This window comes from Bradyrhizobium sp. HKCCYLRH1030, from assembly GCF_051168395.1.
In the GTDB taxonomy this organism is placed as follows: domain Bacteria; phylum Pseudomonadota; class Alphaproteobacteria; order Rhizobiales; family Xanthobacteraceae; genus Bradyrhizobium.
The window spans coordinates 346030-403320 of sequence record NZ_JBNPUY010000001.1 but is presented as its reverse complement, the minus strand read 5'-3'; the positions used below and the strand labels follow the sequence as shown (position 1 = coordinate 403320).

The 57291-nt window shown below is 65.7% G+C and carries 51 protein-coding genes, 1 tRNA gene and 1 pseudogene (2 of these 53 cut by a window edge); 27 read left to right on the top strand and 26 right to left on the bottom strand.

The window, feature by feature from the left end; all coding sequences use genetic code 11:
- The 4 genes from ACQR1E_RS01730 to ACQR1E_RS01715 form a co-directional block, all read left to right on the top strand.
- Positions 1–406: the end of a CmpA/NrtA family ABC transporter substrate-binding protein gene (locus tag ACQR1E_RS01730; protein WP_316192566.1), read on the top strand. 749 nt of this gene lie to the left of the window's left edge; only the last 406 of its 1155 coding nucleotides appear in the window; the start codon falls outside the window, past its left edge; its stop codon occupies positions 404–406.
- Positions 407–752: 346 nt separating this feature from the next.
- Positions 753–2534 carry a NirA family protein gene (locus tag ACQR1E_RS01725; RefSeq protein ID WP_316170517.1) on the top strand — a complete coding sequence of 594 codons (1782 nt, stop codon included), beginning with the start codon at positions 753–755 and terminating at the stop codon, positions 2532–2534.
- 8 nt (positions 2535–2542) lie between these two features.
- Positions 2543–4144, top strand: coding sequence for a sulfite reductase subunit alpha (locus tag ACQR1E_RS01720; RefSeq protein ID WP_316167947.1), 1602 nt, complete (start codon positions 2543–2545; stop codon positions 4142–4144).
- Between the two features lie 159 nt (positions 4145–4303).
- Positions 4304–4453 (top strand): hypothetical protein, encoded by a 150-nt coding sequence (locus ACQR1E_RS01715; protein ID WP_315711980.1) that lies wholly within the window; start codon positions 4304–4306, stop codon positions 4451–4453.
- Between the two features lie 6 nt (positions 4454–4459).
- Here the strand turns inward: ACQR1E_RS01715 and ACQR1E_RS01710 are convergent, their stop codons facing one another.
- From ACQR1E_RS01710 to pxpB, 3 genes are read right to left on the bottom strand one after another with little or no spacing between them, the layout of a single operon-like run.
- Positions 4460–5227, bottom strand: coding sequence for a LamB/YcsF family protein (locus ACQR1E_RS01710; RefSeq protein WP_315711978.1), 768 nt, complete (start codon positions 5225–5227; stop codon positions 4460–4462).
- A 50-nt stretch (positions 5228–5277) separates the two neighbouring features.
- Positions 5278–6312, bottom strand: coding sequence for a biotin-dependent carboxyltransferase family protein (locus ACQR1E_RS01705; protein WP_315751582.1), 1035 nt, complete (start codon positions 6310–6312; stop codon positions 5278–5280).
- Positions 6309–7040, bottom strand: coding sequence for a 5-oxoprolinase subunit PxpB (gene pxpB, locus ACQR1E_RS01700; RefSeq protein WP_315751581.1), 732 nt, complete (start codon positions 7038–7040; stop codon positions 6309–6311). The genes ACQR1E_RS01705 and pxpB overlap by 4 nt, the downstream gene beginning before the upstream one ends.
- A gap of 247 nt (positions 7041–7287) precedes the next feature.
- On the opposite strand from pxpB, the gene ACQR1E_RS01695 reads away from it, so the two are divergent.
- Positions 7288–7986, top strand: a complete 699-nt coding sequence (locus tag ACQR1E_RS01695; RefSeq protein ID WP_257164758.1) for a ribonuclease activity regulator RraA — start codon at positions 7288–7290, stop codon at positions 7984–7986.
- A 48-nt stretch (positions 7987–8034) separates the two neighbouring features.
- Positions 8035–8442, top strand: coding sequence for a (R)-mandelonitrile lyase (locus ACQR1E_RS01690; protein ID WP_008965351.1), 408 nt, complete (start codon positions 8035–8037; stop codon positions 8440–8442).
- 77 nt (positions 8443–8519) lie between these two features.
- Here the strand turns inward: ACQR1E_RS01690 and ACQR1E_RS01685 are convergent, their stop codons facing one another.
- Together ACQR1E_RS01685 and ACQR1E_RS01680 are read right to left on the bottom strand one after the other, a co-directional pair.
- Positions 8520–9392: a DUF2147 domain-containing protein gene (locus tag ACQR1E_RS01685; RefSeq protein WP_315751580.1), complete on the bottom strand. Its 873-nt coding sequence runs from the start codon at positions 9390–9392 to the stop codon at positions 8520–8522.
- A gap of 91 nt (positions 9393–9483) precedes the next feature.
- The gene (locus tag ACQR1E_RS01680; RefSeq protein WP_315711971.1) at positions 9484–9960 is read right to left on the bottom strand and encodes an Lrp/AsnC family transcriptional regulator; all 477 of its coding nucleotides are present in this window, start codon (positions 9958–9960) and stop codon (positions 9484–9486) included.
- Between the two features lie 145 nt (positions 9961–10105).
- On the opposite strand from ACQR1E_RS01680, the gene ACQR1E_RS01675 reads away from it, so the two are divergent.
- Complete coding sequence (locus ACQR1E_RS01675) at positions 10106–11125, top strand: 1-aminocyclopropane-1-carboxylate deaminase (protein ID WP_315711969.1); 1020 nt, start codon at positions 10106–10108, stop codon at positions 11123–11125.
- A gap of 170 nt (positions 11126–11295) precedes the next feature.
- On the opposite strand, the gene ACQR1E_RS01670 is transcribed toward ACQR1E_RS01675, so the two are convergent.
- Entirely contained in the window at positions 11296–12087 is a 792-nt protein-coding gene (locus tag ACQR1E_RS01670) for a transporter substrate-binding domain-containing protein (protein WP_315751579.1), read from the bottom strand.
- Between the two features lie 84 nt (positions 12088–12171).
- Between ACQR1E_RS01670 and ACQR1E_RS01665 the strand changes: the two genes are divergently transcribed.
- Entirely contained in the window at positions 12172–12687 is a 516-nt protein-coding gene (locus ACQR1E_RS01665) for a DUF1993 domain-containing protein (RefSeq protein ID WP_315751578.1), read from the top strand.
- 124 nt (positions 12688–12811) lie between these two features.
- On the opposite strand, the gene ACQR1E_RS01660 is transcribed toward ACQR1E_RS01665, so the two are convergent.
- The 6 genes from ACQR1E_RS01660 to ACQR1E_RS01635 form a co-directional block, all read right to left on the bottom strand.
- The gene (locus ACQR1E_RS01660) at positions 12812–13198 is read right to left on the bottom strand and encodes a hypothetical protein (protein WP_315711965.1); all 387 of its coding nucleotides are present in this window, start codon (positions 13196–13198) and stop codon (positions 12812–12814) included.
- A gap of 193 nt (positions 13199–13391) precedes the next feature.
- Entirely contained in the window at positions 13392–14390 is a 999-nt protein-coding gene (locus ACQR1E_RS01655) for a hydroxyacid dehydrogenase (RefSeq protein WP_434896582.1), read from the bottom strand.
- A 28-nt stretch (positions 14391–14418) separates the two neighbouring features.
- Complete coding sequence (locus ACQR1E_RS01650; RefSeq protein ID WP_315711961.1) at positions 14419–15519, bottom strand: ABC transporter ATP-binding protein; 1101 nt, start codon at positions 15517–15519, stop codon at positions 14419–14421.
- A 19-nt stretch (positions 15520–15538) separates the two neighbouring features.
- Complete coding sequence (locus ACQR1E_RS01645; protein ID WP_315711960.1) at positions 15539–16450, bottom strand: carbohydrate ABC transporter permease; 912 nt, start codon at positions 16448–16450, stop codon at positions 15539–15541.
- The gene (locus tag ACQR1E_RS01640; RefSeq protein ID WP_315751576.1) at positions 16450–17385 is read right to left on the bottom strand and encodes a carbohydrate ABC transporter permease; all 936 of its coding nucleotides are present in this window, start codon (positions 17383–17385) and stop codon (positions 16450–16452) included. The genes ACQR1E_RS01645 and ACQR1E_RS01640 overlap by 1 nt, the downstream gene beginning before the upstream one ends.
- Positions 17386–17509: 124 nt before the next feature.
- The gene (locus ACQR1E_RS01635) at positions 17510–18850 is read right to left on the bottom strand and encodes an ABC transporter substrate-binding protein (protein ID WP_315711956.1); all 1341 of its coding nucleotides are present in this window, start codon (positions 18848–18850) and stop codon (positions 17510–17512) included.
- 469 nt (positions 18851–19319) lie between these two features.
- On the opposite strand from ACQR1E_RS01635, the gene ACQR1E_RS01630 reads away from it, so the two are divergent.
- Together ACQR1E_RS01630 and ACQR1E_RS01625 are read left to right on the top strand one after the other, a co-directional pair.
- A complete protein-coding gene (locus tag ACQR1E_RS01630; protein ID WP_434896770.1) occupies positions 19320–19964 on the top strand; it encodes a Spy/CpxP family protein refolding chaperone in 645 nt (214 codons plus the stop codon).
- 396 nt (positions 19965–20360) lie between these two features.
- A complete protein-coding gene (locus tag ACQR1E_RS01625; protein WP_434896581.1) occupies positions 20361–21635 on the top strand; it encodes a hypothetical protein in 1275 nt (424 codons plus the stop codon).
- A gap of 134 nt (positions 21636–21769) precedes the next feature.
- On the opposite strand, the gene ACQR1E_RS01620 is transcribed toward ACQR1E_RS01625, so the two are convergent.
- A tRNA-Ser gene (locus tag ACQR1E_RS01620) sits at positions 21770–21859 on the bottom strand.
- Positions 21860–22198: 339 nt separating this feature from the next.
- Between ACQR1E_RS01620 and ACQR1E_RS01615 the strand changes: the two genes are divergently transcribed.
- The gene (locus ACQR1E_RS01615; RefSeq protein WP_316167964.1) at positions 22199–22453 is read left to right on the top strand and encodes a hypothetical protein; all 255 of its coding nucleotides are present in this window, start codon (positions 22199–22201) and stop codon (positions 22451–22453) included.
- Between the two features lie 332 nt (positions 22454–22785).
- A complete protein-coding gene (locus tag ACQR1E_RS01610) occupies positions 22786–23703 on the top strand; it encodes a septal ring lytic transglycosylase RlpA family protein (RefSeq protein WP_316172046.1) in 918 nt (305 codons plus the stop codon).
- 87 nt (positions 23704–23790) lie between these two features.
- On the opposite strand, the gene ACQR1E_RS01605 is transcribed toward ACQR1E_RS01610, so the two are convergent.
- The gene (locus ACQR1E_RS01605; protein ID WP_434896580.1) at positions 23791–28425 is read right to left on the bottom strand and encodes a beta strand repeat-containing protein; all 4635 of its coding nucleotides are present in this window, start codon (positions 28423–28425) and stop codon (positions 23791–23793) included.
- Positions 28426–28826: 401 nt separating this feature from the next.
- Here ACQR1E_RS01605 and ACQR1E_RS01600 point away from each other — a divergent pair, with 401 nt between their 5' ends.
- The 4 genes from ACQR1E_RS01600 to ACQR1E_RS01585 all read left to right on the top strand — a co-directional run bounded on the left by ACQR1E_RS01600 (position 28827) and on the right by ACQR1E_RS01585 (position 31109).
- Entirely contained in the window at positions 28827–29369 is a 543-nt protein-coding gene (locus ACQR1E_RS01600) for a phage tail protein (RefSeq protein WP_434896579.1), read from the top strand.
- A gap of 82 nt (positions 29370–29451) precedes the next feature.
- Entirely contained in the window at positions 29452–29979 is a 528-nt protein-coding gene (locus ACQR1E_RS01595) for a phage tail protein (protein ID WP_316167969.1), read from the top strand.
- A gap of 49 nt (positions 29980–30028) precedes the next feature.
- Positions 30029–30577 (top strand): phage tail protein, encoded by a 549-nt coding sequence (locus ACQR1E_RS01590; RefSeq protein WP_434896578.1) that lies wholly within the window; start codon positions 30029–30031, stop codon positions 30575–30577.
- Between the two features lie 55 nt (positions 30578–30632).
- Entirely contained in the window at positions 30633–31109 is a 477-nt protein-coding gene (locus ACQR1E_RS01585; RefSeq protein WP_434896577.1) for a GNAT family N-acetyltransferase, read from the top strand.
- On the opposite strand, the gene ACQR1E_RS01580 is transcribed toward ACQR1E_RS01585, so the two are convergent.
- Positions 31106–32059, bottom strand: a complete 954-nt coding sequence (locus ACQR1E_RS01580) for an alpha/beta fold hydrolase (RefSeq protein WP_434896576.1) — start codon at positions 32057–32059, stop codon at positions 31106–31108. The two genes, ACQR1E_RS01585 and ACQR1E_RS01580, sit on opposite strands and share 4 nt — an antisense overlap.
- Positions 32060–32238: 179 nt before the next feature.
- Here ACQR1E_RS01580 and ACQR1E_RS01575 point away from each other — a divergent pair, with 179 nt between their 5' ends.
- The 9 genes and pseudogenes from ACQR1E_RS01575 (at position 32239) to ACQR1E_RS01535 (ending at position 41472) form a co-directional block, all read left to right on the top strand.
- Positions 32239–33498 (top strand): D-alanyl-D-alanine carboxypeptidase family protein, encoded by a 1260-nt coding sequence (locus tag ACQR1E_RS01575; protein ID WP_316187116.1) that lies wholly within the window; start codon positions 32239–32241, stop codon positions 33496–33498.
- Between the two features lie 4 nt (positions 33499–33502).
- Positions 33503–34183: a dTMP kinase gene (gene tmk, locus ACQR1E_RS01570; RefSeq protein WP_315827617.1), complete on the top strand. Its 681-nt coding sequence runs from the start codon at positions 33503–33505 to the stop codon at positions 34181–34183.
- Positions 34180–35220: a DNA polymerase III subunit delta' gene (locus ACQR1E_RS01565; RefSeq protein WP_434896575.1), complete on the top strand. Its 1041-nt coding sequence runs from the start codon at positions 34180–34182 to the stop codon at positions 35218–35220. The genes tmk and ACQR1E_RS01565 overlap by 4 nt, the downstream gene beginning before the upstream one ends.
- Positions 35221–35290: 70 nt before the next feature.
- The gene (metG, locus tag ACQR1E_RS01560) at positions 35291–37366 is read left to right on the top strand and encodes a methionine--tRNA ligase (protein WP_316187118.1); all 2076 of its coding nucleotides are present in this window, start codon (positions 35291–35293) and stop codon (positions 37364–37366) included.
- Positions 37366–38157 carry a TatD family hydrolase gene (locus ACQR1E_RS01555; RefSeq protein WP_315827614.1) on the top strand — a complete coding sequence of 264 codons (792 nt, stop codon included), beginning with the start codon at positions 37366–37368 and terminating at the stop codon, positions 38155–38157. The genes metG and ACQR1E_RS01555 overlap by 1 nt, the downstream gene beginning before the upstream one ends.
- The gene (locus ACQR1E_RS01550) at positions 38154–38951 is read left to right on the top strand and encodes an MBL fold metallo-hydrolase (protein WP_315827613.1); all 798 of its coding nucleotides are present in this window, start codon (positions 38154–38156) and stop codon (positions 38949–38951) included. The genes ACQR1E_RS01555 and ACQR1E_RS01550 overlap by 4 nt, the downstream gene beginning before the upstream one ends.
- 180 nt (positions 38952–39131) lie before the next feature.
- Entirely contained in the window at positions 39132–39761 is a 630-nt protein-coding gene (locus ACQR1E_RS01545) for an antibiotic biosynthesis monooxygenase family protein (RefSeq protein WP_315827612.1), read from the top strand.
- Between the two features lie 39 nt (positions 39762–39800).
- On the top strand, positions 39801–40208 hold the full coding sequence (locus ACQR1E_RS01540; protein WP_315827611.1) for an NUDIX hydrolase: 408 nt from the start codon (positions 39801–39803) through the stop codon (positions 40206–40208).
- 110 nt (positions 40209–40318) lie between these two features.
- Positions 40319–41472 (top strand): annotated as a pseudogene (locus tag ACQR1E_RS01535) (IS481 family transposase).
- A 58-nt stretch (positions 41473–41530) separates the two neighbouring features.
- Here ACQR1E_RS01535 and ACQR1E_RS01530 read toward each other — a convergent pair.
- From ACQR1E_RS01530 to ACQR1E_RS01520, 3 genes are all read right to left on the bottom strand, one after another.
- Positions 41531–43174: an acyl-CoA synthetase gene (locus ACQR1E_RS01530; protein ID WP_434896574.1), complete on the bottom strand. Its 1644-nt coding sequence runs from the start codon at positions 43172–43174 to the stop codon at positions 41531–41533.
- A 28-nt stretch (positions 43175–43202) separates the two neighbouring features.
- Positions 43203–45089 (bottom strand): TRAP transporter large permease, encoded by a 1887-nt coding sequence (locus tag ACQR1E_RS01525; protein ID WP_316172036.1) that lies wholly within the window; start codon positions 45087–45089, stop codon positions 43203–43205.
- Between the two features lie 88 nt (positions 45090–45177).
- Positions 45178–46206: a TRAP transporter substrate-binding protein gene (locus ACQR1E_RS01520; RefSeq protein ID WP_315711928.1), complete on the bottom strand. Its 1029-nt coding sequence runs from the start codon at positions 46204–46206 to the stop codon at positions 45178–45180.
- A gap of 569 nt (positions 46207–46775) precedes the next feature.
- On the opposite strand from ACQR1E_RS01520, the gene ACQR1E_RS01515 reads away from it, so the two are divergent.
- Entirely contained in the window at positions 46776–47510 is a 735-nt protein-coding gene (locus ACQR1E_RS01515; RefSeq protein WP_434896573.1) for a hypothetical protein, read from the top strand.
- 60 nt (positions 47511–47570) lie between these two features.
- On the opposite strand, the gene ACQR1E_RS01510 is transcribed toward ACQR1E_RS01515, so the two are convergent.
- The 6 genes from ACQR1E_RS01510 to ACQR1E_RS01485 form a co-directional block, all read right to left on the bottom strand.
- Positions 47571–49040: an ATP-binding cassette domain-containing protein gene (locus ACQR1E_RS01510; RefSeq protein ID WP_434896572.1), complete on the bottom strand. Its 1470-nt coding sequence runs from the start codon at positions 49038–49040 to the stop codon at positions 47571–47573.
- Between the two features lie 8 nt (positions 49041–49048).
- Positions 49049–49978, bottom strand: a complete 930-nt coding sequence (locus tag ACQR1E_RS01505) for a branched-chain amino acid ABC transporter permease (RefSeq protein WP_315751553.1) — start codon at positions 49976–49978, stop codon at positions 49049–49051.
- A 2-nt stretch (positions 49979–49980) separates the two neighbouring features.
- Positions 49981–50856 (bottom strand): branched-chain amino acid ABC transporter permease, encoded by an 876-nt coding sequence (locus ACQR1E_RS01500; RefSeq protein ID WP_315751552.1) that lies wholly within the window; start codon positions 50854–50856, stop codon positions 49981–49983.
- Positions 50857–50931: 75 nt separating this feature from the next.
- A complete protein-coding gene (locus ACQR1E_RS01495; protein ID WP_315711922.1) occupies positions 50932–52164 on the bottom strand; it encodes an ABC transporter substrate-binding protein in 1233 nt (410 codons plus the stop codon).
- Positions 52165–52474: 310 nt separating this feature from the next.
- The gene (locus ACQR1E_RS01490) at positions 52475–53200 is read right to left on the bottom strand and encodes a site-2 protease family protein (RefSeq protein WP_434896571.1); all 726 of its coding nucleotides are present in this window, start codon (positions 53198–53200) and stop codon (positions 52475–52477) included.
- Positions 53197–54051: a DUF2167 domain-containing protein gene (locus ACQR1E_RS01485; protein WP_434896570.1), complete on the bottom strand. Its 855-nt coding sequence runs from the start codon at positions 54049–54051 to the stop codon at positions 53197–53199. Before ACQR1E_RS01485 ends, ACQR1E_RS01490 begins: the two co-directional genes overlap by 4 nt.
- Positions 54052–54373: 322 nt before the next feature.
- Here ACQR1E_RS01485 and ACQR1E_RS01480 point away from each other — a divergent pair, with 322 nt between their 5' ends.
- Positions 54374–55195 carry a hypothetical protein gene (locus tag ACQR1E_RS01480; RefSeq protein WP_315711919.1) on the top strand — a complete coding sequence of 274 codons (822 nt, stop codon included), beginning with the start codon at positions 54374–54376 and terminating at the stop codon, positions 55193–55195.
- 80 nt (positions 55196–55275) lie between these two features.
- Here ACQR1E_RS01480 and ACQR1E_RS01475 read toward each other — a convergent pair whose 3' ends face one another.
- Positions 55276–56217, bottom strand: a complete 942-nt coding sequence (locus tag ACQR1E_RS01475) for a hypothetical protein (RefSeq protein ID WP_434896569.1) — start codon at positions 56215–56217, stop codon at positions 55276–55278.
- 242 nt (positions 56218–56459) lie between these two features.
- Positions 56460–57291: the 3' portion of a GH1 family beta-glucosidase gene (locus tag ACQR1E_RS01470; protein ID WP_315711917.1), read on the bottom strand. It continues 629 nt past the right edge of the window; only the last 832 of its 1461 coding nucleotides appear in the window; its start codon lies beyond the right edge, outside the window; it ends in the stop codon at positions 56460–56462.

Below are 57291 nucleotides of genomic sequence, written 5' to 3'. Positions count from 1 at the left end.
GAACCACGCAGAAGCCGCGCGTATCCTAGCCCAGCCGGAGCGGATCGGCGTCGATGCGGAGGTGCTCCAGCGCACGCTGGACGGCCGCCTCAAAATCTCGCCGGACGGCACCTTCCGCGAAAGCTCGCGCTATCTGCTGGTGGGCCGGGAAGAGGCGGGACGGCCCGAGAAGATCCAGGCGGCCTGGCTCTATGCCCAGATGGTGCGGTGGGGCCAGACTCCCCTCAGCACTGAAGCCCTGGGCACCGCCATGGGCGTGTTCCGGCCGGACATCTACGACGCGGCGATGGGCACGGCCGCGGTCGGCACGGATGGCGCCATCGGCGCCTTCGCCGGTCCGCCTTTCGCGGCGGACGACGTGATCGGCCATCTCAAGGCCTTCAAGATCGGCCGCTGGACGGCCTGAGGTCTTCCACTCAGCACCCAATTTGGGCAACTCGCTCCGCCGATCAAATTTTGGGCGAAGTGCCCGCATTTGAGGGCTTGAGCCTGCCAGTGCGGGTTCGCCGATTTGAGCAGCCCTCTGAATTCTCTTACATTTCCTGCTTGTCCCGGCTGGCACGCAATTTGAATATTGCAGTGCGGTCAGCCGCCACAGATGCCGCTGACTGCAGTCCATTACCGGATTTCCGCAGCAACGAAGCTGGTCGGATCGCTCATTTGAACCGCCCCCCATCGGCCGTTCGACGACGCGATCCTCGTCCCATCCGCAAACGCCATTCGTCCTGGCCGCTGGAGCTTCGTCCGCCATCATGAAAATCGAACCCTTGTCAGTCGACTTCAACGACGAGCAGAAGCGCTACCTTGAGGGGTTGGCCGCCGGCCTCAAGGTCACGCTGGCCGGCCGCGGGCAGGCTGCTGCCGCGACGACGATTGCCGAGCCGACCGGGCCCGACGCCATTCACATCAAGGCGCAGGACAAGGTCATCGCATCCGGGCGCAAGCTCGCCGACCAGGAGAAGGTCAAGCGCGAGCTGCACCCGTTCGATGCCTATGAGCGGCTGAAGGAGCAGGCCCGCAGCAATGCTGCGCCGTCCGCGGCGGACAATTTCCGCTGGCGCTATTACGGCCTGTTTCATGTCGCGCCGGCGCAGGACTCCTACATGTGCCGCCTGCGCATTCCCAACGGCGTAATGAAGCATTGGCAGCTCGCGGGGCTTGCCGACCTCGCCGACCGGCTCTGCGGTCCCTATAGCCACGTCACGACGCGCGCCAATCTGCAGCTACGCGAGATCCCGCCCAAGCATGCCGTGATGCTGCTGGAAGGTCTGTCGGATCTCGGCCTGACGGCGCGCGGCTCCGGCGCCGACAACATCCGCAACGTGACGGGAACGCCGACCGCCGGCATCGATCCGCAGGAGCTGCTGGACACGCGTCCTTTCGCGCGCGAATGGCACTTCCACATCCTCAACGACCGCTCGCTCTACGGCCTGCCGCGCAAGTTCAATGTCGCCTTCGACGGCGCCGGTCGGATCGCGGCGTTGGAGGACACCAACGACATCGCGTTCTCGGCGGTCGAGGTGAAGGACGGATTCGGCGTTGCGCCGGGCGTGTGGTTCAAGCTCGGCCTCGGCGGCATCACCGGACACAAGGATTTCGCCAAGCCGACAGGAATCATCGTCGAGCCGGAGCGGGCGACCGAGGTGGCCGACGCCATCGTGCGGCTGTTCATCGAGACCGGCGACCGCACCAATCGCCTCAAGGCGCGGCTCAAATACGTGCTCGACAGCATGGGCCACGACAAGTTCATGGAAGCCGTTGAAACAAGGCTCGGCCGCAAGCTGGCGCGCGTCCCCGACGAGGCGCTCGAGCCGCGGCCCGACTCCGACCGCATGGCCCATGTCGGCGTGCACCAGCAGAAGCAGCAAGGGTTGAACTGGATCGGCGTCGTGCTGCCGCTGGGCAAGCTGACCACGGATCAGATGCGCGCGCTCGCCAAGATCGCTGCGGATCTCGGCGACGGCGAGATCCGGCTCACGGTGTGGCAGAACCTGCTGTTATCGGGCGTCCGCGACGACAAGGTCGCGCTGGCCTGCGCCGCGGTCGAGCAGATCGGACTTTCGGTCAAGGCCTCGCACATCCGCGCCGGACTGATCGCCTGCACCGGCAACGCCGGCTGCAAGTTCGCAGCATCCAACACCAAGAAACATGCGGCCGAGATCGGCGACTGGTGCGAGACGAGGGTGGATGTCGACACGCCTCTCAACATCCATCTGACCGGCTGTCATCACTCCTGCGCCCAGCACTACATCAGCGACATCGGCATGATCGGCGCGAAGGTGCCGGTCGGCGATGGCGACGACACCGTCGAGGGCTATCATTTGTTCGCCGGCGGCGGCTTCGGCCCGCAGGCCGATATCGGCCGCGAGGTCTATCGCGATCTCAAGGCCGAGGATGCGCCCCGCACCGTCGAGAAGCTGCTCAAGGCCTATCTCGCGCACCGCACCTCACCCGACGAGACCTTCCTGTCGTTCGCACGTCGTCACGACGGCGAAACGCTGCGCAATCTCGCCGAAGCCCAGATTTCGTCGTAGGTCTCAGCATGAACCAGATCACGCCCATGTCCAAGATCGAGATCATTCCTCCGACGGCGCCATTTTCCGAGGCGCAGCGCTCGTGGCTCAACGGCTTCCTGGCCGGAGCGCTCGGTCTCGACGGCGCGACGGCATTGTCGCCGGCGCAGAACGGCGCCGTGCTCGCGCCCGCGGGCGACGGTGATGACGGCGAGGCGCCATGGCACGATCAGACCATGCCGATCGGCGAGCGCATGAAGCTCGCCGAGGGCCGTCCGCTGCGCCGGCGCATGATGGCGGCCATGGCACAGCAGGACTGCGGCCAATGCGGCTACAATTGCAGCGACTATTCGGATGCGATTGCCGATCGCAGCGAGGCGCGGCTCAACCTGTGCGTCCCCGGCGGCAAGGAAACCGCGCGGATGCTCAAGGCGCTCTACGAGGAGATCGACAAGGCTCCGGCCGCGGCCAAGCCCGCTGCGGCTGCGCCGGCCACCGTCTCCGTCGTCGTCAGCGAGCCCGGTCGCTCGCGCGACAATCCGGTCGAGGCGACGTTCCTGTCGCGGCGTCTGCTCAACAAGCCGGGCTCGGAGAAGGAGACCTGGCACATCGAGTTCGATCTCGGAGAGAGCGGGCTCGACTACGTCGTCGGCGATTCCTTCGGCATCTTCGCCAAGAATGATCTCGGCCTGGTCGATCAGATCATCGCGCTGCTCGGCGCCTCGCACATGACCGAGGTGAACGGCAAGCCGCTGCGGCAGTGCCTGCTCGAGGACGTCTCGCTGGCGCCGGCGCCGGATTCGCTGTTCGAGCTGATCTCCTTCATCACCGGCGGCGCGACCCGCGAGAAGGCGCGGCAGCTGGCGCAGGGCGAGGATCCCGATGGCGACGCGGCGACGCTCGATGTGATGGCGGTGCTGCAGAAGTTCTCCGGCGTCCGGCCGCATCCCGAGGCCTTCGTCGAGGCGCTGGAGCCGCTGCAGCCGCGGCTCTACTCGATCTCGTCGTCGCACAATGCCACGCCCGGCAAGCTGTCGCTGACGGTCGACTGCGTCCGCTACGTCGTTGGCAAGCGCAAGCGGCTGGGACTTGCCTCGACCTTCCTGGCCGAGCGGATCAATCCCGGCGACAAGCTGCGCGTCTATGTGCAGAAGGCGCATGGCTTCGCGTTGCCGGCCGATCCGAAGACGCCGATCATCATGGTCGGCCCCGGCACCGGCGTTGCGCCGTTCCGCGCCTTCCTGCACGACCGCAGGGCGACCGGAGCGCCGGGCAAAAACTGGCTGTTCTTCGGCCATCAGCGCAGCGACTGCGACTTCTTCTACGCCGACGAGCTCAACGCCATGAAGACCGCCGGCCTCTTGACGCGGCTGTCGCTGGCGTGGTCGCGCGACGGCGACAAGAAATTCTACGTCCAGGACCGCATGCGCGAGGTCGGCCGCGAGGTGTGGACCTGGCTCGCCGACGGCGCCCATCTCTACATCTGCGGCGACGCCAAGCGCATGGCCAAGGACGTCGAGCGCGCCCTGGTCGACATCGTCGCCCAGTTCGGCGCGCGTTCGACGGACGAGGCGGTGAGTTTCGTCGCGGACCTCAAGAAGAAGGGCCGGTTCCAGCTCGACGTCTACTGAGCTGGAACCCGGCGGAGAATATTCTCGGTCGCAACATCGGCCGAGAATTTTTTGGTTCCAAGCGGACCCGAAACAGGGGGCTTGTCGTTATTTCGCCGGTTGCCTTGCACCCGGCCGCGGGAACGCTTTTCTCATGGCCGGAACTTCAGGAGACCGGCCATGCGCACGATATCCACGCCCCTGCGACAGATGCCCCAGGCCCGCGCCATTCGCGAACGCGGCGCAACCGTCGCGCTGGTTGCCTTCTACAGCGCGATGGCGCTGATTGCCGCGATCACCCTGGGCACGTCTTTCACGCATCCATTCTGATTCTCATCACCTCTTGAACGGCGCGACCGTGATGGCGGCCGCGTCGAGCGCCTTGCGGACCTCCCGCGCAATCTCGACCGCGCCGGCGGTGTCGCCATGGATGCAGACGGTGTCGGTCCGCATCTTCATCACCTTGCCAGTCACCGAAATCACCGCGCCGTCCTGAACCATGCGCACCACACGATCGGCGATGACCTTGGGATCGTGCAGCACGGCGCCGGGCTTGCTGCGCGACACCAGGAGTCCATCGTCGCCATAGGCGCGATCGGCAAACACCTCGTGAGCCATCCTCAGATTGGCCTTCTCGCCAGCGGTCACCAGCTTGGAGTTGGCGAGCACGACGAAGATCAGGCTCGGATCGACGGCCTTGATCGCCTTGGCGATGGCGTTCGCCGTCATGTCGTCCTCGCAGGCGACATTGGACAGCGCGCCGTGTGCCTTCACATGCGTAACCTTGTGACCGGCCGCGGTGGCGATCGCCTGCAGGGCGCCGATCTGATAGGCAACGAGGTTCTCGATCTCCGATGATTTCAGCCCCGGCATCGGACGCCGACCGAAACCATGCAGATCGCGATAGCCGGGATGCGCGCCGACGCTGACGCCTTTGGCCTTCGCCATCTCGACCGTTCGCCGCATGATGTCAGCGTCACCGGCATGAAAGCCGCAGGCGACGTTGACCGATGTCGCCAGCTCGATCATGGCGGCGTCATTGCCCATTTCCCACGGGCCAAAACTCTCTCCGAGGTCGCAGTTCAGATCGACGGTGCTGGTCATGTCAGGGTCCGCTCGTTGATGGGTCCGAAGCAACGTGAGATGTGATCAAACTAATCGGGAGTGACTCCGGGCCAGGTGGTGGCGTCGGTTGCGCTGACGGCATGACCGGCCACATTGGCCGTGAACAGCGCATCGACGTTGAAGTCGCTGCTCGCAAGCTCGGTGACGCGGCCGGGCAAGCTGCGCAGCAGGTCCTTGTAACGACGCAGTTCGGCCTGCGCCTCGGCCATGCTCACGGCCTTGAAGCGGAATGGCGTGCCGGCCGGCGTCTGCGCCAGGCGGCCGAAATCGGCCGTGATGACGGTCGCGATCTTCGGATAGCCGCCGCTGGTGCCGCGGTCCGACATCAGCACGATCGGCGAACCGTTGCCGGGCACCTGGATGCTGCCGTCCACGGTGCCGTCCGAGACGATGTTGTGACCGTGCAGGTGGCGCATCTGCGGCCCCTCGAGGCGATAGCCCATGCGGTCGCTGGTCGCCGAGACCATCCAGTCGCTGCCGAGGAATAGCGCTTTCATCTCGTCGCTGAACTCGTCGTCCTGCGGTCCCATGACGACACGAATCGCGCCGCCGGCTTTCGGCAGATCGATCCGCAGTTCCGGCGCATCGCCGGCGGGCGCGACTTCGAACACGTCGCCGGCCTGAAGCGGGCGGGGGTAGGGGCTGCCGAGCCCGGCGCGCGCATTCACCGAGAGACTGTTGAACATCGGTTCGCCGGCGATGCCACCGGCGATGGCGAGATAGGTGAACGAGCCGCCGCGCGCAAAGCCGAGCGTGAGCTGCTCCCCGTCGTTCAGCGTCACCGACGTGTTGATCTCGACCTGCCGCTTGGCGACATCCGCCAGCCGTTGCGCGCCGGCGAGCGCCACGCGCACCGCGCCGCCCTTCGCCGCGAACGTCGCGCCGAACGGGCCGATCTCGATCGCAGCCGCCATCAGCGCATTGCCGACGAGGCTGTTGGCTGCCGCCAGCGCCAGCTTGTCCATCGCGCCGGACGGCGTCAGCCCGTAGCGCTGCGCGCCGAAACGCCCGCCATCCTGGACCGAGCTTGCCGGGCCGATCTGTGAGACGACCAGCGTGCTCATGCGGCGATCCGCTCGGCGATGAGCACGCCGCCCTCGGCGGCGCGCTCCTGCTCCGCGAAGGTCTTGACGTCAACGGCATAGAAGCTGACCTCGTCGCCGGGCTCGAGCAGAAAGGTCGGCTCGCGATGCAGTTGAAATGTCCGCATCGCGGTGCGGCCAAGCAGGTGCCAGCCGCACGGCCCGGCAAGGCATTGGATGCCGGTCTGGATGCCGCCGATGGCGATGATGCCGGCCGGTGTCCAGAGCCGCGGATTCTGGCGGCGCGACATCTGCAGCGTGGGATCGAGACCGGACAAATAGGACCAGCCCGGCGTGAAGCCGATCATTGCGACGCGATAAGTGCTGGCGATATGGCGTGCGACGACTTCGTCCGGCGTGAGGCTCAACGCCTTGGCGACATCCTCGAGGTCGATGCCATTCTCTCCGCCATAGCAGACGGGAACCCGCCAGCGCCTGACCTCACTTTCCGGCGCGAGCGACCCGGCCGACAGCGCCAGCAGCTTTGCTCCAAGGGTGTCGTGGTCGATCACACCTGCATCATAGTGCACCAGCAGCGAGCGATAGGTCGGCACCGTCTCCGTGATGCCCTCGATCCCGGCCGCTGCCACCGCATGGTCGAGCGCCAGGACGCGGCGGTTGGCGGTCTCGTCGATCGTCCGGCTGAACTCGACGGTGACGGCGCTGTCGCCGCTGGGCAGCAGGCGAGGAGGTGGAAAAGGGTCGGCCATGAGTCCGAAGTGATCCGCGTTGGTGTTCCTCATCTAGCTGTTTTCAGGCGCCAGTGGAATTGGGTCCAAGGCAAAAAGTCTCGAAAATTCAATAAATTAATCGGATGTCTTGCGATAAGGAGGCCTTATCGGGTGCACGCAAGCCCCGCATGCGCCGGACGCACCGCGCACGCCCTTGACGCCGCCTTCGTCGCTCGCAAGATGCGCCTACTTTTTCTGCCAGCCCGTTTGGAGCACCAGTCTCAAGATGTCCCTCACTCCCGAAGCCATCGCCACCCTGTCTCAAGTCACCACCGCGACCATCACGACGGTCCTGCTGAAGAAGGGGTTGCGCAATGTCTGGCTGCGCGGCGCCAAGCCGCTGCGCCCGGGACAGAAGCGGCTGGTCGGTCCCGCTTTCACGCTGCGCTTCGTGCCGGCGCGCGAGGATCTGGCGACCCCGGAATCCTGGTCGTCGCCGATCTCGACCCGCACCGCGATCGAGGCCATGCCCGAAGGCTGCATCGCCGTGGTCGATGCGATGGGCGTCAAGGACGCCGGCATCTTCGGCGACATTCTGTGCGCCCGCATGGTCAAGCGCGGCGTCACCGCGCTGATCACCGACGGTGTCGTGCGCGACCTCGAAGGCGTGCTCGGCACCGGCCTTCCCGTATGGTGTGATGGCTACGCCGCGCCGCCGTCGGTCGCAGGGCTCACCTTCGTCGGCTGGGGCGAGGCGATCGGCTGCGGCGGTGTTGCCGTGTTTCCGAACGACGTCATCGTCGCCGACCAGGATGGCGCCGTGCTGATCCCGCAGGCGATGCTCGATCACGTGCTCGCGGAAGGTCCCGAGCAGGAGCGCATGGAAGCCTGGATCGTCGATGAGGTGAACAAGGGCGCGGTGCTGCCGGGTCTCTATCCGATGAACGCCGAGACCAAGGCGCGCTACGCCGCGTCGAAGAAGTAGTTCACGGCGCCGATTGATCAACGACACAGCTTCAGGAAAGGCAGAACAATGGTCGATGTTTATCTCGCGGGCTCGCGTCCCACGCGCCGCGCAGCTGCGGAAAGCTTTACGGGCACGGTCTGGCAGGACCCGATCATCACGCCGCAGGCTCCAGCCCGCGTCGCCTCGGCGCGCGTCGCGTTCGAGCCGGGCGCGCGCACGGCCTGGCATACTCATCCGCTCGGACAGACGCTCTATGTCATCCAGGGCGTCGGCCGGGTGCAGGCCAAGGGCGGGCCGGTGCGCGAAATCAAGGCCGGCGACGTCGTCTGGATCCCGCCGGGCGAGAAGCATTGGCATGGCGCCGCGCCGACCACCGGCATGGTCCACGTCGCCATGCATGAATCGCTCAATGGCGAGCACGTGACCTGGATGGAGCACGTCACCGACGAGGAATACGCCACCCCGGTCGGCTGATACATCACTGAGAACGGTGCGAGCGCGCGGTCGCAGGGCCGCGCGCTTTGCGTTTGGAGGCGCGTCGCGCGCCGGGCTCAGTTCACCCGCGTCCAGGTCTGGCCGCCGCAGAACATGCCGCCGAAGGCGCAGCCCTGCACGCGCAGACTGTCCGACCCCTTCAGCGCGATCGTCGAATCGTAGGTGCTGCCGCTGTTCGGATCGAAGATGCGGCCGGTCCACTTCTTCTCCTGGGCCTTGTCGCTCGGCCGCATGTTGATCAGGATCTGCTCGCCGTTCTGCTTGGTCTTCGCATCCACGGCGTAGCCGCAGAGATTGGTGCCGCAGGGCTCGATGCGAATCTGGCCCTCCTTCTCCTCGGTCAACCAGATGCCGACCGGCGAGCTGGGATCGCGACCGGCGGTCTGCGCCGCGGCGGGCGGCGCAGCTGCCGTGGTCACGGCAGGCGTCTGGGCTGGCCGCGGTGGCGGCGGCGCGGCGGCGGGAGCCGGCGCGGCAGCAGGAGCCGCAGCGGCCGTTGCAGCGGCTGGCGGCGCAACCGGTGCCGTGGCGTTGGCGGCTGGGGCCACCGGAGGTGGCGGCAGCGGCGCCGGTGGCGCGGCCGCCTGGACGGGAGGAGGCGCCGCCGGCGGGCTCGCTGGTGCGGCTGCCGTCGGAGCGGGCGCCGCAGGGACGGGAGCAGGGGGCGCGGTCGTAGCCGGAGCCTGCGCGGGCGGGGCCGGCGTGACCGCCGCCTCGGTGGGCGCCGGAGGCGGCTTGGTCGCATTGTCCTGGTCGCGCTTGGTGCGCTTGGTCTTCTTCTGCTCGGTATTGTCGTAGACGCCGGGGATCTGCACGGTGCCGCGGTCGGGATCGATGCGGATCGTCTTGCCGCCATACTCGATGACGTATTGCGCCTCGGCGGCACTGCTGGCCAGAACCAAAGCCGCGACGGCCAACAGCCTCTTCATCCGTGTCTCCGCGATGTCGGTTGCTGATGTGAGCGAGCTCACGCGCTGGTAAGTCGCCGATGCGGCGCCACCGGTTCAATGCCCGGCCTGCTCAGAAATCGAGCGGCGCATTGTCGACCACCTCCTTCATCACGAAAAACGTGCGCGTCTGCCGCACGCCCGGCAGCGAGATCAGCTGGTCGCCATGCATCCGGTTGAAGTCGTGCATGTCGCGAACGCGGATCTTCAGGAAGAAGTCGAAATCGCCGGCGACGAGATGGCAATCGAGCACGAATTTCAGTTTGCGGATCGCCGCCTCGAAGGTGCGAAAGCTCTCCGGCGTCGAGCGATCGAGCACGACGCCGACCAGCACCAGCGCGCTGCGCTCGACCTTCTCCGGCGCGATCTGGGCGCGCACGCCCTTGATGTAGCCCTCCTCGAACAGGCGCTGGGTGCGGCGATGGCAGGTGGCCGGACTGACATGAACGGTGGCGGCAAGCTCGGCATTGCTCATCCGGCCGTCCTTCTGCAGCAGTTGCAGGATGCGCCGATCGACCCGGTCGAGATCAGCGGTGGAAGATTCTCTCATTTTTTCCGTCATGTGCGGACATATCTCTTGCCGGTATCAATTCTTGCGGACGTGAGCACAAAAACGCAGGCCAATAAAGAGAGCACCTTTCTCCGCCTTTTTCGTATGTTTCGGCCGGCCCTTTCATCCACCCACGGAGAGACCCGTGCTTCGGCTCGACAAGTTCAAGAAGTATCCGCTCACCTTCGGTGCCACCCCGATCGAGCATCTGCCGCGGCTGACCGCGGCGCTCGGCGGCAAGGTGCAGATCTATGCCAAGCGCGACGACTGCAATTCCGGTCTCGCGATGGGCGGCAACAAGCTGCGCAAGCTCGAATACATCGTGCCCGATGCGATCGAATCGAATGCCGACACCCTGGTCTCGATCGGCGGCGTGCAGTCGAACCATACCCGCATGGTGGCGGCGACCGCGGCCAAGATCGGCATGAAGTGCGTCGTCGTGCAGGAGAGCTGGGTGCCGCACGAGGACGCCGTCTATGACCGGGTCGGCAACATCCTGATGACGCGCCTGATGGGCGCCGACAGCCGCATCGTCGAGGACGGTTTCGACATCGGCATCCGCAAGAGCTGGGAAGATGCGATCCAGTCGGTCAAGGATGCCGGCGGCAAGCCCTACGGCATTCCGGCCGGCGCCTCCGTGCACAAGTTCGGCGGTCTCGGCTATGTCGGCTTCGCCGAGGAGGTGAGGGCGCAGGAAGCCGAGATGGGCATCAAGTTCGACTACATCATCGTCTGCGTCGTCACCGGCTCGACCCAGGCCGGCATGATCGTCGGCTTCGCTGCCGACGGCCGCGCCGACCGCGTCATCGGCATTGACGCCTCCGGCACGCCGCAGCAGACCCGCAGCCAGGTGCGGCAGATCGTCGACAACACCGCTGAGCTCGTCGAGCTCGGCCGCAAGGTCCGCGACGACGAGATCGTGATCCTCAACGACTACGCCTATCCGGCCTATGGCGTGCCGAGCGCCGAGACCAACGAGGCCATTCGCCTGGCCGCCCGCACCGAGGCGATGATCACCGACCCGGTCTATGAGGGCAAGTCGATGCAGGGCATGATCGACCTCGTCAAGAAGGGCTACTTCCCGGAAGGGTCGAAGGTGCTCTATGCGCATCTCGGCGGCGCCCCGGCGATCAACGGCTACAGCTACACGTATCGCAACGGCTGAGGGCGGTTTCACCATCCCCCGCAGCGTCGCGGTGAGGCGAGCTCCAACACCACACTCCGCTGTCGTCCCGGCCTCCGAGCCGGGACCTCATTCATGCAGCTTGATTTGTCTGACTTTGGTAGGAAAGACGGCAGACAGTCAGCACCTGCCGTCTGCGCGGCACGCCGGCCTCAATCGAACCAATTCTTGTAGATCGCCTGGTAGCTGCCGTTCTCCGTCGAGATGTGCAGCCATTGGTCCACGAACGCCTTCAGCGCCACGTCGCGCTGCAGCCAGTAGGCTTTCTCGGAGAAATCGAACGGCTTCTCCGGGTGCACGGCGCAGAGCACGCCGGGATGCAGCTTCTGCTGATAGCGCGTCTCGGAGGCGTCGGTCATCATCAGGTCGGCGTCGCCCTTGGCGATCTCGTCGAAGATGGTGACGTTGTCGGGGTGGACGCGGATGTCGGCTGACTTGATGTTGGCGCGGGCGAAGCGCTCGTTGGTGCCGCCCGGATTGACCACGACCCGGGTGCCGGGCTTGTCGATGTCGGACAGCGTCTGGTACTTCGAGGTGTCGGTGCAGCGCGCGATCGGGGTCTTGCCCTCGCGCATGATCGGCGTCGAGAACAAGCCCTTCTTCTGGCGGTCGAGCGTGATCGATACGCCGCCCATCGCGACATCGAACTTGTCGGCCTCGAAATCCTTCATGAGCTGCGGCCAGCTCGTCGGCACGAACTCGACCTTGACGCCGAGCGCCTTGCCGAGCGACTCGGCCATGTCGACGTCGAAGCCGGAGAATTTTCCGGTCGCCTTGTCAAGATAGGTGAAGGGCTTGTAGTCGCCGGTCATTCCGACCCGTAAGCTGCCGCGCTGCACGATCTCGTCGAGGCGCGAGGGCTGGTCGGCGAGTGCGGCAGTGGCGAGACCGCAGGCCAGCACGGCTGCGGTCACGGCGGCGACGGTCCGGTTGAAAAATCCCATATTGAATCACCTCGCATGATGTGGCCGCGCTATTCATAGCGGAGGTCGCCACGCGCGACGAGGGGCAAGCAGGAAGGTTGGTTGATGAGCATTTCCTTGGTGCAGGCGTCGGTCGAGGTGTTCGTGCCTTATCTTCACAACCTCTCGGGGGTGCTCGACAAGGCCGCTGCCTTTGCCGAGGCGCGCCGCATCGATCCCGCCGACCTGCTGCAGGCCCGGCTCGCGCCCGACATGTACAACCTGATCCGGCAGGTCTGCGAAGCCAACCGCCACGCCACCATTGCTTGCGCGCTGCTCGCCGGCCGCGCGCAGCCGACCGTTGCCGACAGCGACACGGATATGGCCGGGTTGAAGGCGCGGATTGCAACCGCGATCGACGATGTGCGCAGCGTGCCACCTGCGGCGATCGAGGAGGGCGCGAAGCGGGAGGTCAGCTTCACCTTCCGCAACGGTGCGACGCGCAGCTTCGACGATGGTCGCTCATTGCTGCTCACGTTCAGCCTGCCGCAGTTCTTCTTTCACGTCACCACGGCCTACGACATCCTGCGTCACGCCGGCGTGCCGCTGGCGAAGCCGGACTATCTGGGCGCGCGGAGGTAGGCCCTTCCGGAGCGGGACGGCAGGCGGCCTCAAGGTCCACAAAATACGAATGGCCAGGATGGAACCCGGCCATGGGATTTGGAGACATCGCAACGAAGACGGAGTGGTCCGGGCGGCCGGAGCGCTACCTCTCGCTGGGCGCAACCGGGCCCTTGCCGGTCATCTCGTTCTTCAGCGCCTCGAAGCGCTCGATCGCCTCTCGCGCGCGGGTGTCGACCGTCTTGACGGCAGCTTCGGCGGTCATCGGTCCGCTGCTCACGGCGATCGAGGTCGGCCCGACGGTCTCGTCGACATAGTAGCCGTCCTCGCCCCGCCGTGCCGTCCAGCGGAAGCGGATCGCGGAAATCGGCCCAGGTCCGAGCTTGGTGTAGCCGTCGGCCTGATCGAGAGAGACGACAGTCGCGGCAGCCTTCTTCGACGACGGCGCCGCCTTGTCTGCCGACCTCGTCGCTTCAGGCTGATCGAGAATGCTCGCTATCGTTGCGAGCGCGTGCTCGGTCGCAACACTCATGGCCGCCTCTGTTCCTACCGGCGCGCGTAAAATCCGGCGCCGATAGTCACAGTTGTAGCTGGATTTGGCCAAGTTGCAAGAATGCGTTGAAAGTTGGGCGCCAAAGCGGTGGAGAAAGGTCCTGACATCCGCGTGATGAGGGCGGGTCCTGCCTCGTCGCCGACGGGACAGGACCATTGCACCGGCCGGACGACTACAAGACGTCCTGATTGATCACGTTCTGCCGAATCGGATCGCCATCGAGCACGCTGAGAATGTTGCGCGCCGTCTGCTCGCTCATGCGGTCGACCGCCTCTCGCGTCACGCCAGCGACGTGCGGAGCCATGATCACGTTGGGCAGCGCATGCAGCGCGTGGCCGACCGGCGGCGGCTCCTGCTCGAACACGTCGAGGCCAGCGCCGGCGAGCCGGCCCGAGGACAGCGCGTCGTAGAGCGCCGCCTCGTCGATCAGGCCGCCGCGCGCGGTGTTGATCAGATACGCCGTCGGCTTCATCAGCTTGAGACGCCCGGCGTTGAACAGGCCGATGGTCTCCGGGGTCTTCGGGCAGTGGATGCTGACGAAGTCGGCGCGCGGGAGCGCAGTGTCGAGATCGGCAACGGGCTCGCAGCCCGCGGCGGTGATGTCGGCTGCGGGCTTGTAGGGATCGTAGACCAGGACCTGCATCTCCATCGCGAGGCAGCGCTTGGCGGTGCGGGTGCCGATGCGGCCGAAGCCGATGATCAGCACGGTCTTGCCGTAGAGATCGAACGGCAGCACGCCGAGGCGCGCGCCCCAGGTGCCGTCCTTGACCATCGCATGCATCTCGTTGGCGCGCTTGGCCAGCGTCAGCATCATGAACAGCGCCTGCTCGGCAACCGAGGGCGAGTTCGCCGTGCCCGCGACCATCAGCGGCACCTTGTGCCTGGAGAGCGCGGGCACATCGACCGCGTCGAAGCCGACGCCGATTCGGGTGACGACTTTCATGTCGCCGGCCGCGATCAGCTCCGGCTCTCCGAAGCGCGTGGCGCCGAGCGCGACGCCGTGCACCGGCGCGTGGGACTTCAGCAGGTCGGAAAAATCCACCGCCGAGATCATGTTGGGGAACTCGATCATCTCGACATCATCGCGCGCCGCCAGCAGCGCGCGGCCCTTGGCCGAGAAGGATTCCGTGACGAGGATCTTGTTCTTGTTGGTTGCCGTCCTGGTGGTCATGTCCTGCCCTTGAAGCTTCTTATGCTCGTCAGATGACGAGGCCTGAAGCCTCATTTAGCAGGTGCATGTTGTTGAGGTCCATTGCCATGCGCAGAGGGCTGCCATCCCGCGCGCCGGCATTGGGGTTGACCCGCCCGCAGACCGGCGTCTCGTTGAGGGTGAAGTAGACAAGCGTCTCCATGCCCATCGGCTCGGTGACGTCGAGCAGCGCCTCGAACGGCTCAATCCCAGGCTCCGCATGCGGCTTGGTCTCGGCGATGTGCTCCGGCCGGATGCCGAGCAGCAGCGGCTCGTTCCGTGACACGGATTGATAGCGCGCGGCGCGCGCCGGCGGCAGCGGAAAGGCGATCCGGTCGGTGAGGCGGATGTGGAGCCGGCCATTGGCCTCCTCGAGCCGGCACGGCACGAAGTTCATTGCGGGCGAGCCGATGAAGCCGGCGACGAAGCGTGTCGCCGGATTGTGGTACAGCTCGTTCGGCGTGCCGATCTGCTCGATGCGGCCCTTGTTCATGACCACGACACGATCGGCCAGGGTCATCGCCTCGACCTGGTCGTGCGTGACGTAGACCGTCGTGGTGCGGACCTTCTGGTGCACCTTCTTGATCTCGATGCGCATCTGCACGCGCAGCTTGGCGTCGAGGTTGGACAGCGGCTCGTCGAACAGGAACACCTTGGGATTGCGCACGATCGCACGGCCCATCGCGACGCGCTGGCGCTGGCCGCCGGAGAGCTGCTTGGGCTTGCGGTCGACGAGGTCGGCGATGTCCAGCATGCGCGCGGCCTCCGCCACGCGGCTCTTGATCTCGGCCTTCGGGTAGTGCTTCAGCCGCAGCCCGAACGACATGTTCTCGGCCACCGTCATGTGCGGGTAGAGGGCGTAGTTCTGGAACACCATGGCGATGTCGCGATCCTTCGGCGGCACGTCGTTGACGACATCGCCGCCGATCGTGATGTCGCCGTCGGAGATGTCCTCGAGCCCTGCGATCATCCGCAATGTCGTCGACTTGCCGCAGCCGGACGGGCCGACCAGCACGACGAACTCGTGGTCGGCGATATCGAGATCGATGCCCCTGACCGCCTCGACGTCGTCGTAACGCTTCACGACCTTGCGCAAGCTCACTTCAGCCATCTGTGATCAACCCCCGTCATCAGCCTTTGGTCGCGCCGGCGGTGAGCCCGGCAATGTAATAGTCCATCAGGAACGCGTAGATGATCAGCGGCGGCGCCGCGCCCAGCAGCGCGCCGGTCATGATCTGTCCCCAGTTGAAGACGTCGCCCTTGATCAGGCTCGTGACGATGCCGACCGGCAGCACCAGTTGGTCGGTCGAGGTCGTGAACACCAGGGGATACAGGAACTGCGCCCACGAGACGGTGAAGGCGAAGATCGTCGCGGCGATCAGACCGGGCAGGGCGACGGGAATGAAGATCCGCGTCAGCGTCTGCAGCCAGGAGGCGCCGTCGATGATCGCGGCCTCGTCGAGCTCCTTCGGGATCGAGGCGAAATAGCCGATCATGATCCAGGTGCAGAACGGCACCGTCAGGGTTGGATAGATGAACAGCAGCACGTACCAGCGATTGATCAACTGGATGCCGGTGACGTCGCCGATCAGCGCGAACATCTTGAACAGCGGAATGAACAGCAGGCTGTCCGGGATCAGATAGGTCAGGAATACGCCGGTCGCCAGCGTCGCCGAGCCCCAGAACTTCATCCGCGACAGCGCGAATGCGGCGGGGATGCTGATCAGCATGGTGATGATCACCACGACGATCGAGACCATGGCCGAGTTGAAGAAGAAGCGCTGAAACTGGTTCGAGGTGAGCAGCTCGACATAGTTCTCCAGCGTCGGATGGAATACCCACCACGGATTGGTGGCCGCGGAGATCTCCGCGCTGCCCTTCAGCGAGGTGATCAGCATGTAGAGCGGCGGCACCAGCGAGAAGATCGCGAACAGCGTCAGGAAGAAATACGACCAGCGCAGCGCCCAGGCGCGGTCGCGGCTCATCGAGCCATATTTGACGGTACGGGTCGGGCCGGCCTTGTCGATCGTGACGGTGCTCATCAGGACTCGTTCCCCCGCTTGTTGACGTCGCGCAGGATGAAGATGGCGGCGACCGCCAGGATCGGCACCATGAACAGCGAGACGCTGGCGCCGAGCGGAATGTCGCTGCCCTCGATGCCGACGCGGAACGCCCAGGTCGCGAAGATGTGCGTCTTGTCGAGCGGGCCGCCGGCGGTGAGGATGCGCACGATGTCGAAATTGGCGAACGTCACGATCAGAGAGAACAGCGTCGTGATCGCGATGATGTTGCGCATCATCGGCAGGGTCACGTACCAGATCCGCTGCCACCAATTGGCGCCATCGATCGCCGCGGCCTCATAGAGCTGGTCCGGGACAGATTTCAGCGAGGCCAGGTACATGATCATGAAGAACGGCGCGCCGTACCAGATGTTGACCAGGATCACCGAGAACCGCGCCCAGGCGGCTTCCCCGGTCCACGGGATCGGGCCGATGCCGAAGAAGGCGAGCGTGTAGTTGAAAGCGCTGTAGGACGGGTCGAACAGCCACAGCCAGGCCAGCGTGCTCATCGCCGGCGGGATCACCCAGGGTACCAGCAGCATGCCGCGCCATTTGCGCTGCCCCTTGGCGGGGATGTTGTGGACGAAATGAGCGACGATGAAGCCGATCAGCGCCTTGAACACGACGGCCGTGATCGCGAAGATGCAGGATTGCTTGACGACCAGCCAGAACGTGTCGCGCTTGAACAGGAACTCGAAATTGCCGAAGCCGACGAAGCGCTGCATCGACTTGTTCAGGGTCGCCAGATGCACCGAATACAGGGCGGGATAGACGACCAGGAGCACGATCAGCAGGATCAGCGGCAGCGTCATCAGGAAAGCGGCGGTCGATTTCCGCTTCAACGCCCTGTGCAGACCATTGCGGCGGGCCGCGCGAGGGCGGGCGACGGCGTTTTCACCGATGGCGGCATCAACCATGAGAAAAGGCTCCTCGTGATGTCCCCTGCGACAGCGGGGTCCTCACTGGATGGGAAACACTGACAAGGTGAAAGGGGGCGGCCCGCCTGCTGAAGCGGACCGCCGGCGTTGCTTCGAGCATGCCTCAGCTGCGCATGAAGCCCTCGCACTCGCCTTCAGCCCAGGCGAGGGTCGATTCCATCTTCTCGCCCTGAGCGTAGCGCAGGCACATCTTGGTCATCGTCGCCTGCGCATAGATCTGCTGCGCGATCTTGGGCGGAGCAGGGGAGGCTGCGATCGACAGCGTCTGGTGATTATAGGGGTTGGGATAGTGATAGAGGGTCCCCTTCGGCGGTCCCTCCTCCTGCCACACCTTGAGCGTCGTCAGCTTCTGATAGGCCGGCAGATCGTAGCCGCCGCTCGCCACCACCATCTTCTCGATCGATGACGGCTTCGACAGGTGCACGATCAGGCTCTTGGCCGCCTCCTTGTTCTTGGAGAACGACCAGATGCTCCAGAAGTAGGGCAGGAACGGCGCGAAGCGGCCCTTGGGGCCGGCCGGGAAGCCGTGGGTCCAGCACTGCTCGGCGATCTGCGGCGCGTCGCGCTTGGCCACCGCCCAGGCGCTCGGCGGATTCATGATCATCGCGCCCCTGCCCGAGACCAGCCATTTGTTGTTCGATGCGTCGTCCCACGAGGCGACATCCGGCGGCAGCGCCGCGATCAGCCGCTTGTAGAACTCGAGCGCCTGGCGCACGGCATCCGTCTTCACCGTGACATCGCCCTTGGCGTTGACGAGATCCGCGCCGAACGCCTGGAAGAACGCGCCGGCGGAGTCCACGCTGTCGGTGGTTTCGCCAAGCCCGATGCCGAACGGCACGCCAGCCTTATGGCAGGCCTCCGCCGCTTTCAGGAAGGTCTCCGTGGTCCAATTGTCGGCCTTCGGTGGAGATCCGGCCGGATACATCTCCTGCACGTCGATGCCCGCATGCTTCTTCATCAGATCGATGCGGGAGCAGGGACCCTTGATCTGACTGCCGACGCAGGCCGGCACGGCGAGCCATTTGCCGCCGGACTGTCCGAGATATTTGACGGTGCCGTTGACCTCGCCGTTCTCCTGGATGATCGGCTCCATGATGTCGTTGACCGGCTCCAGCAGTTCCGCATGCGCATGCGGCCACCAGGTCGGCATGGCGATCAGATCGTGGCCGGACTTCGCGGCGCCCTCGGCGGCGATCGTCAGCTCGATCTTCTTGCCCTGGCTGGTGATGTAGTCGATCTGAACCTCGACCTTCTCCTTGGCGGCCCACTCGTTGACGAGATCGGTCGAAGCCTGGTTGGCGCCCGGAACCCAATGGTCCCAGAAGCCGATCGAGAGCTTGCCGGCGGCGTGGGCGCCACGCACATAGGGCGCGGCAATCATGACCGCCGAGGTGGCAGCGGTCGCAGCAACGAATTGTCGGCGGTTCAGCTTCCTCCGTGACATGGCGTTCCCTCCCTGGTGAGCCAAGCATTCTGTCGATGCGAATCCGATTTGTTAGTTGTTGCGTCGCGTCATGCGCGCATGGATTTCGCTTGGATGCAATCAGAGCAGAATTGCGAGCGGCTGTCGAGAAAGCCGGTGAGGCGAATCCTAGAACTAATGGCGTGCACATTTCGTCGCAGGTTCCGCAACTGATTGCATCGCAGTGCTGAGCGTTGCAGTGCAAAGCGCGTCTCGGCCGAGCAGGAAGCCGAGAGGAACCAGTGCAGCTGGGCACGTCCGATGCATGGCGCCGCGTGCGGCAGATGGACTTGCGCGTTGCGGCAACGGTAGAATTCGTTGGAATCATGGTCGTCACGACCAGCGACTGCGCACGGAGCCTGAACTGATGATGATGAGCCCCGGCATCTGGCGCCGGTCTTTCCGGTGCATCGCAATAGGAGTGTCAATAGGCCTCATTGGCCTTGTGGGCCTGCCGCGTCAGCCTGCCGCGCAGGGCCTGTTCAAGTGCGTCGAGCAGGGTGCGCGCGAAGGCAACAGGGCGGCGGGCCCGGTCGGCGGTGTGCTCGGCGGCGCGATCGGCGGTGTCGTCGGCGTGGTCACCGGCGTGACCGGGGCGTTCACCGGCAACAGCGGCCAGCAGAGTGCGCAGCCCGAGGCGCCGCCGGCCGAGGGCAGGAAGGCGAAGCCTTCCAAGGCGACGAAGACGAGCAAGGTCGCCAAGGCGACGCCGATGCTGACGCAGCCGGGCGCCCCGCAACTCACGGCCGAACAGATCGTCGCCAACAGCGATAGCAATATCGAGCGCCTGAAGACCGGGCTGAACCTGACGGAAGAGCAGGCGAAGAACTGGGGTCCGTTCGCCAACGCGATGCACGCGCTCGGCCGCAACGGCGCGGATCGACTCGAGCTGCGCATCGCGCGGTCGAAGCGCGATCCGCCGGACGACATCGTCGAGCAGATGCGCAACGAGGCTCAGTTCCTGGTCGATCGTGCCGCCGACCAGCGCGCGGTGGCCGACACATCGGAACCGCTGTTCACCAGCCTCGACGACAAGCAGAAGCAGATCTTCATCGACGAGATGGTGCGCCTGAGTCGCGAGCGCGGGCTGGACTAGCTCAACGGAGTTGGCGTCGTCGCGGCCGTGCCCGTTGGCAGCAGCGGCGCCGGCGGCGTGCCGTGACGCATGACCACCGCGCCCACGCCGCATCGCGGTGCATTAGTACCCTCAAATGGCCATTAGTCGCGCGGCATGCACATTTTTCGGGCACGAGCGGGCGCGGCTCGCGCAACGTGCCGGCCAACATCGCTGCCTCTGCAACCGAATTGCGATGCAGTTTGATGTACATTGCAATTGTATTACATGGAGAGCCGGAGCCGGCAGGGCGGTCTTCGCAGGCGTGCTGAATCGCAGCAGCGATCGGGCGGCTGACGATCAGCAGGCCGTTCGGCTCGATTTCTTGGAGGATTATTGTTGTCGAGAGTGCGACTGCGCCGGTGGATCGAGAACCGGTTGGGGATTGACACCGCCAGCACCGAAAGCCGCCTCGATGCGGATGTGAAACGCTTCGTCGATGCGCTGCAAGCGGAGTTGATCGCCGCGAAGGACGAGTCCGAGCGGTACAGGCGCATCACGGAAGAAAGGGGCGTGATCATGGGCCGCCTGCGCGACGAGCGCGACGGCTATAGGCTGGAGTGGGAGGCGGCGTCCGCGGAGCTTCGCCGGCTGGCGCGTAAGCGCCTGGCCGTGGTCTCGGACAATGGAGCGACGCGCCCCTCCGGCAATGGCCGCGACGCGGCCCTGAGGAATTCTCCGCCTTCCACGCTGCGGGTGCTGTGCGTCGGCACCGGCCGGGACGGCACGACGTCGCTGACGCGGATGATGCAGGAGGTGTTCGACAACCAGGGCAACGGCGACAGGGCCGTGCACGAATGGGCGTCGAGCGAGCTCAATGAGCTCTTCTGCCAGCTCAAGGAAACCAACGATCCCGGCTTCACGGATCAGATTCGTCAGACGATCCTCGATTGCCCCCATGCGTGCGTCGTCGGCAATGGTTATGCGGCCGTGCTGCCGATCATCGCCGAGCTCCTCGGCGATCAGGTCACGCTGGTGCATCTGCGCCGGCGTGACCGCGCGGCATGCATCGCAAGCCTGGTGGAGAATGCCGAGCTGTCGCCGCAGAACCACCTCTACTACGCCGACTCGCCGGCCGCGCAGCGCAAGCGTCCGACCGCTTTCCACTTCGGAGAGATGTCGAAGCAGCAATGGATGGATCTGTCGCTGGCCGAGAAGTTCGGCTGGTACTACGACAAGACCCACGCCTTGATCGAACGCTACAAGAGCATGTTCCCGAACACGCTCTCCGTCGATACCGAGGACCTCAACGCGGACAGCGTGCGCCTCGCGCTGGCCCAAGCGGCCGGCAGTGCCGAGGCGCCGCGCGCCTTCCACGTCAACCGGTTCGTCGATCTGCGCCATGTGCCGCCCGATCGGCGCAGCTTCGTGCAGCGGCTGCTCGGCCAGCTCGACGTCCAGAAGCTCGCCCATGACGACCTGTACGGGCTGCGGCAGGTGCTCAACGAGATGATCTATCATCTCTCGCATTTTCCCGACGCGGCGCCGGGCGCGGTGGATGAGCTGCGTTGGACGCTGACTGAGATGCACGGCCTTCTCGACAGCCGCATCCGCGACGTTCGCGAACTGATGGAGCGGGTCGGCGTGCCGCCCGACGAGCCGAACGGTCACGGTGCGCCGCGAGCGATCAACGGCGCGCACATCAGCCACTGATCGGCGCCGCGACGCGGCGGGCAAGCCCAGCTGCTCAGCGGCGGGATTTCTCAGCCTGTCGCGTCTGCCAGTATCGATCCGTGAACGCCGGGCCAATCGGGCTGCCTGCAGTTTGCTGCCAGCAAATACGTGAATGGCGGAAGGGGTGGGATTCGAACCCACGGTACCCTTGCGGGCACGCCGGTTTTCAAGACCGGTGCCTTAAACCACTCGGCCACCCTTCCATCCGGCGTCGTGTCCGGGACGTCGGCGACGTCCACGCCACGGCAGCGCGGTATCGACGCGATCCTTGTTTAGGGTGCGGGCTTGCGGCTCGTCAACGGCGCATTCACGCCTGCCCGGACGGCCTCAGCTCAAAGCCCGCGCTCACCTGAGCGCAAAAGCCATCAGGCCGGAGCACAAGATTGCCGTGCTCAGCGCTGCCAGGGCGAGAAAGCTCCCCGAGAGCAGGTCTTGGTGTCGCAACGCTTGATGTCGTAAATCTTGGTGTCGCATGGGCCACCTGCTGCGGCTGCGCTACCGGTCCGATCTCGCACCGGCCGGAGAAAACCGAGGGCCGGGCGATGAGCGGTCTGGATGATCTGCTGGTCGAAACTGCCAGCTTCAGGGATGCTCCTGAAGTGTCGTTATTGAAGCGGACGCAAACATCGACGCGGACGAGAGCCGACCATGGCGTCGGCTGTCCGATCTGTCCGGACTCAGGCCCGCGAGCGGACGCCTTCAAACGCATGAGCAAGGAAGATCCCGGCGCCAACCAAGCCCATCACTGCCGTCATTGCTTCGATCATAGCGAACACACCCTGTTGCGCCCCACGTGAAGCAAACGACGTGCAGCCCTGCACAGTCAAAATGATTCAGGTCCCGGGAAATGAGAACACTCGTAGGTGAGGATTTCACGCAACATATGTGTCCAAAAAGGTGCACTCGCAACACGGAGGCACAGCGGAGTGCACGCCTGGGCGGCCACCGTCCACGTCACAACCGCAGGAAAGCTCCGGTTAACCACGGCGGGGCCCACCCCATTTCCGCCGTCTTCGGGTTGCGTTATCCTTGTGCATTGAGTTGCGGGGATGCGACTCGGGGACAAGCCGGGACGCGCGGGCCTGATGGGATGGCTCGGCTGCGACCGGCACATTGGTAATTGGGGTCGATGGGGATTGGTCAAACAGATCCGGTCGAGAGAGCGGTGCGCAGTGCCGTCGCCGTCCTCGCCTGCCTGATGGTCGCGAACTGCGCCTCTTCCAACAAGTTCGCCAGCAAGGTCGATCCGAAATACGGCGTGTCGTCGAGCCCGCGCGTCGTCGGATTCGGCGAGCCGGTGCCGAAGGGCGGTGGCGTCTACCGCATCGGCAAGCCCTATACCGTCGCCGGCAAGACCTATGTTCCCGAGGAGGACACCAACTATCGCGCCGAGGGCATGGCCTCTTGGTATGGCGATGATTTTCACGGCCGGCTGACCGCCAATGGCGAGGTCTTCGACATGACGTCGCTGACGGCCGCCCATCCGACCCTGCCGCTGCCGAGCTACGCCCGCGTCACCAATCTCGCCAACGGCAAATCGCTCATCGTCCGCATCAATGATCGCGGCCCGTACCACGGCAACCGGCTGATCGACGTCTCCAACAAGGCGGCCGATCTGCTCGAGTTCAAGGGCAACGGCGTCGCCCGCGTCCGCGTCGAATATGTCGGCCGCGCCCCTCTCGAAGGGTCCGACGATACCCAACTGATGGCAACCCTGCGCACCGGCATCCCGGCGCCGGCGCCTTCTCTCGTCCGCGTCGCCTCCGCCCGGCCGTTCGTTCCCGAGATCGGCTCAGGCCGCCCGATTCGCGGCGAGGTCCCGCTGCCCGAGGGGCGTCCCTACACGCTCGGCAACACCTCCGCCGACCTGGCATCGGTTGCCGCGACGTCGGAGATGTCGGCCTCCAGCCGGACCCGCGGACGGAGCCTCGATAACCCGCGCGCGGTGTCCTACGATCAGGGCGGCCGATACGTGCCGTCATCGAGCGGCGCGGCGGACGGCGCTGACGAGGCCCGCGAGATCCTTGGCGGCCGCGGACTGTACTGATCTTCCATACGATCTCGCACGTCGAACCAGCCGCCCCAGCCGGGGCGGTTTCGATTCGAGTGCGCCGCCAAGGGCTATTGGGAATGCCTATTGGGCGCTGAACGGCACCCGCGCCTTGGCCGAAAACGTCCAGACGCGGGTGTTGCTGCCGATGCCGCCGAGCTCGGCACCGAGGCCGACACCGATGCCGCCGGCTGTCTGGATGCCGAGACCCCCGGTGGCGCGGGCCGACCAGCCTTGCAGCAGCGGAGTCGAGGCCAGCGCGCCGGCGGCGAGCGTGTTGGCATCCTCCCTGGTGAAGTAGTAGTCGCCGTACAGGCCGACGAACGGCGTCAGAAGAAGCCCGCTATCGAGCCAGGCGACAGGGTAGGCGGCGCGCAGGCCCCCCGACGCGCGGCCGCTGGCGAAATCGTTGGTGCCCTGCCGCGTGCCCAGCGAGTCCGTATAGGCGTTCTGGTGTTCCCACAATGCATAGACCTTGGTGGACGGCTCCAGCACCAGGCCGGCCCATTTATACGTGCCGGTCAGACCGGTGGAAACCATCCAGCGCTGGCCGCTGAAATTGCCCTGGGCGGTTCCGGCGCTGCCGTCATAGCCGATGCCGGAATAGGCTACGGCTGCATCGAAGCGCAGCGTGGGAATGATCTTCCAGCCGAGATAGGCGCCGGTGGTCCAGCCGTCGCCCTTCAGCTTCCCGTTGATGTCCTGCTGGGTGTAGCTGAAGGTCTCGTAGCCGCCGAGCACGCCGACGAGGAAGTTCGGCGCGGCGCGGTAGGTCAATCCCATCGTGGCGTTGAGCTGCTGGCCATAGATCGAGGCTTGGCTGGCCTGGGTGACGCCGCCGATGCTGGTGCTGCCCCAGCGATCGACGCCAGAACCGCGCACATCGGCCCACAGCAGCCACTCCTTCTGCTCGTGCCATTTCGGCGCGGCCTGCTTCCTGTCGCCACGATCGATGGCCGCGAACGCATCGTCGATCCGGCCGCGACCACGTCCACGTGGCTGGGACGCGCCCGGCAGCAGCGAGGAATAGGCGTTGCTGTCGCCGCTGCCAGCGCGGTCGCCGGCCGGGGACCGCTCGTCCTGATCGCGCGGATCGGCCGAGAAGTTGAAGCGCATGCGGGCATTGCCGGGCGTCAGGAACGAACCGCCATCGTTGAAGCCGTCGGCGATGGCGTCATCGATCGCGCCGGAGATCGCCTGCCCGGAATTCTGCGCCACCAGCTTGCTGACGGTCTGCTGCAGCGAGCGCAGCCGAACGCTGTCGACCGGCACGTTGACGGTCTGGGCAAGGCCGGGCGAGGTGCTCGCCGTAAACAGCGTGGTGCCGGCATAGCTCGCCGTGATCGTGTGGCTGCCGACCGCGAGCGTCGAGGTGGCGAACGTCGCAACGCCGCCCGCCAGCGTCGCCGTGCCGATCGGCGTGCCATTGTCGTTGAAGGTGACCGTTCCGGTCGGGGTGCCGCCCGACGCTGACACCGTGGCCGTGAAGGTCACGGGCTGCCCGAACTGGCTCGGGTTCTGCGACGAGGTCAGCGCGACCGTCGTGACCAATTGGCCCACCGACAGATTGAAGGTGGCATTGGCCGAGGCACTGTTGGTGTCGGTCACGGTCACCGTATACGTGGTCATTGCCGCCGGAACCGTCGGCGTGCCGGTGATCTGGCCATTGCTCGTGTTGAAGCTCAAGCCGGCCGGCAGAGCCGGTGAAACGGCAAACACCAGCGTGCCGGTACCGCCCGAGCCCGTGACCGGCGTGAATGGCGTCACCGCTTGGTTGATCGGCAGCGAGCTGGACGGCACGGCCGTCGTGGCCGTCACCGCACCATTGATGGTCAGGCTGAATGTGTTGCTCGCGGTCGCGTTGGCGGCGTCGGTCACGGTCACGGTGAATGTCGTCGCCGCGCTGGTCACCGTGGGCGTTCCGGAGATGCTGCCGTTGGCCGCATTGAGGGACAGTCCCGCGGGGAGCGTCGGCGAGACGGAATAGGTGAGCGGCGCGGTGCCGCCGCCGCCCGTGACCGGCGTGAACGGCGTCACGGCGTGGTTCGCAGTGAGGGTGGTCGACGCGATCGCCTGGGTCGCGCTGACCGCGCCGTTCACCGCCAGGCTGAACGTATTGGTCGCCGTTGCAGTGTTGGCGTCGGTCACCGTGACCGTATAGGTCGTGGCGCCGCTGGTGGCCGTCGGCGTGCCCGTGATCGCACCCGAGGTCGTATTGAAGGCGAGCCCTGCGGGCAGCGCCGGCGCGATGCCGTAGCTCAGCGGCGAGGTGCCGCCGGCGCCGGTGATCGGTGTAAAGGAGGTCACCGCCGTGTTGACGGTCAATCCTTTGGACGCGATCGCCTGGGTCGCCGTCACGGCACCGTTAACGGCCAGGCTGAACGTGTTGCTGGCGCTGGCACTGTTGGCGTCGCTCACGGTGACCGTATAGGTCGCGGCCGTGCTGATCGCGGTTGGCGTGCCCGTGATGGCACCCGTCGAGGTGTTGAAGCTGAGCCCGGCGGGCAGTGTCGGTGCGATGCCATAGGTGAGCGGCGACGTGCCGCCGCCCCCGGTCACCGGGGTGAAGGATGTCGCGGCGACATTGACGGTCAGGGACTTGGCCGGGATCGACTGGGTGGCGCTGACAGCGCCGTTGACTGTCAGGCTGAAGGTGTTCGTGGCGGTCCCGTTGTTGGTGTCGGTGACGGTCACGGTGTACGTCGCGGTCGCCGCGCTCGTCGAAGGCGTGCCGGAGATCGCGCCCGTGGAGGCGCTGATGCTGAGGCCGGCCGGAAGGGACGGAGAGATCGAATATGTCAGTGTCCCCGTGCCGCCGCCACCGGTGACCGGGGTGAAGGCGGTGATGGCCTGGTTGGCGGTGAAGGTCCGCGAGGCGATCGCCTGCGTCGCGGTGACCGCGCTGTTCACCGTCAGGCTGAACGTATTGCTGGCCGTGGCAGTGTTGGCGTCGGTGACCGTGACCGTGTAGGTCGTAGCGCCGCTGGTCACGGTCGGTGTGCCGGTGATCGCGCCGGTCGAGGTGTTGAGCGTCAGGCCCGTCGGCAGCGCGGGGGCAACGCCGTAGGAGAGCGGCGGCGTGCCGCCCGATCCGGTCACCGGCGTGAACGACGTCGCTGCGGCATTCTGCGTCAGCGTCTTCGAGGCGATCGCCTGCGTCGCGCTCACCGGCCCATTGACGGTGAGCTGGAAGGTGTTGCTGGCGGTGCCGCCGTTGGAATCCGTCACCGTCACCGTGTAGGTGGTCGTGCTGCTGGTCACCGTCGGCGTGCCGCTGACCTGGCCGGTGCTGGTGTTGAAGCTGAGTCCGGTCGGCAAGGTCGGCGCGATGGCATAGGACCGCGGCGTTGTGCCGCCACCGCCGGTGACAGGGGTGAACGTCGTGATGGCCGTGTTCACGGTCACCGTGGCCGAGCTCACCGACTGCGTCGCGGTGACGGCGGTGTTCACCGTCAGGCTGAACGTATTGCTGGCTGTGGCACTGTTGGAATCGGTGACGGTCACCGTGTACGTGGTCGCGCCGCTGCTTGCGGTCGGCGTGCCCGTGATCGCGCCGCTGGAGGTGTTGAGCGAGAGGCCGGCGGGCAGCGCGGGCGCGATGCTGTAACTGAGCGACGGGGTGCCGCCGCCGCCGGTGACCGGCGTGAACGATGTCGCGGCCACATTCTGCGTCAGCGTCTTCGAAGCGACCGATTGGGTCGCGGTCACGGCCGAGTTGACTGTCAGACTGAACGTGTTCGAGGCGGTCGCGCTGTTCGCGTCGGTCACGGTCACGGTGTAGGTCGTGGCGCCGCTCGCGGCCGTCGGCGTGCCGGTGATCGCGCCGGTCGATGTGTTGAGCGTGAGACCGGTGGGCAGGGACGGTGACACGCTGTAGGTGTAGGCCGGGGTGCCGCCGCCGCCGGTGACCGGCGTGAAGTTGGTCGATGGTTGATTCTGCGTCAGCGTCTTGGAGGCAACGGACTGCGTGGCCGTCACCGCGCCGTTGACCGTGAGGCTGAAGGTATTGCTGGCGGTCGCGGAGTTGGCATCGGTGATCGTGACCGTGTAGGTGGTCGCGGCACTGGTGACCGTGGGCGTACCGGTGATGGCGCCCGTGGACGTGTTGAAGGACAGACCGGTCGGCAGCGTCGGGGCGATGCCATAGCTGAGCGGTGCGGTGCCGCCGGAGCCGGTGACCGGCGTGAAGGATGTCGCGGCGGTATTGACGGTCAGCGACTTCGACGCGATGGCCTGCGTCGCGGTCGGGCCGGGCAACGTGACGGTGATCGTGAACGAGGTGTTGGTGGTGCCGGCGCCGCTACAATTGCCGGCGGTGTGCGAGCAGTCGCTCGCATAAAAGAGCGTGATGTTCTCGGTTCCCGATCCGGACAGCGAATCGATCCGGATGGTGTATTCCGGCACCTGCGTGAAGTCGCCGCCGATCGGCACGGGAATCAGGGTGTAGGTCGCCTTGGCGCCGGTGTAGCTGAGATTGGTGTAGCTCAGGCCGCCCGCCGTCATCGGGAGATTGTTGAACGCATCAATCGGCGGGCTGTTGGTGCCATTCGAGTGTCCGTAGAGACCCCAGAGCACCACGTCGTTGGTGACGCACAGACCGACGGCATTGCCGGCGCCCGTTCCGTTGATGGTGATGCTGGTGCTGGTGGTCGAGCCGGTCGTGAAGTTACAGGCCGCCTGCGCGCCCACCATCGAGGCGAGCATCAAGGCAAGAACCACCGAAACAAAACCCAGCGCACGCCGCAGAGGCGTGCATGCCGCATGAAAATTCCGGCGCCAAGTCCCGGTTGACAATTTGGTCGTGCCCCTTACGGCCCCTCATTGGCTGAGAGTGCCGCTGAAAAAAATTGGTTCGAAGAAATTTTGGTAACGCAATCGTAACCTTGGAGAAGCAGCGCCTTCCGGGCAAGTCGATTCAACCAGACCGGGCACGACTTCTGCTTGGCGTTGCATAGCGGCAACAGCGCAATCTACGGAACTTTATTGTCTTGACGGATCCGAGCGACGCAACCTAGACTTCTCCTACAGGTTGTTTCTCACGCTCTCAAAAATTTCAATGCGGAGGCTGTTTGATCAAGCCGCCGCCATTCGTTTCAAAATGACATTGGGGAGAGACGCGCATGCCGTTGACGCCTGTGTTGGGGCAGATCATGCCTTTTGCGGGATCTCAGCCGCCGAGAGGGTGGGCGTTCTGCAACGGCGCGCTGCTCGCCATCCAGGCCAACCAGGCGCTGTTCTCACTGCTCGGCACCTATTACGGCGGCAATGGCGTGACGACATTCGCGCTGCCGGATCTGCGTGGCCGGGCCATCCTCGGATCGACGGGCAGCTCCGGTCAGTTTCCCGCAGGGATGGTCAGCGGCGAAACGACCGTGACGCTGACCCTGGCTCAGATGCCGGCTCACAATCACCTGGTGCAGGCCTCGACGACCAACGGCGCCGGCCGGAGCGCGGGTCCCACGAACAATCTGTTCGGGACCAATACGCTGCCGGCGGGCGATCCCAAGAAGATCTTCGCGACCGCAGGATCGGGCGAGGTCCCGCTGGCCGTGGGCACGAACATTCCCGAGATCGGCGGCGGGCAGGCGCACAACAACATGCAACCCTACCTCGTGATCAACTACCTGATCGCGATGCAGGGCGTCTTCCCCTCGCACAACTGAGCGTCTTCGGATCGATCGAATCCCCCAGTTCCGCGCCGCGCCTGCTCTCGCGGTGCCCACGGCTCAATGAAAGGATGTCGGGATGTCAGACCCGTTTCTCGGTGAGATCAGGCTGTTCGCCTTTCCGCGCATACCGGACGGCTGGCTGGCCTGCGACGGCAGCTCGCTGTCCATTTCAAACTACGATGCGCTCTATACGATCCTCGGAACGACCTATGGCGGCGACGGCATCCAGACCTTCAACCTGCCCGATCTGCGCGGCCGCGTTCCGCTCGGGCAGGGCACGCCGCCCGGTGGCGCGACGTATGTGCTTGGCGAGGTCGCGGGCGAGGACGAGCACCTGCTGATCACGACCGAGTTGCCCGCGCACAGCCATGCCCTGTTGTCGTCGACGGTCACGGCCGACACGGCGACCCCCGGACCCATGGTCCATCTGGCGACCGCATCCACCGGGAATCTCGATGCCCCCATCGCCGATGCCGGCACCTACTCGGTCATGGCGCCCTGCGTGGCCGCCGCGGGACAGAGCGTCCCGCACAACAACATCATGCCGACCGTCGTGGGCAACTACTGCATCTGCATCAACGGCGTCTATCCCTCGCCAGGCTGAGGCGTCGCGGTTCGACCGGCTTCATCGCACATTCTCGAGGAGAGACGACGTGTCTGATCCCTTTGTTGGCGAAATCCAGGCCTTTCCCTTCACTTTTGCAACCGGCGGCTTCAATAGTGCGTGGTTGCCGTGCTTCGGCCAGCTGCTTCCAATTCAGCAATACACGCCGTTGTTCGCCTTGATCGGCACCTATTTCGGCGGCAACGGCACGACCAACTTCCAGCTCCCCAATCTGAGCGGCGCGATCACCAACGGCCAAGGCAACGGACCCGGCCTGCAGCCCCGCGTGATCGGCGAGATGATGGGCAGCAGCACTGTCGGGCTGGTTTCGGCCGAAATGCCCGCGCACACGCATAACCTGCAGCTCGGCAGCAGGTCCGCGCCGAACGCGGCCCCCGGGCCGGGGACGCCCGGGACGATGGTGGCGATCGATCCTTCGTTCAACGGCTTCGTGGCGCCGCCGGCGAACGTCAACCTCGCTCCCAACGCGGTCACGACGTCCGGGCAGAGCATCCCGCACGACAACATGCAGCCGACCCAGGCACTGATCTGGTGCATCTGCTATGCGGGCATCTTCCCGTCGTTCAACAACTCCTGAGCCGAGCAGGCTCGGAGTGACGACCGGGAGCGAGATCGTCTCGCGGGATGTTCACTTGCGGCTGCGGCCCGCCGAGACCGCCGACGAGCCGTTCCTGCGCGACCTCTTTGGCTCCGTCAGAGGTGCGCAGCTTGCCGCGACCGGTCTGCCGCCGGCGATGCTCGATCTCGTGCTGGCGCAGCAGTATCGCGCCCAGGTCGCGGGCCACGCGGCGCAATGTCCGGCAGCGCAGTCGCTGATCATTCTCCGCGATGCCGCGCCGGTCGGGCGGCTGCTGCTCGACCGCGCGGCGTCGCGATGGCACGTGGTCGACCTCGCGCTGCTGCCGGGCGCGCGCAACGCCGGTGTCGGACGCGAGATCATGCAGGCGGTCGCAACGGCGGCACGGGAGCAGGGCGCCGACGTGCTCTCGCTCGCGGTCGCGACGACGAATGAGGACGCGATCCGGTTCTACGTGCGGCTGGGGTTCCGCGATGTGGCGGACGAGGCGATGGCGTCGCATCGCATGATGGAGCTGCCGCTCGCGCGCTAGCGAGCAGGAGCCACCTCGCGCAGGAACGCGATCAGCGCCGCATTCACCTCGGCAGAGCGTTCCTGCTGGATCCAGTGCCCGGCCCCCTCGATGATCAGCTTGCGCCGCAGATCCGGCAGAACTCGCGCCATGTCCTGGACGCGCTTGGCGCCGATCAGCCCGGTCACGACGGCGTCCGCGCTGCCGGCGATGAACAGCGACGGCTGGCGGATCTGCGCGTCCTGCCACGGCGCGGTGAGCTCCCAGTTGCGATCGATGTTGCGGTACCAGTTCAGGCCACCGCGGAAGCCGGAGGCGCCGTAAGCCGCGACGAACTCGGCGAGATCGTCCTCGCTCAGCCACGCAGGCAAAGGCAGATCGGGGGCGACGTCGCCGAGAAAGCCTTTGTCCGGTGCGACGAACAGCGACTGCGGATCGGAGAATCCGCGCGCCAGCATCGTGCGCATCGTCAGCGCCACGTCACGCTCGAGCTCCGTCTCCGCCACGCCGGGCGTTTGAAAATACTGCCAGTAGAAGTTCTCGATGCCGCCGGCACTGAGCGTGTCGAGCGGCCGGGCGCGACCGCGAAACGGGGGAGGGACGCTCAAGCCCGCGACGGCCGTGAACACGTCCGGACGGAACAGCGCCGCATGCCAGGCCACCGGCGCGCCCCAGTCGTGGCCGATGATGACGGCCCGACGCTCGCCGAGCGCCCCGACCAGTCCGACCATGTCGCCGACCGTGTCGAAGATGGTATAGGCGCCGATATCCTCAGGCGCCTGCGAGCGGCCGAAGCCGCGCATGTCGGGCGCCACGACGCGATAGCCGGCGGCGGCGAGGGCCGGGATCTGGTGCCGCCACGAATACGACAGTTCGGGCCAGCCGTGGCACAGCACCACGAGGGGGCCTTCGCCCTGTTCGCGCACGAACAGCTCGATTCCGTTGGCCTTGATGATCCGCGTCGATGACACTGTTTCCACCCTCGATCGCTCGATTTTCGAGTTGGCCGTGTTGATTGCCGGCGCTCGACCTATCGCACCGCGCGACGGGCCGTGCAAATCCACGGGACAGCGGACGCATCCGCGGGATTGCCGAGTTGTTTGCGTCCCCTGCAACTGCTAGAATCCCAGTGCGCTCCAGAGCTTAGCCGATGAATTTCATGACCTTACCGCTGCGCCGCTCCGGTTTCACGTCCGGACGGGCGACGCGTGCGCTCATCGCCTTGACGGTGGCGGTTGCCGTCGGCTGGTGCGGCGCGCTGTACGCCGCCAACCAGAGCGTCCAGGGCGCGCGCAAGGAGGATGGCGGCTTCGACGGCGATGCGCCGACCGCGATCCTGATCGAGGCCAACAGCGGCAGCGTGCTGTTCGAGAAGAACGCGGACGAGCTGCGGGCGCCCTCCAGCATGATGAAGCTGATGACCGCCGAGGTGGTGTTCAACGCCGTCAAGGAGGGCACGATCAAGCTCAACGACGAATACCGCATCAGCGAGAATGCCTGGCGCCGGGGCGGGGCGCCCTCCGGCACCTCGACGATGTTCGCCGCGCTCAACAGCAAGGTCTCGGTGAGCGACCTCCTGCATGGCGCGATCATCCAGAGCGGCAACGACGCCTGCATCGCGCTTGCCGAAGGCATGGCCGGCAACGAGAAGATCTTCGCCGCCGACTACATGACCAAGCGGGCGCGCGAGCTCGGCCTCACCAGATCGACCTTCGCCAATTCCAACGGGCTGCCCGATCCCGGCAACAAGATGACGGTGCGCGAGCTCGCCATGCTCGCCCGGCACATCATCCTGGATTTCCCGGAGTTCTATAAGATCTTCGGCGATAAGGAGTTCACCTGGAACAAGATCCGTCAGCAGAACCGCAACCCGCTCTTGAACGCGATGGAAGGCGCCGACGGCCTCAAGACGGGTTTCACCAAGGAAGGCGGCTACGGCATGGTCGGCTCGGCCGTGCAGAACGGCACGCGGCTGATCGTGGTCGTCAATGGCCTGGAGGATTCCGAGGACCGCGCCACCGAGGCCAAGAAGATGCTGGAATGGGGTTTCCGCAATTTCGAGACCCGCACCCTGTTCGCCGCGGAGCAGCCGATCGGCTATGCCAAGGTGTTCGGCGGCGAGAGCCGCTCGGTCAAGCTGTCGAGCCCGGTGCCGGTCAAGGTCATGGTTCAGAAGAACGGCGGCGACAAGCTGATCGCCCGCATCGTCTACAGCGGCCCGGTCAGGGCTCCCATCGAGCCCGGGCAGAAGGTCGGGGTTGTCAGGGTCTGGCGCGGCCCCAATATCGCCATGGAGGCCCCTGTCTATGCTGCGGAGGCGGTGAGCAGGGGATCCACGATGCGGCGTGCGATCGATGGGGTCAGCGAGCTCGTGATCGGGATGTTCCGCGCCGGGGCCGAGAAGCTCTAGAGACATGGCGGAAGCAGCTTTGAAACGTGGTCCTGGCCGCGGCCGATTCGTCACCTTCGAGGGTGGCGAGGGCGCCGGAAAATCGACGCAGATCAAGATGCTGGCGGACCATCTGCAGAAAGAGGGTGTGCGCCTGGTGCTGACCCGCGAGCCCGGGGGATCGCCGGGCGCGGAGATCATGCGCCACCTCGTGCTGTCGGGCATGGGCAAGCTGCTGGGCCCGGAGGCCGAGACGCTGCTGTTCGCGGCCGCGCGGGACGACCATGTCCGCAACGTGATTCTGCCGGCGCTGAACCAGGGCAGCTGGGTGCTGTGCGATCGCTTCTTCGATTCGACCCGGGCCTACCAGGGCAGCCAGGGGAAGGTCGCGCCGGACGTGCTCAATGCGATGCAGCGGGTCACGATCGGCGACCTCAAGCCGGATCTGACCCTCATCCTCGATGTTCCCGTCGAGATCGGTCTGCAGCGTGCCGGGGCGCGGCGCGGCGCCGGAACCCCGGACCGGTTCGAAGGCGAAGACATCAAGTTCCACAAGGGACTGCGCGACGCCTTTCACAAGATCGCCGCCGAGGATCCCCGGCGCTGCGTGCTGATCGACGCTACGGCGAGCGCGGAAACGGTCTCGCAGCTCGTTTGGGACGCCGTGCGCGAGCGCCTGTTCACGGAAGTGGCGGCGGCGTCATGAGCGCACGCAAGGTCGAGCCGGAGATCGCGGTCCGCCATCCACGCGAAACCACCGCCTTGTTCGGGCATCGCGACGCCGAGGCGGCGCTGCTGTCCGCCTACCGCAGCGGACGGATGGCGCATGCCTGGCTGATCGGCGGCCCACAAGGCATCGGCAAGGCCACCTTGGCCTACCGCATGGCGCGCTTCGTGCTGGCCCACCGCGATCCTGCCTCGGACGCGGTGCGCGGTGCCGATTCGTTGTACGTCGACGCGGAGGACCACGTCGCGCGCCTGATCGCCTCCGAGGCTCATGGCGGGCTGCTCACCTTGGAGCGCTCGGCCAACGACAAGGGCGTGCTGCGCACCGTCATCACCGTGGACGAGACCCGTGAGACGATCTCGTTCTTCGGATCGACGGCGGCGGTCGAGGGCTGGCGGGTGTGCATCGTCGACACCGTCGACGAGCTCAATCCGAACGCCGCCAACGCGCTGCTCAAGATCCTCGAGGAGCCGCCGCAGCAGTCGCTGTTCCTGCTGGTCAGCCACGCACCGGCGCGGGTGCTCGCCACCATCAAGTCGCGCTGCCGCCGGCTGGCGCTGCGGGCGTTGTCCACCGACGACGTCGTCAGCGCCGCGGCCGAGGCCACCGGAATGGACGGAGCCGATCCGGCGCTGCGCGAGGCCGCCAGGGCCTCCGAGGGCAGCGTCGCCCGGACCCTCATGCTGTTGGGCGGCGACGGGCTGCAGCTGCAGACCCGGACCGCGGCGCTGCTCGCGAGCCTGCCTCGGATCGACCCGGGCGAGCTGCATGCCCTGGGCGATGCGCTCGGCACCAGCGACCGCGTCGCGCTGGCGAGCTTCCTCGACAGTATCGAGCGCTGGGTGGCGGAGCGGCTGCGGGCCGCAGATCCCAACGCGGAACTGCCGCGCCTTGCACGGCTGGCGGAGGTATGGGAAAAGATCGTCCGCGCCGCGCGCGACACCGAATCCTATAATCTGGAGCGAAAACCGCTGGTTTTCTCGGTGTTCGGGATGCTCGCCGAAGCCACGCGGTAACCGCGCCGACCATCATCCCGGGATCATCAGGATCAATCCGTCGACCGACGTCGTCAAAGAGGAATCTGCCGTGGCGAAGGCCAGCAAGACAAGCGTGAAGAAGGGCAAGCCCGCGAGCAAGAGCGGCGCGAAGAAGGCTGCCGCCAAGGGGCCTGCGAAGGGCAAGGCCAGCGCCGCCAAGGCGAAGGCGGCGAAGGACAAGGACGCCAAGAAAAAGACCGCCAAATCCAAGACGGCGCCCGCGAAAGCCAAGAGCAAAGCCCCGGCGGCGAGCGCGGCCAAGAAAGCGTCGAAGAGCGCCGCCAAGAAAGCGGTCAAGAAAGCTGTGAAGGCTCCGGCCAAGAAGGCCGTGGCAAAGCCCGCCACAGCGCCGGTCAAGAAGACGGCCGCCAAGCCCGCGGCAGCAACGAACAAGCCTTCGGCCGCGAGAAAGCCCGCCGCTCCGAAACAGCCGGCTGCACCGAAGAAGGTCGCGCCGGCCATCGTTGAAGCGCCGAAGCCGCCACGCGCCGCGAAGCCGAAGGCACCGCGCAAGCCGAAGGTCGAGGCCGTGGTCGTCGAGATCGACGAGATCGTAGCGCAGGTCGCGGCAGCTCCCGTCGACAAGAACACCTTCTACGTCACGACAGCGATCGCCTATCCCAACGGCAACCCGCATATCGGCCACGCCTATGAGGCGATCGCGACCGACGCCATCGCGCGCTTTGCGCGGCTCGACGGCAAGGACGTGTACTTCCTGACCGGCACCGACGAGCACGGTCTGAAGATGGTGCAGACCGCGCAGAACGAGGGCATGACGCCGTCCGAACTCGCGACCCGCAATGCCGGCCGGTTCCGCGAGATGGACGAGCGGCTGAACGTCTCGTTCGACCGCTTCATCCGCACCACCGAGCCCGCGCATCATCGCTCCGTCCAGGCGATCTGGAACCGCATGCGCGAGAATGGCGACATCTATGCCGACAGCTATGCGGGTTGGTACTCGGTACGCGACGAGGCCTATTACGCCGAGGATGAGACCGTCGTCGGCGAGGACAACGTCCGCCGCGGACCGCAGGGCACGCCGGTGGAGTGGGTCGAGGAGAAGAGCTATTTCTTCCGCCTGTCGGCCTATCAGGAGAAGCTGCTCGCGCTCTATGAGAGCCAGCCCGATTTCATTGGGCCGGATGCGCGCCGCAACGAGATCATCAGCTTCGTCAGGGGCGGGTTGAAGGACCTGTCGATCTCGCGCACCACCTTCGACTGGGGCGTCCGTGTGCCTCACGACGAGGAGCACGTGATGTATGTCTGGGTCGACGCGCTGACCAACTACATCACCGGCGTCGGCTTTCCCGACGAGAGCGATGCAAACTGGAAATACTGGCCTGCCGACGTGCACGTCATCGGCAAGGACATCATCCGCTTCCATGCGGTGTACTGGCCGGCGTTCCTGATGTCGGCCGGCGTGCCCGTGCCGAAGCGGGTCTATGCCCACGGCTTCCTGTTCAACAGGGGCGAGAAGATGTCGAAATCGGTCGGCAACGTCGTCGATCCATTCAATCTTGCCGACCAGTATGGCGTCGACCAGCTGCGCTATTTTTTCCTGCGCGAAGTGCCGTTCGGCCAGGACGGCAACTACAATCACGAGGCGATCGTCGCGCGCATCAACGCCGATCTCGCCAACGACCTCGGCAACCTCGCACAGCGCTCGCTGTCGATGATCGCAAAGCAGCTCGGCGGCGTGCTGCCGGAGCCCGGCGAGTTCTCGGCCAATGACAAGGCGATCCTGGCGGAGGCCGATGCGATGATCGGCGCGGCGCGCAAGGCCATGGCGACGCAGCAGATCCACCAATGGCTCAATGCGGTCTGGTCGGTCGTGGCCGAGGCCAACCGCTATTTCGCGGGCGAGGCGCCGTGGGCGCTGGCGAAGACCGATCCGCAGCGCCAGCATACGGTGCTCTATGTCACCGCCGAGGTGATCCGTCAGGTCGCGATCCTGACCCAGCCGGTGATGCCGGCCGCGTCGGCAAAGCTGCTCGACAGCCTCGGCATTCCCGAGGACGAACGGAATTTTGCGCGACTCGGCGGCGACGTCCGGATTGCGGCTGGCACGCAGCTGCCGGCACCGCAGGCGGTGTTCCCGCGCTACATCGAGCCGACGGCGGCGTGATGCTGGTCGACAGCCATTGCCATCTGGATTTTCCGGATTTCGCCGAGGATCTGGATGGCATCGTCACGCGTGCCGCCGCCGCCGGCGTCGGCCGCATGGTAACGATCTCGACGCGGGTGCGGCGCTTGCCCGAGCTGCTCGCCATCGCCGAGCGGTTCGAGAACGTGTTCTGCTCGGTCGGCACCCATCCGCACAATGCGGACGAGGAGGACGGCATTCCGGCCGAGGAGCTGATCGCGCTGACCGATCACCCCAAGGTGGTTGCGCTCGGCGAGGCCGGACTCGACAACTTCTATGATCACGGCTCGAAGGACGCCCAGGAGCGCGGGTTCCGCGCGCATATCGCAGCCGCCCGCGAAACCGGCCTGCCGCTGGTGATCCACACCCGCGAAGCGGACGAGCAGTGCAGCCGCATCCTCGAGGAGGAGATGGCGCGCGGACCTTTCCAGGCCGTGCTGCATTGCTACACCGGCGGGCGTGAGCTGGCGATGAAGGCGATCGACCTCGGACTGCACATCTCGTTCACGGGCATCGTGACGTTCAAGAAGTCGGACGCACTTCGCGCGCTGGCCGCCGAGGTGCCGGCCGACCGCATCATGGTCGAGACCGACGCGCCGTATCTCGCGCCCGGCAAGTTCCGCGGCAAGCGCAACGAGCCGGCCTACGTCGTCGAGACCGCGAAGGTGCTGGCGGAGACCCGCGGCGTCTCGTTCGAGGAATTCTCGCGCCAGACCACCGAGACCTTCTTCAAGCTGTTCTCCAAGGTGCCGCGGCCAAAGGAGGCTGCATGACGACGACGCTCACCATCCTCGGCTGCGGCTCATCGGCCGGCGTGCCGCGCCCGGCGCTGGGGTGGGGCGCCTGCGATCCCAGCAACCCGAAGAACCGCCGCAGGCGCTGCTCGCTTCTGGCTGAGCGCCGCGGAGCCCATGGCGTCACGCGGGTCGTGATCGACACGTCGCCGGATCTGCGCGAGCAGTTGATCGACACCAACGTCGATCACATCGACGCGGTGTTTCTCACGCACGAGCACGCCGACCAGACCCATGGTATCGACGATCTGCGCTCGGTGGTGATGCATCAGCGCCGGCGCATTCCGGTCTACCTGAACCAGTCGACCGCGAAAGACATCATGCACCGGTTCTCCTATTGCTTCATCTCGCCACCGGGAAGCGACTATCCGCCGATCCTGACCCAGCACGCGATCGAGGCGGGCGAGACCCAGGCGGTGGAAGGCAAGGGCGGCGAGCTGAAGCTGACGGCGTTCCTGGTCCAGCACGGCAACATCCCCGCGCTCGGCTATCGCATCGGCGATGCCGCCTACACGCCGGACCTCAACGACATCCCCGAGGAGAGCTGGGGCGCGCTGGAGGATCTCGACCTCTGGATCGTCGACGGCCTGCGCCCTGCCTCGCATCCGAGCCATTTCTCGGTCAACGACGCTCTGGCCTGGATCGAGCGCTTCAAGCCGAAGCGCGCCGTCATCACCAACATGACCGCCGATCTCGACTACGAGGTGCTGCGCCAGAGCCTGCCGGCGGGCGTGGTGCCGGCCTATGACGGGATGCGGCTGGAGGTCGGGTAGGGCGATCGTCCGTCGGCCAAGGCCGTCATTGAGAAAAGCCGAAGGCGACGAAGCAATCCAGAGTCGTCGGAATGCTTCTGGATTGCCTCGCTTCGCTCGCAATGACCTTCATGCGCGGCCGGCTGCGATGGCCACCGCGTTTGAAGTTCAGCCGACGTCCAAAAACACGGAGACGCTGCCATGCTGTCGCTGTTCTTCGAGGTTGAGGTCAAGCCGGGCCGCCTCGACCAGTATCTGCAACTCGCCGCGGCGCTGCGGCCCGAGCTCGATGCGCTCGGCGGCTGCCTGTTCCTCGACCGCTTCCGGAGCCTGTCGCGCGACAATCTGATCCTGTCCTACCAGATCTGGCAGGACGAGGGCGCCATGACCGCCTGGCGCGTCCATGCCCATCATCACGACATCCAGACCCTCGGCCGCGACAAGGTATTCTCAGACTATCGGCTGCGCGTCGCCGAATTGATCCACGAGGTGAGGCCGGGGCAGGCGGCGTGGCAGCCGCAGCGGCGCGGGACCTACAACGATCCAAAACGGCGTGCGCCGACTTATGTGCTGGCCGTGGAGACGGCCGAGCCGCAATTGGGCGGCGTGAAGGACCTGCCGGTCGCGAGCTTCTCCAGCGTCTATCGCGAGGGCCGCTTCGCGCATTTGGTCGAGCTGCCGGACGAGGCGACCGGCATCGCGCTGAGCGAACGACTACTCGCCGAACCGGGTGCCGACAGCATTCGCGTTGTCGAAGTCACCCGCAATTACGGCATGTATGACCGCCGCGAGGCGCCGCAATATTATCCGGAGAAGAGCAGGGACGCCTGATCCCTGCTCCGCAAATTCAGTGGAATATTGATCAACACCATGTCGCAATCGTCCAAGACTTTCAACGTCGCCGCGGCGGCCGTCGTGTCGCAAGGACGTCTGCTGCTCGTGCGCAAGCGAGGCACGGCGGTCTTCATGCTTCCTGGCGGAAAGCTCGAACCGGGCGAAAGCGATCGTGAATGCCTGTTCCGGGAAATCGAGGAGGAGTTGGGCACTCAGGCGCTCGATCCGGCCACGCATCTCGGCACCTTTGAAGCCGATGCTGCCAACGAACCCGACCATCGGGTCGTCGCGCGGGTCTATCGCGTTTCGCTGAGGAATGAACCAAAGACGTCGCGTGAGATCGCCGAACTGGCTTGGTGCGACCTTGATCATCCCGCCAAGCATCTCGCGCTCGCGCCGCTCGTCGCCAAATTCGTTATTCCGCAGCTTCGACGGCAGCTCTAATTCTCGTCATTGCGAGCGCAGTGTTCAGCCCGGGGACATAGCTGACGGGTGTTCGGGGAGATGGTTGACACTTCAAAATCGGCTCGATTCGTCAAGCAGAGGGGCGAGCGATGCCGTGGCGAGAGGTGTCTGTCATGGACCAGCGACGAGAGTTTGTGATGCTTGCCAAGCAGGAAGGGGCGAACCGGCGGGAGCTGTGTCGGCGGTTCGGCATCAGCCCTCAGACGGGCTACAAATGGATCCAGCGGCATGACGCTGGGGACACGGCGCTGGCGGATCGGTCGCGGCGGCCTCATCGAAGTCCGGAGCGCACCGCGGCTGCGACCGAGCAGCAGATCGTCGCATTGCGCGATGCTCACCCGGCCTGGGGCGCGCGCAAGCTCGCACGGTGTCTTGAGCGTGATGGTCAAGCTGTCCCGGCGATATCCACCGTGCACACCATCCTGCGCCGCTACGATCGAGTGGTCGAGCCTGCAGGCACGCCCGGACAGCCCTACACGCGGTTCGAGAAGGATGCGCCCAATCAGCTGTGGCAGATGGACTTCAAGGGGCACAGTGCGCTGGAGAACGGTGTGTCCTGTCATCCGCTGACAGCGTTGGACGATCACTCCCGCTTCTCGTTGTGCCTGGCGGCTTGTGACAACGAGCGCGGCTCTACAGTCAAAGGACATTTGGAGACGACGTTCCGCCGTTATGGACTGCCGGATGCGATGTTCGTCGACAATGGTGGCCCCTGGGGATTTACCCTCGAAGACCCCTGGACCGCGTTGACGGTCTGGCTTCTGAAGCTCGGCGTTCGAACGATCCACAGCCGGCCCTACCATCCTCAGAGCCGCGGCAAGAACGAACGCTTCCACCGTAGTCTGAAGGCCGAGGTGTTTGCCTTCAGGCGCTACCGTGATCTTCCCGATGTCCAGCACTCGACGGATGGCGCTCTGTCTACAATCTCGACCGGCCGCACGAGGCCTTGAACTTCGACGTGCCGGCAAGCCGCTATCAACCGAGCCAACGTGCGATGCCCGACCGGCTTCCGATCGTCGAATACGACGAGGGTGAGAGCATCCGTTCCGTGTCGAGCACGAAGGCCTACGTCAGTTTCGAGGGGCGGCTCTGGAAAGTCCCGCAAGCCTTCCGAGGTGAGCGGCTGGCTATCCGGCCACTCAGTGCCGACGGAAAGTTCGGAATTTTCTTTGCCGCACATCAGATCGCAGCGATTGATCTGCGCGACCCCAAAACTGTCAACTATGTCCCCGAACAGGTGTAATCTATGTCTCCGGGCTGAACACTGCGCTCGCAATGACGCGATGATGTTGCGATCGCCTCTACGCGGAGATCGCCTTCGCCGATTTGACCTCGTTGCGCAGCAGGAATTTTTGGATCTTGCCGGTCGACGTCTTCGGGATCGTGCCGAACACCACGACCTTCGGCGTCTTGAAGCCGGACAGGTGGCTGCGGCAATAGGCGATGATCTCGGCCTCGGTCGCGTGCGCGCCGTCCTTCAGCTCGACGAAGGCACAGGGGACTTCGCCCCATTTTGGATCGGGCTTGGCGACGACGGCCGCGAACATCACGGCGGGGTGCTTGTAGAGGATGTCCTCGACCTCGACCGAGGAGATGTTCTCGCCGCCGGAGATGATGATGTCCTTGGAGCGGTCCTTGATGATGACGTAGCCGTGCTCGTCGAGCACGCCGAGGTCGCCGGTGTGGAACCAACCACCGGCAAAGGCTTCCTGCGTCGCCTTCTCGTTCTTGAGATAGCCCTTCATGACGATGTTGCCGCGGAACATCACCTCGCCGATGGTCTCGCCGTCGCGCGGCACCTCCTGCATCGTCTCCGGATTGAGCACGGTGACGGCTTCCTGCAGCGGATAGGGCACGCCCTGGCGCCGCTTCAGCCGCGCGCGCTCAGGCGCCGGCAGGTCGTCCCAGCCGGGCTGCTCGGCGCAGACCGAGGCGGGGCCGTAGACCTCGGTCAGGCCGTAGACATGGGTCAGCTTGATGCCGATGCTCTCGGCACCTTCGAGCACGGCGACCGGCGGCGCGGCGCCCGCGATCAGCCCCACCACCGGCTTGTCGCGCTTGCCCTTGGGCGCGTCGGGCGCGTTGATCAGGACGTTGTAGACGATCGGCGCGCCGCACATATGCGTCACGCCGTGGGTCTTGATCAGCTCGAAGATCCTGGTCGGCTCGACCTTGCGCAGGCAGACATTGACGCCGGCCGCAGCGGCCATGGTCCAGGGGAAGCACCAGCCGTTGCAGTGGAACATCGGCAGGGTCCAGAGATAGACCGGATGCTGGCCGAGCCCGCCGGCGAGGATGTTGCTGACGGCGTTGAGGTACGCGCCGCGGTGATGGGTGACGACGCCCTTGGGATTGCCCGTCGTGCCAGACGTATAGCTCATCGCGATCGCGTCCCATTCGTCGGTGGGACGGCGCGGCTCGAAGCTGGGATCGCCCGAGGCGACGGCTGCTTCGTACTCGATCTCGCCGATGCGGCTACCGCCGGCATAGGAGGCGTCGTCGACGTCGATCACGAACGGCTTTGCGCCGCTCATCAGCTTGAGCGCCTCGCTGATCACGCCGGAGAATTCCGGATCGACCAGGATGATCTTGGCCTGGCCGTGGTCGAGCTGAAACGCGATCGAGGACGCATCGAGCCGGATGTTGAGCGTGTTGAGCACGGCGCCGGCCATCGGCACGGCAAAATGCGCCTCATTCATCGCGGGGATGTTCGGCAGCATCGCCGCCACGGTGTCGCCGACCCCGATGCCGCGGCCCGCGAGGTACGACGCGAAGCGCCGGCAGCGGTCATAGGTCTGGCGCCAGGTGAAGCTGCGGCCTTCATAGACCGTGCTGACGTGGTCGGGATAGACGGCCGCGCTGCGCGCCAGGAAGCTGAGCGGGGTCAGCGGCACGTAGTTGGCCGGCGTCTTGTCCAGACCGAGCTGATACTGGTTCGTGCTCATCACCACCCTCCCTCGTCATCTGAAGAGTCTACAGGAACCCGATCGAAATCCACGGAAAAATCGCAACGATGACGAGGCCGATGAGAAGCGCCAGCAGGTAGCCCCAGATCGGGCGGATGCCCTTCGCGGGATCGACCCGGCCGATCGCGCAGGCGGCGTAATATCCGACCCCGAACGGCGGTGCGAACAGACCAATTCCCATCGCCAGGATGATCACCATGGCATAATGCACCTCGTGCACGCCGACGGCACGCGCGATCGGAAACAGCAGCGGGCCGAACAGCACGATCGCCGGAATGCCCTCGAGCACGCTGCCCAGGATCGTGAAGGCGACGATCGAGACCGCGATGAACGTCGCCGGGCCGCCCGGCAGCCCGGTCATGGCCGCCGCCAGCGCCCGCGAGAAGCCGGACTGCGTCAGGCCCCAGGCCATGCCGGTCGCCGTCCCGATGATCAGCAGGATGGCGCCGGACAGCGCCGCCGTCTCGATCAGCATCGGCATCAGGCGGCGCCAGTCGAAACGGCGATAGACCAGCAGGCCCGCCAGCACGCCATAGACGATGCCGATGGTCGAGACCTCCGTCGCCGTCGCGACGCCCTCGACGACGGCAGCGCGGATCACGAAGGGCAGGGCCAGGGCAGGGAGCGAGACGATGAAGGCCTTGCCGATCTCGGCTCCGGTCGCGCGGCGGACACCGCTCATGTCCTCGTTGCGGTAACGCCACCACACCAGCGCGCACAGCGTGATCGCCAGCACCACGCCCGGCAGCAGGCCGCCGGTGAACAGCGCCGCAATCGACACGCCAGTGACGGAGCCGATCGTGATCAGAACCAGGCTCGGCGGAATGGTCTCGGTCTGTGCGCCGGTGGCGGCGAGCAGGGCGACGAGATCGCCGGGCTTGGCGCCGCGCGCCTTCATCTCCGGAAACAGCACCGGCGCGACCGCCGCCATGTCGGCCGCCTTGGCGCCGGAAATGCCCGAGACGAGATACATCGCGCCGACCAGCACGTAATGTAGCCCGCCGCGGACGTGACCCAAGAGGCTCGCCAGGAACGCGACCATGGCGCGGGCCATGCCGGTCATTTCGATCAGCAGGCCGAGAAAGACGAACAGCGGCACCGACAGCAGGATGAGATGGCTCATGCCCTCGTCCATGCGCCCGACCAGCACCATCAGCGGCGTGCGCGTCGTCAGCGCCAGATAACCGAAGATCGCGAGCCCGAAGGCGAACGCGATCGGCACGCCCGCGAAGACGCACAAGCCGACCACGCCGACGAAGAAGATCACGAGGTTGATGTTGCCGAGCGGCTTCAGCAGCGGCTGTGCCACCCAGAACAGCGCGATGACGGCTGCGACGGAGACGACGGCCAGCAGCATCGTCCTGACGCTGGCCGTGCGGGCGAGACGGATGAGGGCGAACAGCGCCATCAGTCCGATGCCGACCGGCAGCGCGGCGGCGCGCCAGATGTTTTCGATCTGCAGCGCCGGCGTCGTGATGAAGCTTTCCTCGTAAGCGTACTCCCAGGACGGCCAGGCGATCATGACAAGGAACGCCAGCGCCGCGGCAGTGGCGACCAGATCGAGATAGGCGCGCAAGCCGGGGCTGGCGCGCGCCACCATTGCCGTCATCCGCATGTGCTCGCCGCGGCGGAACGCAACCGCAGCGCCGAGCATCGCGAGCCACAGGAACAGGATCGAGGCCAGCTCGTCCGACCAGATCAGCGGCCGGTGCAGGACGTAGCGCGCCACGACGCCCGCGAACAGGATGACGATCTCGGCCACGACCAGCAGCGCGGCTGGGATCTCGACCAGGAGACCCAGCAAGGCATCCAAGCCATCGAGCCAGGACCGGCGGCGAGGGATCTCGATGACCACCTCGCTGATCGCAATTTCCGTGAACTCGGCATGCGCCATGACGTCACCCGAACGCGTCTACGTCATTCTTGTTTTGAGCATGATCGTTTCGGAAAGCCGGTCCCACGTTTCCGGATCACGCTCGAGGTTACGACAGCTTGCCGACGGCCTTTTCCAGCAGCGCCCAGGCCTCGTCGCCATACTTGCCCTTCCACTCGGCATAGAAGCCGGCGGTACGCAGCTTGTCGCGGAACGGCGCGACGTTGGGCTGATTGAAGGTCAGGCCCTTCGACGCGAGCTCTGCTTGCAGGCCGGCATTGAGCTTGGCGACGTCCTCACGCTCCTTCACGGCGGCCGCGTTGATGTGCTTGGCGACGATCGCGCGCATGTCGGCCGGCACGGCCTCCCAGGCGCGGCGGTTCGCCAGGAACCAGAAGCCGTCCCACATGTGGTTGGTCAGCGAGCAGTATTTCTGTACCTCGTAGAGCTTGGCGGTCGAGATGATCGCCAGCGGGTTTTCCTGGCCCTCGACCACCTTGGTCTGCAGCGCCGAATAGACCTCGCTGAAATTGATCGAGGCGGGCGCGGCCTCGAACGCCTTGAACATCGAGGTCCACAGCGGCGACACCGGCACGCGGATCTTGAAGCCCTTGAGGTCGTCGGGCCCATTGATCGGCTTGGTCGACGACGTCGTCTGACGGAAGCCGTTGTCCCAGATCTTGTCCATGACCACGAGGCCGGCCTTGTTGATCTGGCCGCGCACGTAGGCGCCGAGATCGCCGTCCATGGCCTTCCAGACCGTGTCGTAGTCCGGGAACGCGAAGCCGATGCCGTTGATCGACGCGGCCGGCACCAGGGTCGCCAGGATCAGGCCGGACAGCGTGAAGAACTCGACGCCGCCGGAGCGGATCTGGCTCAGCATGTCCGTGTCGGAACCGAGCTGGTTGTTCGGGAAGATCTGCAGGTCGAACTTGCCGGCGGTCTCGGCCTTGATCGCCGCCGCCATCTCCTTGGCGCGGACGTTGAGCGGATGGGAGTCGGGCAGGTTGTTGGCGTATTTGTAGGTGAACTCGGCGCTCTGCGCGCGCGCCACATGCGGCACTGCGACGGTGCCAATTCCACCCAGTACGGCTGTCGCCGCGGAGGCCTTCAACAGCGCGCGTCGTGACAGGCTCATGCTCGTTTCTCCCTGGAGAAGCTTCTTCTTGTTGCATCGCGCCGCCGCAAGCATCGCCGGACGAATCCAGCGACATCAGCGACGTCGTCTGCGCTTATTGCAGCGATGGGCCGCAGCAGCAATATCGGCGTTCGCAGCAGGTCATGCGCAGCGCGAGTCTCGGCCATGGCGAACGGCCCGTCAGCTCGGGCTGGACGGGGGTTCTGAAGGGCCCGCGGCTGCCGCAAATTCGAGGATTTGGCGCCAAGTCGTTGAACTCGCTACGCATATAAATATTCCATAATATACCTTATGCGAATAGGCTATGGGCGACTGCCTGACGGTGGAAGCCGCACATCGGCCCGCCCAGCGCACGTCGGCGCCTGTGCGAAATCGCCCCCGCCTCGTCACCCCGCAGTCTTCGTTTGGTCAAAGCCCAGAGGTCAAAACCGCATCCTTCAGGATTGGGCACGGGCGTATCGTGAATGGGATCCGAAGACATGCCAGTTCAGTCGACGTCGAAGGAAGTTGATCCGGGTGATGTCGCGCTGCCGCCTGACGACGCTGTCTGCGAGGAGATCTATCAGCGGGTGCTGGCCGAGGTGCGCGCACGTATCGATCAGCGGATCGCCGACATCGAGGCCCAGGCCGCCGCTGATGCGGTCGAGGCTATCGAACCCGCTGCAGGCAGCGAACACGTGGAAACGCCTCCTCCGGCCCGGCGCCGGCCCGTATTGCGGGCCATGATCACGCTGATGGCGTCGGCCGGGCTCATCGGCGCTGCCATCACCCTGGCGCGGGACCATACCGAGACCATCACCTCCGTCACCGACCGGATCGAAGCGGCGGTTCAATCCATCCGGCGTGAGAATGCTCAGGCGGCGAATCCGCCGGTGGTGGCACTGGAGACGGCGGCGAACGGATCGAGTGCGGCCGAGACGGCCCCTGCCTCACCATCACCATCCGTTTCACCAACACCGGAGACGTCATCGGCATCGACGTCAACGCGCGCCAGCGATCCATCCTCCGCGATGGCGGAGGCTACGCCGGAGCATGACGTGCCGTCTGCTCCCGACCGGGACGTCGCGCCGCTGATCGACAAGATCGCGCATGACGTGGCCGAACTGCAGAGCGGGTTTCAGGAGTTCAAGTCCAGCCAGGAGCAGGCCAACCGCGATCACGCCAGGGCGATCGAACAGCTGCAGGCCAGCCAGGACCAGCTCGCACGCGCGTTCCGCGCAGCGAAGACCGAGCCGACGACCGTCGGCGCCGCGGCGCGCCTTGCGCCCCGGCCGCCACAGGCGCGCCCGCCTCGTTTCCCGTAGCTCCGAACTCATGAGATCCGGGCAGGGAGCAGGGACGCCCCTGCTCCCTGCCCCCGTCCCTCACAGATAGTTCGCCGCGGCTTCGGCCTCGAACCGATCCGGCGGGCCTTCCCAGACGATCTTGGCATGATCCAGCACGTAGACGCGGTCGGCGTGCGGGAGCGCGAAGGTGACGTTCTGTTCGCCGAGCAGCACCGTGATCTTGGTGGTCTCGCGCAGTCGATCGAGCGCCTTCGACAACGTCTCCAGGATCACCGGCGCAAGTCCGAGCGTCGGCTCGTCGAGGATCAGGAGCTTCGGCTTCATCATCAGTGCGCGCGCGATCGCCAGCATCTGCTGCTCGCCGCCGGACAGCGTGCGCGCCAGCTGCGGCTGCCGCGACTTGAGGATCGGAAACAGGCCGAACAGCCATTCGAGCCGCTCGGCACGCTCGGCGTCGGACAGCGCATTGCCGCCGAGCTCGAGATTTTCGCGCACGCTCATGTCGCCGAACAATTCGCGCGTTTCCGGACACTGCACGATGCCTGAGCGGGCGATCTGCGCCGCCGTGCCGCCGGCAAGGCTGCGCCCTGCCCACTTCACGTCGCCCGAATACGGCACCAGGCCCGAGATCGCGTTGAACAGCGTCGTCTTGCCGGCGCCGTTGAGGCCGACGACCGAGACGAACTCGCCCTCATGGACGTGCAGCGAAACGTCCTGCAGCGCCTGCGCCTTGCCGTAGAGCACGCCGACCTTGTCGACCTGCAGCGCCGGCGTGACGTCCTCGAAGCTGGCCTCCGGCCGCGCGGTCGAGACCAGCGCGCCGCCGAGATAGACCCGGCGGACGGTCTCGTCCTGCATCACCTCGGTCGCCCTGCCCTCGGCGATCTTCTCGCCGAGATACATCGCCAGCACGCGGTCGACCAGCGCCGACACGCTCTTGACGTTGTGGTCGACCAGCAGCACCGCGTGGCCGTCGTCGCGGAATTCGCGGATGAGCTCGGAGAAGTCGGCGACCTCGGACGCCGTGAGGCCGGCGAAAGGTTCGTCCACGAGCACCAGCTTCGGGCTGCGCGCCACCGCCTTCGCAAGCTCGAGCCGGCGCAGATCGGCAAATGCCAGCGTCGGCGGCCGCCGGTCGATGACGCCACCGAGGCCGACGCGCTCCGCAATGGCCCGGGCGCGCGCATCGACGTCCTTGTCGGCGAACAGCCGCGTCAGCTTGTCCGGCAGCAGCGCGACCTTGATGTTCTCCAGCACGGTCTGGCGCGCCAGCGGCCGCGAATGCTGGAACACCAGCCCGACGCCCATGCGCGCGATGCGATGCGACGGCAGGCCCGCGAGCTCGACGCCGTCGAGCCTGACCGAGCCCGCGGTCGGCCGCTCGACGCCCATGACGCTCTTCATCGCGGTCGACTTGCCCGAGCCGTTCGGCCCAATCAGGCCGAGGATCTCACCCGGGCGGATCGAGAAGCTCAAATTCTTGACGGCGACGAGGCCCCCGAAGCGCTTGGTGAGGCCGCTGACTTCCAGCATCGGAGCGCTGCTCATGCCTTGTTTCATGCTTTGGCCCCTCCCCTGATCATGCCGAGGAAGCCGTCGGGGAAGAACAGGATGACCACGAGCGCGATCACCGAGACGATCAGGGTGGCGAGCTCGCCGAGCGGCCGCAGCAGCTCGCCCATGCCGATCAGGAAGATCGCGCCGATCGCGGCGCCGATGACGGTGCGGCGGCCGCCGAGCACCGCGGCGATGATGATCTGCACGCCGACGCCGACATCGACAAAGGTCGAGACCGAGGCCGTGCCCATGTAGAACACCATCAGTGCGCCGGCGAGCCCGGAGAAGAACGCGCTGACGACGAAGGCGGCGAGCTTGTGCTTGGTGACATTGAAGCCGAGCGCGCCGGCCTGGATCTTGTCCTGCCCGCTCGCCTGCAGGATCAGCCCGATGGCGCTGCGCGACAAGCCGAACAGGATCGCACCGCTCACCAGCATGAAGCCGAGCGCGATCCAGTAGTTGGTTTTGGCGTCGATCGAGATCACGTCCGGCACGGCGAGGCCGATCTCGCCGCCGGTCAGCCCCGCGGCGACGACGATGAAGTTCTGCAGCATCAGCACGGCGACCAGCGTCGTCAGGCCAAAATACGGCCCGCTGACGCGCAGCGCCGGCAGCGCCAGCACGACGCCGCCGACGACCGCCGCCAGGGCGCCGGCGGCGATGCACAGCCAGATCGACAGGCCCGGCGAGAAGTGCGCATCGAGAATGCCGGCCGTATAGGCGCCGACGCCGATCAGGAAGGTCGGTCCGAAATTGACCTCGCCGGCGAAGCCGAACAGCAGGTCCCAGGACATCGCGAACACGGCCGTGTAGTACGCGACCGTCAGCAGCCCGAGGACGTAGCCTGAGACGTAGGCCGGCAGGACCAGAGCCACGATCACGGTCAGGAGTGCGATCCAGAACAGCCGCGACGTAACGAATGCAGGCATGCTCACCTCCGTCCGAACAGCCCTTGCGGGCGCAGATACATGACGACGACGAGCAGCAGCAGCGCCGGGATCGTCCGGTAGGCCGGCGAGATCAGATAGGCCGTTCCGGTCTCGAGATAGCCCACCACATAGGCCGCGATCAGCGAGCCCGACACGCTGCCGAGGCCGCCGAGCACGACGATCGAGAACGCGCTCGCCGTCAGCGGCCCGACGCTGTAGGAGCTGACCCCCAAGAACATGCCGAGCAGGATGCCGGCCACCCCCGCCAGCAGGCCGTAGATGGCCCAGACGGTGAGGTAGATCGACGATAGTTCGATGCCCAGCAAGGTGACGCCGCGCGGATTCATCGACGCCGCCATGACAGCCTTGCCGCGCCTGGTGCGGTTGACCAGGAACCACAACAGCCCGATGGCGACCCAGCAGATCACGGCGGTGAAGTATTCGTTGCGTGGCGTGCGCACGCCGAACACCGTGGTGACGCCCTCGACGATCGGCAGCACGGTCTTGGCATTGTTGGTGAAGAAATATGCGATCGCCTCCTGGATGATGATGCCCCACAGCAGCGTCGCGGTCAGGATGAAGATCTCCTTCTCCGATTCAGCAATCACCTTGGAGCGCTGGATCGGCCTGACGGCGATGAAGTAGGTGGCGAAGGCCAAAATGAAGCCGGCGAGGACTCCGATCAGCGCGCCGGTGTAGGGCCCGACACCGAATTCGCTGGCGGCAGCCCAGGCTGCAACCGCGGCGCCGACCATGATGGCGCCGTGGGAAAGGTTGAGCACGCCCGAGACACCAAAGATCAGTGTGAAGCCGGTCGCGCCGAGGGCATACAGCGCGCTGATGGCAAAGCCATCGATCAAGATCTGCCAGAAAAGCATTGAAAATCGACCTGCAACGTCAGACTGAGGCACCAAGAAAATGGGCCGCTCCTTGAAGGAGCGGCCCGCGATGCGTCAGTTGCTGGCCGCCTTGAGCTTGATGAAGGACGGCCAGGTGGCGGTGCCGGCGGCGAGCTCCTTGGGCCAGACGTTGACCTGCTTGCCGTTCTGCCATTGCAGCATCAGCCCGGTGATGTAGCCCTTTCCGGTCCGCAGCGCGTGCGGGTTCGGGTCGCCCTTCGGCTTGAAGGCGATGCGGCCGATCGTCCCGACATAGTCGGTCGCTTCCATCGCCTCGACCATCTTGTCGGGATCGGTGCCGCCGGCCCGATGGATCGCATCCGCGATCATGTAGACGTCGTCATAGGAGGTGTAGCCGGCATAGGACGGGAAGTTTCCGAACTTCTTCTGATAGGCCTCCACGAACGGCAGCGTCTTTGGCGTCACCGCGACGCCCGGTCCCGACACGGCATTGTACATGACGCCCTCGACGGCGCCGTTGGTGTCTTTCCAGAAGGTCGAGTTGGTCGCCTGCGAGGAAATGCCGAACATCGGGATCGGCACCTGCTGGCTCTTCCACTGCACGGTCGGCTGGGTGCCGACATGCGAGATGCCGGTGATCATGACGTCCGGCTTCAGGCCCTCGATCTTGTTGAAGATCGGCGTGAAGTCGGTGGTGTCAGGCGACATGCGGATGTGGTCGACGACCTTGAGCCCGATCTCCGGCAGGCATTTCTCGTAGCCGGCGTCGAGCGGCGTCGTCCACGCCGCGTCCTCGCTCATGATCACCGCGGTCTTCATCTTATAGGGCTCGACCAGCAGGTCCTTGGCCGCGTCGCAGACGAGGCCGGCCAACGAGGTCGAGGTCAGATAGCCGTGGAAGGTGTATTTGAGCTGGTCGTAGTTCTTGGCGATGTTCTGCGTGATGACGTCGGACGCGGCACCGGGCGTGATCATCAGCGTCTTGAGGCGCCCTGCCCACGGCTCCAGCGCCAGCACGACCTCGGAGATGTAGCTCGCGATGACCGCGTTGACCTTGTCCTCGCTGACGGCGCGCTGGAAGGCGCGCACCGATTCCGCCGAGGAGGAGTGATTGTCGTAGACGACGATCTCGATCTTGCGCCCGTCGATGCCGCCCTTGGCGTTGATCTCCTCGGCGGCCAATTGCGCTGCGGGTGCGATCGACGAGCCGGCGACGGCCTGTGCCTCGGAGATGACACCGATCCTGATCGGGTCTGCGGCCCAGGCGGCCGAGGAGACGAGCGCAGTTGCGCAGCTCGCAAGCAAGATGGACTTGAGCGAAATCATGAAACCTCCCGAATCCTTATGCCTCTGACGGGCAGGCTCGACTTTGGTCTCCCACATGCCAGTGAGCAAGGGAACATCCCGAGACGTGCTCTGCGCTCAGCGCATTGTGATAGCGCGCCGCGCTCATGGCTCACGGAATGTCTTACAGGACTGCATGGTTCCTGCGCGCGGCCCAAATATATCCGCTGCATTGCAGCAGCGGAAATTCCGAGTTGAAGAAGGCCATGTCCTTACGACGGGGCGCTTCCTTACGACGAGACGGTGCCCTTTGACCTACATGAAGCTTCTCGACTGAAGCGGCAACCTCAACTCAACCAAACTGACGCACGTGCCCAAGCATCTCGTGCACGTCGTAGGTCATGACGGCGAGAAGCGCCGCGAGCGCGAGATAAGTCCCGGCATATTCGAGCTTCGTCTGCAGCGTCGTGCCATAATAGGCGACGTTCTCGGGCGCGCCGGGATCGTAGCGCCAGGCCTTCATCAGTTGCGGGGCTGCGAGGATGGCGATGATGATCAGCATCGGGCTCGGCCGATAGAGCATCAAGGCCAGCAGCATGGGAACGCCAAGCAGCCAGATGCGCGGACTCAGCACGCTGGTGACGCGGCCGCCGTCCAGCGGCGAGATCGGCAGCAGGTTGAACAGGTTGAGGAACAGGCCGGAATAGGCGATCGCAAGCAGCAGATTGCTGTCGTCCGATCGCGCCCACAGATAGACCGCGAGCGCGGCCGCGGTCCCGACCAGCGGACCGGCGAGTGCCACATAGGCCTCCGTCTCGACGTCGACCGGCTGCTCCTTGAGCGCGATCCAGGCGCCGACGAACGGGATGAAGGCGGGAGCGCCGACGTCGAGGCCGCGCTGACGTGCGGCGACGTAGTGTCCGATCTCATGGGCAAACAGGAGCGCAATGAAGCCGGCCGCATAGCGCCAGCCCCAGATGCCGGCATAGACGACCAGCGACAGCAGCATCGTGCCGCCGCTCATGGCGAGCTTCCCCCATTTCAGGCCGGAGAACAGGATCAGCAGGAGACCCTTCACGTCGGCCCGCCCGCGTTGTCGCCGCGCGGCTTGCGGCGCAGGAAGTTCATGACAGCGGCCCCGGCGCCGACGACGGCGAAGATGATGATCTTGGCGAACTTCAGGACGAACGCACCGGCCAGCGCCAGCAGCCCGAGCTTCTTCGCGGCAACGCCGCCGACCAGCGCCAGCAATCCATATTCGGCGATCCGATCCGTGCTGGCACTGAAATCCTCATAACGCTTGCCAGCATTGTAGGAGAGATCGGACAGCAGCTCGTGCGCCACCGCCTTGTCGCCCGCGATCCGCTCCGAGCCGGACAGGAGGTTCAGGCTGAAATAGCCGTCACGCCCGAGTGCGTAGGTGTTGTAGTTGATGTTCTTCGGCGCATCGTCGGGCTGGCCCTTCTCCTTGGCGAGCAGCGACCAGACGAGACGATGCGTCGTGGCGTCGTAGGCCGGCGGCTCGACCCAGCCGACCACGGCCATTTCCGGAAATCCGCGCGCCGCACGGTCCTTGTTCGCCTCGTCGGCGCCGGCGCGAAGGTTGCTCAGCAGATCGTCCGCGTTCCAGCTCTTGGCGTCGTCGTCTTTGATGTAGCCTTCCTTGATGTGCTTGATGACCACCATCCAGTCGTCGTTCTGGCGTCTGCCGACGACCAGCCCGACGAAGGTCGCGTCGTTGACGACGTTGCCGAGCGCGCGAAGGACCCGCAGGCCTTCGTTCTTCGGGACGTAGAAGTAGTCGGCCGGCAGCTTCAGCGTGCCCTGGTCGATCAGCACGATGTCGCTTGGTCCGTCGGTGCCCGCTTGGCTCGCCGCCTGCCAGGCCGCCATCAGTTCAGCCTTGCGCGTGGCCTCATCCAAAGGCACGGCCTGCGCGTGAGCGGACAGGACGACGAACGCTGCGCACAACATTGCGCGCGCAATGACAATCAAGCTTTGCACCGGCCCCAATCCCCCCAAGAACATCGGTCGGATAGTACCTCGAAGGCTCGGCAGCGCGCAACAAGAGGGCGATTCAGGCCTCTCGAAGCGATCGACTGGCGCTGCAGCGAGGGAGAGATGGTCCGAAAAGGCCCCCTCCTCGTCACGACGCTGTCTTGCTTTCGGCCAAAGCGGCGGGTCGAGTCACGTTTGAAAATTCAAAGAGAACATCGGCGTCGGCGGCGGGCCAAGGGTTTGGGGATCAGCAATGCAGTCCACACAGAACGTGCAACAGATTGATCAGAGCGAGATCGGCCTCGCCCCTGGGAAGCCCGAGAAGACAAGCTATGATCAACTGTACCGGCGGGTCCTGCGTGAGGTGCTGACCCGGATCGATACGCGGCTCGCGGCGATCGAGAGGCCCGGCGTGGCGGCGGATGCCGCGGCGGCAGCGAGCACGAGCGGGGCGGCAGACGCCGGGGCCAGCCGCTGGGCGCGGATGAAGGCACCGCTCGGCAGGCTGCGCGGGCGCAACGCCGTGGGTCTCGCTCTGCTGGTCGTGCTGGTCGGTGGCTCGGTCGCCTGGTCGCAGCGCGACGCCGGCACCTCGCTGATGGACCGCTGGATGCCGGGCGCCAGCGAAGCGCCGCAGGACGAGGCGTCAGCCCAGCAGGGTAGCGAGGATGCCATGATGTCGAATGCCTCGCTGAGGGGAGCGGAAGACACCACCGGCCCCCGCGAGCCCGCGACGTTGATGCAGAGGATGGCGCGTGACATCGCCGATCTGCAGCAGGGCATCGAACAGATCAAGTCGACGCAGGATCAGGCCAGCCGCGATCACACCCGCGCCATCGAGCAGCTGCAAGCCGGCCAGGATCAGCTGATGCGTCTGGTGTCACGAATGTCCAACCAGTCGGTGCAGGCACGCGGCACGGTGCCCCCAGGCCCGCCCCAGCAGATCATCGTGACGCCGCAGCAGCGGACCACCACGGGAATGGCCCGGCCGCAGCCGGCGCAGCCGCAGGGCTCGACGTTCGGGACACTCTTTACCCGCAACACCTCGGGCATTCAGCCGCCGATGCCGCGTTGATGGTGTGATCGGCCGTGCTCACCGGTGGCGGTCTTGGCCGCCGCCGATGCGCGCTTGCCGATCGGCCCCTTATCTGCCTCTTACGAGCAGGTGTGAACGCGCCCGTCGTAGCCGCGGTAGGTGCCCTTCTCCGCGTCATAGGTGCGGAAGCTCTTGCAGTTCACACCCCGCCTCTTCGCCTCCCGCTTCATTTCGCTCTTCTGTTCGCTCTTGGGCTTGCGGACGCGTTGCTCGCGCTTGGCGGGCTTGGCGTCGTCCTCGGCATGTTGGGCATGCGCGTGGCCGTGCCGTCCGGGCTTGGCCGACGGAGACGCGGTGTCCTGCTTCGCAGCCGCCTTCCCCGGCGTGGCCGCGGAAGAAGCTGCGGCCGGCGGCGCGGATGTCTTGGGCTCGGCCGGCGCAACCGCGGGCTTCACCTCGGCGGCGGCAGCCGGCTTTTCGGCGGGCGCAGCGGCTGCGGGCTTGCTCTCCGCAGCCTTCTCTTCGGCTTTCTCCGGCGCGGGCGCGTCCTTGGCGACGGCGGCGGGCTGAACGGCCGGAGCGGGCTCTGCCGGTTTCGACTCGGTCACGGCCGGCTTCTGGCCGACGTCGGTGCCGGAGTTCGGTTCGACCTTGGTGTCGGATTTGGCCTCGGCCGGCTTGCTCTCGGCCGTAGCATCCGTCGCGGTTTTTTCGGTTGATACTTTGTCCGCCGGCTGCTGGCTCGCGCTGTCTGTGGCCTGAACGGGCTTGGTGTCCGCAGCGGCTGGCTCGCCGGGCTTCTCGGCCGTCTTCTCAGGCTCGGCCGCAGGCTTGCCGGCGGCATCCGAGGGCTGCTCGGCGGGCCTAGTTTGAGCAACCGCGGGTTTCGGCTCGGACTCTACGGGCTTTTCGGCCGTCGGCGCGGCAGACTGCTCCGTGGCGGGCTTGGCCGCATCGTTCGCGGCTCCCTGGGCCCAGGCGCTGGAGCCAGCGATCACTCCGAGGACGCAGAACAGAACGCCCGCGCGGACGGCTGGCGGACAAACAACGGAAACTTGCATGCTGGAAAACTCGCTTGAGGGGCCGGCAGATTGCCGGTTTACGTCATCGGCAGCCAGCTTTCGCCACGAAAACGGCATGCGCGCAAAAGAGTCGCACGAGGTGTGCTTTCCGCATCATGGATTTGCAATCGCGACGTGAAGGCCGGCGCGCCGACACTCAATGCGTCGGATGCCGACGGCACATCGGCCGCCTGAATGGCGCGGACTGCGCCCGACGGGACCCCGGGTGGCGTCGCGGCGCTTCACGCGCTCACGGCGTTGCGGCTGATCACGTGATGGTAGTACGACGCGCTGAGCTTGGGCGTGCGCACCTGGGTGTCGAAGTCGACGTGATAGATGCCGAAGCGCTGCTTGTAGCCGAACACCCACTCGAAATTGTCCAGCAGGCTCCACAGGAAGTAGCCCTTCACGGGCACGCCCTCGGACGTTGCGCGCTGCAGCTGGGCGAGATAGTTGCGCAGATACATCACGCGGTCGAGGTCGTGGACCTTGCCATCGGCGGTCAGCTTGTCGTCCGAGGAGGTGCCGTTCTCGGTGATGTAGATGGTCTGGAGATTCCAGATCTTGGCGGCGAGCTTCGGCACCCAATAGGCCGTCTCCGGACCGACCAGCAGCCAGGGTGAGCTCATGTGCGGGAACGAGGACGGCATCGGCAGCACGTCGAATCCGGCCGCGCGGTCCGACGCGACGACATAGGCTTGCGGCGCGTAGATGTTGAGGCCGACGAAATCGACCGGCGCCGAAATGATCTTCAGTTCGTCGGCGGTGAATTTCGGCGCATCCTTGCCGGACCACGCCAGGAAACCCTCCGTGTAGCGCCCCTCGAGGATGACGTTGAGGAAGCCGGCATTCAATTCGCGCGTCGCGATCTCGGCGGCGCGGATGTTCTCCGGCGTGTCGATCGCCGGCAGGCAGGCCGTGATGTTCTCGGCCATGCCGACGCGCATGCCGGCGCGCCCGCCGGAGCGGATGGCCTGGACGGCGAGACCGTGCGCCAGCGCCACGTGATGGCGCGCCTGGTTGACCTGCTGCTGCGGCAGCTTCAGCCCGGGCGCGTCGACGCCGAGGCCATAG

Coding starts and splice junctions, on each gene's coding strand:
- ACQR1E_RS01530 (WP_434896574.1), bottom strand. CDS start 43,174: ATGAGCACGAACCAGTATCAGCTCGGTCTGGACAAGACGCCGGCCAAC.
- ACQR1E_RS01495 (WP_315711922.1), bottom strand. CDS start 52,164: ATGATTTCGCTCAAGTCCATCTTGCTTGCGAGCTGCGCAACTGCGCTC.
- ACQR1E_RS01650 (WP_315711961.1), bottom strand. CDS start 15,519: ATGGCTGAAGTGAGCTTGCGCAAGGTCGTGAAGCGTTACGACGACGTC.
- ACQR1E_RS01665 (WP_315751578.1), top strand. CDS start 12,172: ATGAGCATTTCCTTGGTGCAGGCGTCGGTCGAGGTGTTCGTGCCTTAT.
- ACQR1E_RS01635 (WP_315711956.1), bottom strand. CDS start 18,850: ATGTCACGGAGGAAGCTGAACCGCCGACAATTCGTTGCTGCGACCGCT.
- ACQR1E_RS01505 (WP_315751553.1), bottom strand. CDS start 49,978: ATGCCTGCATTCGTTACGTCGCGGCTGTTCTGGATCGCACTCCTGACC.
- ACQR1E_RS01600 (WP_434896579.1), top strand. CDS start 28,827: ATGCCGTTGACGCCTGTGTTGGGGCAGATCATGCCTTTTGCGGGATCT.
- tmk (WP_315827617.1), top strand. CDS start 33,503: ATGGCGGAAGCAGCTTTGAAACGTGGTCCTGGCCGCGGCCGATTCGTC.
- ACQR1E_RS01710 (WP_315711978.1), bottom strand. CDS start 5,227: ATGACCAGCACCGTCGATCTGAACTGCGACCTCGGAGAGAGTTTTGGC.
- ACQR1E_RS01645 (WP_315711960.1), bottom strand. CDS start 16,450: ATGAGCACCGTCACGATCGACAAGGCCGGCCCGACCCGTACCGTCAAA.
- ACQR1E_RS01715 (WP_315711980.1), top strand. CDS start 4,304: ATGCGCACGATATCCACGCCCCTGCGACAGATGCCCCAGGCCCGCGCC.
- ACQR1E_RS01660 (WP_315711965.1), bottom strand. CDS start 13,198: ATGAGTGTTGCGACCGAGCACGCGCTCGCAACGATAGCGAGCATTCTC.
- ACQR1E_RS01655 (WP_434896582.1), bottom strand. CDS start 14,390: ATGACCACCAGGACGGCAACCAACAAGAACAAGATCCTCGTCACGGAA.
- ACQR1E_RS01685 (WP_315751580.1), bottom strand. CDS start 9,392: ATGAAGAGGCTGTTGGCCGTCGCGGCTTTGGTTCTGGCCAGCAGTGCC.
- ACQR1E_RS01525 (WP_316172036.1), bottom strand. CDS start 45,089: ATGGCGCATGCCGAGTTCACGGAAATTGCGATCAGCGAGGTGGTCATC.
- ACQR1E_RS01595 (WP_316167969.1), top strand. CDS start 29,452: ATGTCAGACCCGTTTCTCGGTGAGATCAGGCTGTTCGCCTTTCCGCGC.
- ACQR1E_RS01725 (WP_316170517.1), top strand. CDS start 753: ATGAAAATCGAACCCTTGTCAGTCGACTTCAACGACGAGCAGAAGCGC.
- ACQR1E_RS01550 (WP_315827613.1), top strand. CDS start 38,154: ATGACGACGACGCTCACCATCCTCGGCTGCGGCTCATCGGCCGGCGTG.
- ACQR1E_RS01670 (WP_315751579.1), bottom strand. CDS start 12,087: ATGGGATTTTTCAACCGGACCGTCGCCGCCGTGACCGCAGCCGTGCTG.
- ACQR1E_RS01640 (WP_315751576.1), bottom strand. CDS start 17,385: ATGGTTGATGCCGCCATCGGTGAAAACGCCGTCGCCCGCCCTCGCGCG.
- ACQR1E_RS01720 (WP_316167947.1), top strand. CDS start 2,543: ATGAACCAGATCACGCCCATGTCCAAGATCGAGATCATTCCTCCGACG.
- ACQR1E_RS01690 (WP_008965351.1), top strand. CDS start 8,035: ATGGTCGATGTTTATCTCGCGGGCTCGCGTCCCACGCGCCGCGCAGCT.
- ACQR1E_RS01695 (WP_257164758.1), top strand. CDS start 7,288: ATGTCCCTCACTCCCGAAGCCATCGCCACCCTGTCTCAAGTCACCACC.
- ACQR1E_RS01500 (WP_315751552.1), bottom strand. CDS start 50,856: ATGCTTTTCTGGCAGATCTTGATCGATGGCTTTGCCATCAGCGCGCTG.
- ACQR1E_RS01480 (WP_315711919.1), top strand. CDS start 54,374: ATGCAGTCCACACAGAACGTGCAACAGATTGATCAGAGCGAGATCGGC.
- ACQR1E_RS01520 (WP_315711928.1), bottom strand. CDS start 46,206: ATGAGCCTGTCACGACGCGCGCTGTTGAAGGCCTCCGCGGCGACAGCC.
- ACQR1E_RS01705 (WP_315751582.1), bottom strand. CDS start 6,312: ATGAGCACGCTGGTCGTCTCACAGATCGGCCCGGCAAGCTCGGTCCAG.
- ACQR1E_RS01615 (WP_316167964.1), top strand. CDS start 22,199: ATGAGCGGTCTGGATGATCTGCTGGTCGAAACTGCCAGCTTCAGGGAT.
- ACQR1E_RS01565 (WP_434896575.1), top strand. CDS start 34,180: ATGAGCGCACGCAAGGTCGAGCCGGAGATCGCGGTCCGCCATCCACGC.
- ACQR1E_RS01475 (WP_434896569.1), bottom strand. CDS start 56,217: ATGCAAGTTTCCGTTGTTTGTCCGCCAGCCGTCCGCGCGGGCGTTCTG.
- ACQR1E_RS01540 (WP_315827611.1), top strand. CDS start 39,801: ATGTCGCAATCGTCCAAGACTTTCAACGTCGCCGCGGCGGCCGTCGTG.
- ACQR1E_RS01680 (WP_315711971.1), bottom strand. CDS start 9,960: ATGAGAGAATCTTCCACCGCTGATCTCGACCGGGTCGATCGGCGCATC.
- ACQR1E_RS01610 (WP_316172046.1), top strand. CDS start 22,786: ATGGGGATTGGTCAAACAGATCCGGTCGAGAGAGCGGTGCGCAGTGCC.
- ACQR1E_RS01545 (WP_315827612.1), top strand. CDS start 39,132: ATGCTGTCGCTGTTCTTCGAGGTTGAGGTCAAGCCGGGCCGCCTCGAC.
- ACQR1E_RS01510 (WP_434896572.1), bottom strand. CDS start 49,040: ATGAGCAGCGCTCCGATGCTGGAAGTCAGCGGCCTCACCAAGCGCTTC.
- ACQR1E_RS01555 (WP_315827614.1), top strand. CDS start 37,366: ATGCTGGTCGACAGCCATTGCCATCTGGATTTTCCGGATTTCGCCGAG.
- ACQR1E_RS01575 (WP_316187116.1), top strand. CDS start 32,239: ATGAATTTCATGACCTTACCGCTGCGCCGCTCCGGTTTCACGTCCGGA.
- pxpB (WP_315751581.1), bottom strand. CDS start 7,040: ATGGCCGACCCTTTTCCACCTCCTCGCCTGCTGCCCAGCGGCGACAGC.